The sequence below is a fragment of the Arthrobacter sp. efr-133-TYG-118 genome (genome assembly GCF_030209755.1).
Taxonomy (GTDB): Bacteria; Actinomycetota; Actinomycetes; order Actinomycetales; family Micrococcaceae; genus Arthrobacter.
Window position 1 is genome coordinate 54,265 of sequence record NZ_JARVRH010000001.1, and the last position, 56,133, is coordinate 110,397.

53 protein-coding genes (2 of these 53 cut by a window edge) are annotated in these 56,133 nt (G+C 64.4%); 16 read left to right on the top strand and 37 right to left on the bottom strand.

Annotated elements, in window-relative coordinates:
- A protein-coding gene (locus QRN59_RS00310) for an MFS transporter (protein WP_284980540.1) crosses the window boundary here: on the top strand, positions 1–1,439 show its 3' portion. Its footprint begins 148 nt before the window's first position; only the last 1,439 of its 1,587 coding nucleotides appear in the window; its start codon lies off the left edge, out of view; it ends in the stop codon at positions 1,437–1,439.
- A gap of 96 nt (positions 1,440–1,535) precedes the next feature.
- Here QRN59_RS00310 and QRN59_RS00315 read toward each other — a convergent pair whose 3' ends face one another.
- A complete protein-coding gene (locus QRN59_RS00315; RefSeq protein ID WP_284980541.1) occupies positions 1,536–2,057 on the bottom strand; it encodes a hypothetical protein in 522 nt (173 codons plus the stop codon).
- 168 nt (positions 2,058–2,225) lie between these two features.
- On the opposite strand from QRN59_RS00315, the gene QRN59_RS00320 reads away from it, so the two are divergent.
- Genes QRN59_RS00320 through QRN59_RS00330 form a run of 3 tightly spaced genes read left to right on the top strand, consistent with a single transcriptional unit; the run spans position 2,226 to position 4,720 of the window.
- Complete coding sequence (locus QRN59_RS00320) at positions 2,226–2,945, top strand: response regulator transcription factor (protein ID WP_284980542.1); 720 nt, start codon at positions 2,226–2,228, stop codon at positions 2,943–2,945.
- A complete protein-coding gene (locus tag QRN59_RS00325; RefSeq protein WP_284980544.1) occupies positions 2,942–4,309 on the top strand; it encodes a sensor histidine kinase in 1,368 nt (455 codons plus the stop codon). The genes QRN59_RS00320 and QRN59_RS00325 overlap by 4 nt, the downstream gene beginning before the upstream one ends.
- A gap of 9 nt (positions 4,310–4,318) precedes the next feature.
- Complete coding sequence (locus tag QRN59_RS00330; protein WP_284980545.1) at positions 4,319–4,720, top strand: VOC family protein; 402 nt, start codon at positions 4,319–4,321, stop codon at positions 4,718–4,720.
- Positions 4,721–4,766: 46 nt separating this feature from the next.
- Here QRN59_RS00330 and QRN59_RS00335 read toward each other — a convergent pair whose 3' ends face one another.
- From QRN59_RS00335 to QRN59_RS00420, 18 genes are all read right to left on the bottom strand, one after another.
- On the bottom strand, positions 4,767–5,231 hold the full coding sequence (locus tag QRN59_RS00335) for a Clp protease N-terminal domain-containing protein (protein ID WP_284980546.1): 465 nt from the start codon (positions 5,229–5,231) through the stop codon (positions 4,767–4,769).
- A gap of 7 nt (positions 5,232–5,238) precedes the next feature.
- Positions 5,239–5,442, bottom strand: a complete 204-nt coding sequence (locus QRN59_RS00340) for a helix-turn-helix domain-containing protein (protein WP_284980547.1) — start codon at positions 5,440–5,442, stop codon at positions 5,239–5,241.
- 31 nt (positions 5,443–5,473) lie between these two features.
- The gene (locus QRN59_RS00345; RefSeq protein ID WP_284980548.1) at positions 5,474–6,016 is read right to left on the bottom strand and encodes a GNAT family N-acetyltransferase; all 543 of its coding nucleotides are present in this window, start codon (positions 6,014–6,016) and stop codon (positions 5,474–5,476) included.
- Positions 6,013–6,468 (bottom strand): SRPBCC family protein, encoded by a 456-nt coding sequence (locus QRN59_RS00350; RefSeq protein WP_284980549.1) that lies wholly within the window; start codon positions 6,466–6,468, stop codon positions 6,013–6,015. The genes QRN59_RS00345 and QRN59_RS00350 overlap by 4 nt, the downstream gene beginning before the upstream one ends.
- A gap of 130 nt (positions 6,469–6,598) precedes the next feature.
- Complete coding sequence (locus tag QRN59_RS00355; RefSeq protein ID WP_284980550.1) at positions 6,599–8,092, bottom strand: CoA-acylating methylmalonate-semialdehyde dehydrogenase; 1,494 nt, start codon at positions 8,090–8,092, stop codon at positions 6,599–6,601.
- Entirely contained in the window at positions 8,092–9,117 is a 1,026-nt protein-coding gene (locus QRN59_RS00360) for a Gfo/Idh/MocA family protein (RefSeq protein WP_284980551.1), read from the bottom strand. Before QRN59_RS00360 ends, QRN59_RS00355 begins: the two co-directional genes overlap by 1 nt.
- The gene (locus QRN59_RS00365; protein WP_284980552.1) at positions 9,114–10,001 is read right to left on the bottom strand and encodes a sugar phosphate isomerase/epimerase family protein; all 888 of its coding nucleotides are present in this window, start codon (positions 9,999–10,001) and stop codon (positions 9,114–9,116) included. Before QRN59_RS00365 ends, QRN59_RS00360 begins: the two co-directional genes overlap by 4 nt.
- Positions 9,998–10,777 carry an SDR family oxidoreductase gene (locus QRN59_RS00370; RefSeq protein WP_284980553.1) on the bottom strand — a complete coding sequence of 260 codons (780 nt, stop codon included), beginning with the start codon at positions 10,775–10,777 and terminating at the stop codon, positions 9,998–10,000. Before QRN59_RS00370 ends, QRN59_RS00365 begins: the two co-directional genes overlap by 4 nt.
- 2 nt (positions 10,778–10,779) lie before the next feature.
- Positions 10,780–11,811 carry an inositol 2-dehydrogenase gene (gene iolG / locus QRN59_RS00375; protein WP_284980554.1) on the bottom strand — a complete coding sequence of 344 codons (1,032 nt, stop codon included), beginning with the start codon at positions 11,809–11,811 and terminating at the stop codon, positions 10,780–10,782.
- Between the two features lie 92 nt (positions 11,812–11,903).
- Positions 11,904–12,836 (bottom strand): hydroxyacid dehydrogenase, encoded by a 933-nt coding sequence (locus QRN59_RS00380; RefSeq protein ID WP_284980556.1) that lies wholly within the window; start codon positions 12,834–12,836, stop codon positions 11,904–11,906.
- Positions 12,837–12,925: 89 nt separating this feature from the next.
- Positions 12,926–13,942, bottom strand: coding sequence for a LacI family DNA-binding transcriptional regulator (locus QRN59_RS00385; RefSeq protein ID WP_284980557.1), 1,017 nt, complete (start codon positions 13,940–13,942; stop codon positions 12,926–12,928).
- Between the two features lie 2 nt (positions 13,943–13,944).
- Entirely contained in the window at positions 13,945–15,156 is a 1,212-nt protein-coding gene (locus QRN59_RS00390; protein ID WP_284980558.1) for a Gfo/Idh/MocA family protein, read from the bottom strand.
- 29 nt (positions 15,157–15,185) lie between these two features.
- Positions 15,186–15,989: an HpcH/HpaI aldolase family protein gene (locus QRN59_RS00395; protein ID WP_284980559.1), complete on the bottom strand. Its 804-nt coding sequence runs from the start codon at positions 15,987–15,989 to the stop codon at positions 15,186–15,188.
- A complete protein-coding gene (gene iolD, locus QRN59_RS00400) occupies positions 15,986–17,935 on the bottom strand; it encodes a 3D-(3,5/4)-trihydroxycyclohexane-1,2-dione acylhydrolase (decyclizing) (RefSeq protein ID WP_284980560.1) in 1,950 nt (649 codons plus the stop codon). Before iolD ends, QRN59_RS00395 begins: the two co-directional genes overlap by 4 nt.
- Positions 17,936–17,957: 22 nt before the next feature.
- Positions 17,958–19,388, bottom strand: a complete 1,431-nt coding sequence (locus tag QRN59_RS00405) for an aldehyde dehydrogenase family protein (protein WP_284980561.1) — start codon at positions 19,386–19,388, stop codon at positions 17,958–17,960.
- Between the two features lie 31 nt (positions 19,389–19,419).
- Entirely contained in the window at positions 19,420–20,346 is a 927-nt protein-coding gene (locus tag QRN59_RS00410) for an ATP-binding cassette domain-containing protein (protein ID WP_284980562.1), read from the bottom strand.
- A gap of 16 nt (positions 20,347–20,362) precedes the next feature.
- Complete coding sequence (locus QRN59_RS00415) at positions 20,363–21,412, bottom strand: ABC transporter permease (protein WP_284980563.1); 1,050 nt, start codon at positions 21,410–21,412, stop codon at positions 20,363–20,365.
- A gap of 71 nt (positions 21,413–21,483) precedes the next feature.
- Positions 21,484–22,479 carry a substrate-binding domain-containing protein gene (locus QRN59_RS00420; protein ID WP_284980564.1) on the bottom strand — a complete coding sequence of 332 codons (996 nt, stop codon included), beginning with the start codon at positions 22,477–22,479 and terminating at the stop codon, positions 21,484–21,486.
- A gap of 238 nt (positions 22,480–22,717) precedes the next feature.
- On the opposite strand from QRN59_RS00420, the gene QRN59_RS00425 reads away from it, so the two are divergent.
- The 3 genes from QRN59_RS00425 (at position 22,718) to QRN59_RS00435 (ending at position 25,027) form a co-directional block, all read left to right on the top strand.
- On the top strand, positions 22,718–23,587 hold the full coding sequence (locus tag QRN59_RS00425) for a sugar phosphate isomerase/epimerase family protein (protein WP_284980565.1): 870 nt from the start codon (positions 22,718–22,720) through the stop codon (positions 23,585–23,587).
- Positions 23,584–23,814, top strand: coding sequence for a hypothetical protein (locus tag QRN59_RS00430; RefSeq protein WP_284980566.1), 231 nt, complete (start codon positions 23,584–23,586; stop codon positions 23,812–23,814). The genes QRN59_RS00425 and QRN59_RS00430 overlap by 4 nt, the downstream gene beginning before the upstream one ends.
- 130 nt (positions 23,815–23,944) lie before the next feature.
- Positions 23,945–25,027 (top strand): FUSC family protein, encoded by a 1,083-nt coding sequence (locus tag QRN59_RS00435; protein WP_284980567.1) that lies wholly within the window; start codon positions 23,945–23,947, stop codon positions 25,025–25,027.
- On the opposite strand, the gene QRN59_RS00440 is transcribed toward QRN59_RS00435, so the two are convergent.
- The 6 genes from QRN59_RS00440 to QRN59_RS00465 all read right to left on the bottom strand — a co-directional run bounded on the left by QRN59_RS00440 (position 24,993) and on the right by QRN59_RS00465 (position 35,172).
- Positions 24,993–25,769 carry an SDR family NAD(P)-dependent oxidoreductase gene (locus QRN59_RS00440; protein WP_284980568.1) on the bottom strand — a complete coding sequence of 259 codons (777 nt, stop codon included), beginning with the start codon at positions 25,767–25,769 and terminating at the stop codon, positions 24,993–24,995. The genes QRN59_RS00435 and QRN59_RS00440 overlap by 35 nt on opposite strands.
- Before the next feature lie 335 nt (positions 25,770–26,104).
- On the bottom strand, positions 26,105–26,314 hold the full coding sequence (locus tag QRN59_RS00445) for a YegP family protein (RefSeq protein ID WP_284980570.1): 210 nt from the start codon (positions 26,312–26,314) through the stop codon (positions 26,105–26,107).
- Between the two features lie 63 nt (positions 26,315–26,377).
- A complete protein-coding gene (locus tag QRN59_RS00450; RefSeq protein WP_284980572.1) occupies positions 26,378–27,199 on the bottom strand; it encodes a class C sortase in 822 nt (273 codons plus the stop codon).
- Between the two features lie 239 nt (positions 27,200–27,438).
- Positions 27,439–28,932, bottom strand: coding sequence for a SpaH/EbpB family LPXTG-anchored major pilin (locus tag QRN59_RS00455; protein ID WP_350225205.1), 1,494 nt, complete (start codon positions 28,930–28,932; stop codon positions 27,439–27,441).
- Positions 28,933–28,951: 19 nt separating this feature from the next.
- Positions 28,952–32,335 (bottom strand): DUF7927 domain-containing protein, encoded by a 3,384-nt coding sequence (locus QRN59_RS00460; protein ID WP_284980574.1) that lies wholly within the window; start codon positions 32,333–32,335, stop codon positions 28,952–28,954.
- Between the two features lie 233 nt (positions 32,336–32,568).
- Positions 32,569–35,172, bottom strand: coding sequence for a SpaH/EbpB family LPXTG-anchored major pilin (locus QRN59_RS00465; RefSeq protein WP_284980576.1), 2,604 nt, complete (start codon positions 35,170–35,172; stop codon positions 32,569–32,571).
- A gap of 121 nt (positions 35,173–35,293) precedes the next feature.
- Between QRN59_RS00465 and QRN59_RS00470 the strand changes: the two genes are divergently transcribed.
- On the top strand, positions 35,294–35,758 hold the full coding sequence (locus tag QRN59_RS00470) for a hypothetical protein (RefSeq protein ID WP_284980577.1): 465 nt from the start codon (positions 35,294–35,296) through the stop codon (positions 35,756–35,758).
- A gap of 251 nt (positions 35,759–36,009) precedes the next feature.
- Here QRN59_RS00470 and QRN59_RS00475 read toward each other — a convergent pair whose 3' ends face one another.
- The 4 genes from QRN59_RS00475 to QRN59_RS00490 form a co-directional block, all read right to left on the bottom strand.
- Entirely contained in the window at positions 36,010–36,366 is a 357-nt protein-coding gene (locus QRN59_RS00475) for a GNAT family N-acetyltransferase (RefSeq protein ID WP_284980578.1), read from the bottom strand.
- Positions 36,363–37,709 carry an acyltransferase family protein gene (locus QRN59_RS00480; protein WP_284980579.1) on the bottom strand — a complete coding sequence of 449 codons (1,347 nt, stop codon included), beginning with the start codon at positions 37,707–37,709 and terminating at the stop codon, positions 36,363–36,365. The genes QRN59_RS00475 and QRN59_RS00480 overlap by 4 nt, the downstream gene beginning before the upstream one ends.
- 143 nt (positions 37,710–37,852) lie before the next feature.
- Positions 37,853–39,064 carry an amidohydrolase gene (locus QRN59_RS00485; protein ID WP_284980580.1) on the bottom strand — a complete coding sequence of 404 codons (1,212 nt, stop codon included), beginning with the start codon at positions 39,062–39,064 and terminating at the stop codon, positions 37,853–37,855.
- Positions 39,061–40,479, bottom strand: coding sequence for an MFS transporter (locus QRN59_RS00490; protein WP_284980581.1), 1,419 nt, complete (start codon positions 40,477–40,479; stop codon positions 39,061–39,063). The genes QRN59_RS00485 and QRN59_RS00490 overlap by 4 nt, the downstream gene beginning before the upstream one ends.
- A gap of 146 nt (positions 40,480–40,625) precedes the next feature.
- Here QRN59_RS00490 and QRN59_RS00495 point away from each other — a divergent pair, with 146 nt between their 5' ends.
- Positions 40,626–41,627, top strand: coding sequence for an Lrp/AsnC family transcriptional regulator (locus tag QRN59_RS00495; protein ID WP_284980582.1), 1,002 nt, complete (start codon positions 40,626–40,628; stop codon positions 41,625–41,627).
- 274 nt (positions 41,628–41,901) lie between these two features.
- Positions 41,902–44,628: an aminotransferase class I/II-fold pyridoxal phosphate-dependent enzyme gene (locus tag QRN59_RS00500; RefSeq protein ID WP_284980646.1), complete on the top strand. Its 2,727-nt coding sequence runs from the start codon at positions 41,902–41,904 to the stop codon at positions 44,626–44,628.
- Positions 44,629–44,705: 77 nt separating this feature from the next.
- Here QRN59_RS00500 and QRN59_RS00505 read toward each other — a convergent pair whose 3' ends face one another.
- The 5 genes from QRN59_RS00505 to QRN59_RS00525 all read right to left on the bottom strand — a co-directional run bounded on the left by QRN59_RS00505 (position 44,706) and on the right by QRN59_RS00525 (position 50,052).
- Positions 44,706–45,098 carry a DUF1304 domain-containing protein gene (locus QRN59_RS00505; RefSeq protein ID WP_078106921.1) on the bottom strand — a complete coding sequence of 131 codons (393 nt, stop codon included), beginning with the start codon at positions 45,096–45,098 and terminating at the stop codon, positions 44,706–44,708.
- 46 nt (positions 45,099–45,144) lie between these two features.
- The gene (locus QRN59_RS00510) at positions 45,145–46,005 is read right to left on the bottom strand and encodes a class II fructose-bisphosphate aldolase (protein ID WP_284980583.1); all 861 of its coding nucleotides are present in this window, start codon (positions 46,003–46,005) and stop codon (positions 45,145–45,147) included.
- A complete protein-coding gene (locus QRN59_RS00515) occupies positions 46,005–47,471 on the bottom strand; it encodes a GntP family transporter (RefSeq protein ID WP_284980584.1) in 1,467 nt (488 codons plus the stop codon). The genes QRN59_RS00510 and QRN59_RS00515 overlap by 1 nt, the downstream gene beginning before the upstream one ends.
- Positions 47,472–47,571: 100 nt before the next feature.
- A complete protein-coding gene (locus tag QRN59_RS00520) occupies positions 47,572–48,471 on the bottom strand; it encodes an NAD(P)-dependent oxidoreductase (protein ID WP_284980585.1) in 900 nt (299 codons plus the stop codon).
- A 78-nt stretch (positions 48,472–48,549) separates the two neighbouring features.
- Positions 48,550–50,052, bottom strand: coding sequence for a four-carbon acid sugar kinase family protein (locus tag QRN59_RS00525; protein WP_284980586.1), 1,503 nt, complete (start codon positions 50,050–50,052; stop codon positions 48,550–48,552).
- A 119-nt stretch (positions 50,053–50,171) separates the two neighbouring features.
- Between QRN59_RS00525 and QRN59_RS00530 the strand changes: the two genes are divergently transcribed.
- From QRN59_RS00530 to QRN59_RS00540, 3 genes are all read left to right on the top strand, one after another.
- Positions 50,172–50,996, top strand: coding sequence for an alpha/beta fold hydrolase (locus QRN59_RS00530; RefSeq protein ID WP_284980587.1), 825 nt, complete (start codon positions 50,172–50,174; stop codon positions 50,994–50,996).
- A gap of 28 nt (positions 50,997–51,024) precedes the next feature.
- Entirely contained in the window at positions 51,025–51,726 is a 702-nt protein-coding gene (locus tag QRN59_RS00535; RefSeq protein ID WP_284980588.1) for a FadR/GntR family transcriptional regulator, read from the top strand.
- A gap of 316 nt (positions 51,727–52,042) precedes the next feature.
- Positions 52,043–52,252 (top strand): dodecin, encoded by a 210-nt coding sequence (locus tag QRN59_RS00540; protein WP_059388369.1) that lies wholly within the window; start codon positions 52,043–52,045, stop codon positions 52,250–52,252.
- A gap of 82 nt (positions 52,253–52,334) precedes the next feature.
- On the opposite strand, the gene QRN59_RS00545 is transcribed toward QRN59_RS00540, so the two are convergent.
- The 3 genes from QRN59_RS00545 to QRN59_RS00555 all read right to left on the bottom strand — a co-directional run bounded on the left by QRN59_RS00545 (position 52,335) and on the right by QRN59_RS00555 (position 53,861).
- Positions 52,335–52,607, bottom strand: coding sequence for a hypothetical protein (locus QRN59_RS00545; RefSeq protein WP_284980589.1), 273 nt, complete (start codon positions 52,605–52,607; stop codon positions 52,335–52,337).
- Complete coding sequence (locus QRN59_RS00550) at positions 52,604–52,810, bottom strand: hypothetical protein (protein WP_284980590.1); 207 nt, start codon at positions 52,808–52,810, stop codon at positions 52,604–52,606. The genes QRN59_RS00545 and QRN59_RS00550 overlap by 4 nt, the downstream gene beginning before the upstream one ends.
- Positions 52,811–52,955: 145 nt before the next feature.
- On the bottom strand, positions 52,956–53,861 hold the full coding sequence (locus QRN59_RS00555; protein ID WP_284980591.1) for a helix-turn-helix transcriptional regulator: 906 nt from the start codon (positions 53,859–53,861) through the stop codon (positions 52,956–52,958).
- 164 nt (positions 53,862–54,025) lie between these two features.
- On the opposite strand from QRN59_RS00555, the gene QRN59_RS00560 reads away from it, so the two are divergent.
- The 3 genes in view from QRN59_RS00560 to QRN59_RS00570 are tightly spaced (at most 29 nt apart) and all read left to right on the top strand, a layout consistent with a single transcriptional unit that may run on beyond the window.
- Positions 54,026–54,871 (top strand): aldo/keto reductase, encoded by an 846-nt coding sequence (locus QRN59_RS00560; RefSeq protein WP_284980592.1) that lies wholly within the window; start codon positions 54,026–54,028, stop codon positions 54,869–54,871.
- A gap of 29 nt (positions 54,872–54,900) precedes the next feature.
- A complete protein-coding gene (locus tag QRN59_RS00565) occupies positions 54,901–55,872 on the top strand; it encodes an aldo/keto reductase (RefSeq protein WP_284980593.1) in 972 nt (323 codons plus the stop codon).
- Positions 55,866–56,133: the start of an SDR family oxidoreductase gene (locus tag QRN59_RS00570; RefSeq protein ID WP_284980594.1), read on the top strand. It continues 740 nt past the right edge of the window; the window shows 268 of its 1,008 coding nt (coding positions 1–268); it begins with the start codon at positions 55,866–55,868; its stop codon lies beyond the right edge, outside the window. Before QRN59_RS00565 ends, QRN59_RS00570 begins: the two co-directional genes overlap by 7 nt.

Sequence of the window (56,133 nt, forward strand, 5' to 3'; positions counted from 1 at the left end):
CCATGCTGAAAAAAGCACTCGGCGGCACGATCGTCGGCAACACCATGGAATGGTACGACGTCGGCGTGTTCGGCTACCTCATCACCACGATGGGACCCGTCTTCCTGCCCGAGGCGGACAAATCCGTGCAGACCCTGTTCCTTCTGGGAACCTTCGCCGCAACCTTCGTGGCACGGCCGCTCGGTGGCGTCGTCTTCGGCTGGCTGGGTGACAAGGTGGGCCGTCAAAAGGTGCTCGCCACAACACTGTTGCTGATGGCGGCGAGCACCTTCGCCGTCGGACTCCTGCCTGGATACGCCCAGATCGGCATCTGGGCAGCCGCACTGCTCGTCATCCTGAAACTCGTCCAGGGTTTCTCGACGGGCGGCGAATATGCCGGCGCGACCACGTTCGTGAGCGAATACGCTCCGGACAAGCGCCGCGGTTTCTTTGCGAGCTTCCTGGATATGGGCTCCTACATCGGCTTCGCCCTCGGCGCGGCCCTCGTGTCCATCCTGCAACTCACCATCGGCCAATCGGCCATGGAGGACTGGGGCTGGCGGCTGCCGTTCCTCATCGCGGGTCCGCTCGGCGTCATCGCCGTGTACTTCCGTAGCAAGATCGAGGAATCACCCCAGTTCCAAGCGACCTTGGATGCCCAGGAGGCCATCGCGGCGGACGCCGCAGCGGGCGACGCCGCGGTAGCCAAGGGCCCCATCGGCATCGTCAAGGCTTACTGGCGCCAGATTATCCTCGCCATGATCCTTGCCGCGGCCGCTAACACGGTGGGCTATATGCTGACTTCCTACATGCCCACGTACCTGACCGAGTCCAAGGGCTATGACCCCGTTCACGGCACCCTGCTGACCATCCCCGTGTTGGTCATCATGGCAGTCTGCATCCCGCTGACGGGCAAGCTCTCCGACCGGATCGGCCGCCGGCCCGTCCTATGGATCGGCGCCATCAGCACCGTCGTGTTCGCCATTCCGGCCTTCCTGCTGATCGGCATCGGCGATATTTGGTCCACGCTTGCCGGTTTGGCCCTGATCGCCTTCCCGGTCACGTTCTACGTAGCCAACCTCGCCTCTGCGCTGCCGGCACTCTTCCCGACGTCGAGCCGTTACGGGGGAATGGGCATCGCCTACAACTTCTCCGTAGCGATCTTCGGCGGCACCACGCCGTTCATTGTCGCTGCCTTGATCCAGGGCACCGGCAACGACATGATGCCCGCGTATTACCTCATGGGCACGTCCGTGGTTGGCGCAATCGCCATCTATTTCCTGCGCGAATCCGCGCAGCGTCCGCTCCCCGGCTCCATGCCGAGCGTTGACACCCAGGCCGAGGCCCGCGAGCTGGTGGCAACCCAGGACACCAACCCGTTGATCGACCTGGACGAAATGCCGTTCGACGACGGCACCCTCGTAGCAGCGGAGCCGGACCGGGAGCACGTCCCGGCCTAAGCACAGGCGGGCGCGGACTGCGGGCGGCCCGCGTCGGCAGAACAAGGCTGGTTATTTGTAGCGGGATCGCCACAAATAACCAGCCTTGCTTATCGTTCAGGCCTTACGGTCGGCTTTCTGCTCCTGCAGCCTCTTTGCCTGTGCCTGGATCTTCGGGCCGTAGCCGCCGTTCAGGGCGGTGTCCCTGATGTGGGTGGCCTTCGCGAGCCGATCACCGTCCGCCGCATCCTTCAGCGCTTTCAGGTCCGCCTGCAGCGCGGCTGGAAGCTTTGCGGCCAGCTTCGGGCGCTTGTCCAGGATGAAGGTGGCGATCTTCGCGGCGCGCTGGCCGTAGTTCGGCTTGCTGCTGTCACCGTTCACGAAGAACCGCAGGCCAACCGCCAGCGGGTGCCGCGCCAGCGCCGTTTTCGCTGCGACGGCAGCTGTCGCGGCCGTCGCCTCGGGCTGGGAGGTGGCTGCCGCCGTCGCGCTTGTGTTGCTCGAGGTAGCTGCGTTGGCGGCGATCACGCCGCCGCCCAGCAGGAGGCCTGCTGCCAGGACGCCGACGACGGCGGTGCGTGCTTTGGTGCGCTTGGAGCCCTGAGCGGGGGTACTGGAGGTCGGGGTGCTGTTGTTCATGGTCCGTGTCCTTTGTTCCGGCCGGTGGTCTATCCGCCGGCGCTCTGCACCTCACTCTGCTCCGGCCGCATGAACTGACTGTTCGGCCAATGTTCGAGGAATGTAAAACCGTCCCCGCCGGCTGACAAGGACTCTCCCGGGGCTCCGTCATTGCTGTTGAATGGACGCATGGAGGACAGCCGAGGATTGGTGCTGATTGCCGAGGACGAACAGGCAATTGCCGATATCCAGCGCCTATATCTGGGGCGCGCAGGTTTCGGCGTACATGTTGAGCGGGACGGGATTTCCGCGCTGGCACAGATCAAGCGGCTCAAACCGGTCGCGGTGATCCTGGACGTCGGGTTGCCCGGCATGGACGGGATCGAGCTCTGCAGGCAACTGCGGCAGGCGGAGGACTGGACTCCGGTGCTGTTCGTCACGGCCCGCGATGAGGAAGTTGACCGCGTCCTTGGCCTGGAACTGGGCGCCGACGACTATCTGACCAAGCCGTTTTCGCCCTCCGAACTGGTCGCCCGGGTCAAGGCGGTCCTGCGCCGGACCGAAGGAACCCCACGGTCCAAACCGCTTGTGCTGGGCAGCGTCGAACTGGATCCGCTGAACCGGACCGCACGCGCCGGCGCCGAGGAACTCACGCTGACCGCCACCGAATTCGACCTCCTCGCATACCTCATGGCCCAGCCTGGCCGTGTCTTTTCCCGCGAGCAGCTCCTGTCCGCCGTGTGGGGGCAGGCCAGTTATGCGGCCGGGCGGACAGTGGATGTGCACATCGCGCAGCTCCGCGCCAAGCTCGGCGGGCACTCCCCCATCACGACGAGCCGCGGCGTCGGCTATTCGGCCGCGGCTCCCCAAGCGTCCGGGCCCCGCCCCGGCGCCGGGGGAGCCACGTGAGGCGCTGGTTCGGCACACTGGCCGGGCGCACGACGGCGGTGATCGCCGCCGTCGCGACTGTCGCCGTCGTGCTTGCGGGCCTTCTGGCGGCGCAACTGGTCAACGCCACGGCGGTGGACGAAGCCAAGAAGTATCTCGCGGTTGAGGCCGATTCCCTGAGCAAGCAGTCAAGCCTTGGAAGCCTGCAGGACCTGCGCGCAGATCTGCTCACGCACGGGGCGAGGCTCGCGCAAATCGGCACCGACGGCCGCGTTACAGGCGGCGGAGCAAGGCTGGTGGATGCGAAGACCGTGGCGGATGTACTGGCCGGAAAGTCGGTCTCGACGTCGGTGAACGGTCCGCAGAACACGGTGGTCCTCGAAGCCCGGCCCTTGGCGGCCGGCGGCGGCGTGGTACTGGCGCAGCCCGTGTCCGAAATCAGGGCGGCCGCCGCTCCCCTGCTGAGCCGCATGCTGATCGCCCTCGCGGTCTGCCTCGTGTTCGCCATCGTGGCCGGCGGCCTGTTGGCCCAGTGGTTGAGCCGGCCGTTGGTGCGCACAGCACATTCGGCCCATCGGCTCGCCGCAGGAGAACGATCCGTGGCTGTGGCGCCGGGCGGGCCGGCCGAAGTGGTGGAAGTTTCGCAGGCGCTGGCGGCCCTCGACGCCGCACTCCGGACCAGCGAGGGGCGCCAACGAGAGTTCCTGCTCTCCATTTCGCATGAAATCCGGACACCCCTGACCGCTCTGCGGGGCTACGCCGAGGCCCTTGCCGATGGCGTGGTCAGCGGAGACGACGTGAGCGGGGTCGGGCAGACCCTCGTGGCCGAAACCAACCGCCTGGACCGTTTTGTCCGCGATCTCCTGGAATTGGCACGGCTTGAGTCCGATGATTTCCGGGTGGAGCTGCAGCCAGTGGACGCATCCTTGATCCTGCATGAGAGTTGGCAGGCCTGGCAAGCGGTCTGCGTCCAGAACGGGATCGCAGGACGGCTCGAACTGCCCTCGGGGCCTTTGCCGGTCCGCAGCGATGGCCAGCGGTTGCGCCAAGTGGTGGACGGCTTGCTGGAGAACGCCCTGCGTGTGACCACTGAAGGCTCTCCCGTTGTCCTCGCCGCTTACCCTTCCGGCAGCGGGCTCACCGTGGAAGTGCGCGACGGCGGGCCTGGCCTCACGGAGGCGGATGCCGCCGTCGCGTTTGAACGCGGTGCGCTCTTTGCCAGATACAGCGGACAACGGCCGGTTGGTAGCGGGCTGGGTTTGTCCATCGCCGCAAGGATCGTGCAGCGGATGGGTGGCCGCATCAGTGTGCGCGCTGCGCCTGAGGGCGGCGCGGCATTCGTGGTGGAGTTGCCGGGCATTCCCGCGGGCTCCCGGCAAACGTAGACTCTGCGCATGGCTGATGTTCCAGTGGGTTCGCTGCACCACGTAGAGATTTGGGTGCCTCACATCGGCCGTGCCCAGGAGGAGTGGGGCTGGCTACTAGCTGAGATGGGCTACGAACAATTCCAGGAGTGGACCGATGGCTGCAGTTGGAAACTCGGAGGCACGTACATCGTGATCGAACAGTCCACGGCTCTCACCGGAAGCACGCACCGCAGGACGGAGCCCGGGCTCAACCACCTCGCCTTCCATGCTGGCACCAGGGAGAACGTGGACCGGCTCCGGGAGCTCGGCGCGGACTCGGGCTGGTACGAGATGTTCGAGAGCAAATATCCCCACGCCGGCGGGGCCGCGCACTACGCCGCCTATCTTGTGAATACTGACGGCTACGAGGTTGAGCTGGTGGCGGGGTAGGGGACCGGGGAGGGCGACGCTGCGGGCTTTCCGAAGTCATCCATCCCTAGGACTCCGGGCTCCGCAGCCGGACCTTCAGGGCCGCCGTATCCACGCCCAGCTTATTGAGCAGGACGGCGGCCGGATCGGGTTGGTGCCGCTCCAGCAGTGCGAGCAAGAGGTGCCGCGTGGTGATCCGGCGGGCCTTCTCCCTGGTGGTCAGTATCAGCGAGTCCTGAATAACCGAGCGGGCGGCCGAGGTGAAGGTGGTCCGGCTGCTTCCCTTGGGCGCACTCAGGGGGCCGAAGTCCCCCAGCGTGATGCCAACCGATTCAAGCGCCTGCTGGTCGAGGGCATCGAGCTGGGCGCGGGCGGATTCGAGGTCCGTCTCCAAAGTCCGGCAGCTCTCCGGATCGTGGAGCAATCCCAGCAGCAAATGGTCCGTGCCGATTCTCCGGTCCCCACGGCGTTTGGCTTCCTCGGCGCCGGCATGGACAGCGGTTCTGGCTTCGCCGGCAAATCGTTCAAACATGGCAGGCTCACTTTCCGTATTTGGCGTGGACCGACTGCTTGGAGACACCCAAGGCATCACCGATTTGCTCCCAGGACCAACCCTGCTCCCGCGCGAGGGCCACGTTGGTGGCCTCGACTTTTTCGGCGAGGCGATGCAGGGCACCGACGGCGCGGAGGCCGGTTGCCGGGTCCGTCGCCGGGATGTGGGAAGTCAGCTCATCACCATTCATGCTGTCAGTTTGAACTGACAACGCGAGCCTGTCAATACAGACTGACGGAATCTACTTGGGCGGCGATTGACCTGACGCGCCGCCGCATGCCGATCCTCGGCCAACGGCTCAGGCCGAGCAACGCCTCGCACTCCAGGATGCCCCGGAGTCCGTCGTCCAACATCTCCGGGTCCAGCTCCTCGAAACCCAGCCTGCGATAGTAGGGCGCATTCCACGGAACATCGCGGAAAGTGGTCAGGGTCAGCCATTCCAAACCCTCGGCCAGTGCCCACTTTTCAGCAACATCGAGCAGCTCTCTTCCGAGGCCTTGCCGCGCATGCGACGGGTGGACACTCAACTGCTCCACGTGCGCATTTCCGTCGAGGTGCTCAATCAGGAGATAAGCCACGGGAACATCAAACGCGTCGGCAAAGACCAAAGCACCGCCGCGCGCCTGGTAGAGAGCCAGCTCCGTGACGGTCAACGGCTCGTCGTCTGCGATGGCGTCCATTCCGCAAGAGCGGAAGATCTCCCCCGCGGCGAATTCGATCCCGCGAAGCCGTTCCAGTTCGTCTGCGCGGGCCACCCTGATCATGCGGCGGCACCGTTGCGGGCGAGGTATTCGTTGCGCTGCTCGATGAGGTTCCGCAGGTATCGCCCCAGGAAGGCTTTCTCCGCAAACCGGCCCACGACGCCGAAGGGCGCCGCGAACTCGACGCGATCGATCATGAGCGTGCCGCCGTCGTCGGGAAGGAACTCGTGCACGTGCCGGAAGAACCGGAAGGGACCCCGCACCTGCTCGTCCGTAAAGGAATCGGGGAGGCGAAACTGGGTGATGCGGCTGCTCATTCGCAGGGGTACAGCGAAATGCCAGGCCTGCCAGGTGACCTCGTCGCCTTCAGAGAGCAGGCCGGACACGACGCCCGCAACCGCACGTTCCCGGGACTTGGCCATGGAGCCGACGTGCGCGTCGACGTTGCGGGCGAGATCGAAGAGTTCCTCCGGTTCCATTCCGATATGCGTATGGCATGTGAACGACACAGTCATGGTTCGATACTGCCACCGTTTCGAAACCCCCGTCGACCCAACTAGCTCGCAGTTGTTGTCGTTATGAGGCTCCAAAACGACACTAACTGCGAGCCAGTTGGGTGGGTGGCTGGGCCCACGCCGGTGGGGACTAGTTGGACGGGAAGTTATACGACGCTCCCGAAGCGTGTGTCGACTCAGGCCAGCGGGAGGTGACGACCTTGCCTCGGGTGTAGAAGGAGACGCCCTCCGGACCGTAGATGTGCTTGTCCCCGAACAGGGACGCTTTCCATCCCCCGAAGGAGTAGTAAGCCACTGGAACCGGCAAGGGCACGTTGATGCCAATCATGCCGACGTCCACGGAGCGCTGGAACTTCCGGGCGTTCGCGCCGGAGGAGGTGAAAATCGCGGTGCCGTTGCCGTAGGGATTGGCGTTGATCAGCCTGATGCCTTCATCCAGGTCTTCGACGCGGACGACGACGAGGACGGGTCCGAAGATTTCCTCGGTGTAGGCGCTCATTCCGGTCCTGACGTGGTCGATCACGGTGGGGCCGACCCAGAAGCCCTCTTCGTGGCCGGGGACCACGAGGTCACGGCCGTCCACGACCATCGCGGCGCCGGCCTGCTCCGCCTCAGTCACCGTCTTGACGATGAACTCCCGGGACTCGGGGCTGATCACAGGACCCATGTCGGCGTCGGCCTCGGTGCCGTTCTTGACCTTGACGTCGAGGGCACGCTCTTCGACCTTCTTCACCAGCAGATCGGCGGCATCGCCGACGGCGACCGCAACCGAGATTGCCATGCAACGCTGCCCGGCGGAACCGAAGGCCGCTGCGGCCAGGTGGTCGGCAGCGTTGTCCAGGTCGGCGTCGGGCATGATGATCGCGTGGTTCTTCGCCCCGCCCAAGGCCTGGACCCGCTTGCCGTGGGCCGTTGCCACTTCAAGGATGTGCTTCGCAACAGGGGTGGAGCCCACGAAGGAAATGGCGTCCACGTCCGGGTGCGTCAGGAGTCCGGAGATGACATCGCGGTCACCGTGCAGGACCTGGAACACCCCGTCGGGCAGGCCGGCGTCCTTCCACAGCTTTGCAAGCAGCATCGCGGCCGAGGGCACGCGGTGGGAAGGCTTGAGGATGAACGCGTTGCCGGTAGCGATCGCCATCGGAGCCATCCACAGCGGCACCATCACCGGGAAATTGAACGGGGTAATGCCCGCCACCACGCCGACGGGCTCCCGGAACGAGAACACATCGATGCCGGTGGAGACCTGGTCCGAGTACTCGCCCTTGAGCAACTGCGGGATGCCGCAGGCGAACTCGATGACCTCCAGGCCGCGGCCGATCTCGCCCTTGGCGTCGTTGAGGACCTTGCCGTGTTCGGCGGTGATCAGGGCCGCGAGTTCGTCCACGTGCGAGGCGACGAGCTCGCGGAACTTGAACAGCACGGAAGTGCGCTTGGCCAGGGAAATGTCGCCCCAGGACGCCGCGGCCTCCTTGGCGATGGCAACCGTCGCGTCCAAATCCGAGCGGTTGGCCAGGCGAAGCTGGGCCGTCACGGCACCCGTGGCCGGGTTGTAGACGGGCTTGGTGCCCGTTCCGCTACCGGCAGCCTCGGCTCCGCTGATGAAGTGGTTGATGATGGTCATTACTGCTCCTGTAGTAGGTGGTGCTCCACGGCATGTACGTCGTTGACATCCCGTGGCAAGCCGGTGGCTAGTGATTCCTGGAGCGCCAGGCGCACAGCCAGGTTCTGTTCGGTCAATTCCCTCTGGACGAGCTCGGGTCCAGAGTTGCGCACCCACGCGCTGAACCGTTCGATTTCAGTCTTGAACGGGTCTTCCCCGATGTCGACGGACTCAGTCCGGCCGTCGCGGAAGGACACCGTAACGCGGGCAATTTCGCCCGGATCCGGGTCGAAGGCCTTGTCCAGGGTGATCTGGCCTTTCGTGCCGATGATCTGGAACGTGTTGGTGCGCGGGCCCTCGAAACCGCAGTCCAGCGTTCCCAGGACGTCCCCGTAGTCCAGGATCGCGGCCATAGTGGTTTCCACCGCGTCCGTGCGGCTTGTGCCTTTGCCGAAGACGGTTTGCGGCGCGCGGCCCATGACCATGTTCATGATGTCGACGGCGTAGCATCCGACGTCGTTGAGCGCACCTCCGTCCATTCCCTGCTGGAGGCGGACCTCGCCTTCGCTTCGGTCCATGACGAAGTGGAAGCGGGCGTGCATGGACACCAACTCGCCGATCTTGCCCGAGTCGATGAACTCACGGACCTTCTGGTGCTGGGGATGGAAGCGGTACATGAACGCTTCCATAAGGTTCACCCCGTTGCGTTCGCAGGCTTCCAGCACCCGGCGATAATCGTGGGTGTTGGCGACGAGCGGCTTTTCGCAGAGGATGTCCTTTCCAGCCTCTGCGGCCGCAACAATCCAGTCGGCGTGCAACGAGTTGGGGAAAGGAAGGTAGACGGCTTCGATGCTTGGATCGGCCAGCAATTCCTCGTGTGAAGAATAGGCGACCGGGATGCCGAAGCGCTCGGCAACTTCGGCTGCCCTTCCGTTCGGGCTGCTGACGGCCGACGCAACCGCGTTCCGGGCCCGGCTCATGGCTGGCAGGAACCGACCTTGGGCGATCCGTGCCGTGGTCAGCACTCCCCAGCGGACCGCGCTCATCGGTTGATTTCCGTTTCGAGTTGACGCAGGAAGGCCACGGACTGACGGACATCCCGGACCGGGCCGTCGTCGGTAGGTTCGGCTTCGAGGATGGTGTCCTGCTCCATAGTGAACCAGCCCTCGTACCCGGCGCCCAGCAGGTCGCGGACGATTCCGGCGATGCCGACGTCGCCTTGTCCCAACGGCACGTACATGCCTGATTTGACGCCGTCCGTGTAGGAAATTTCGCCGGCCTGGACACGCTGCGCGACGGCCTTGCGCACGTCCTTCAGGTGGGTGTGGCCGATTCGTGAGGCGTAGTCGCGAACCAGAAGGGCCGGGTCGGTTCCGCCGATCAGCAGGTGGCCCGTGTCCAGGCACAGGTTTGCGGCGGTGTCGTTCAGGACCCGGTTCACGTCCGAGGTGCTTTCGATCATGGTTCCGACGTGCGGATGGACCACTGCCTGGATGCCCTTGTCCGCGGCTGCCTTGACCACTGCGTCAAGGTTCCTGCCGAACAATTCCCAGCCTTCGGCGTCGAGCTCGTGGCGCTGATCGTAACCTGCAACGCCGGTCTCCGCCGCGAGGACCATGACGCTGGCCCCGGCAGCTTCGTACGCATCCAGCTCAGCCGCTACGACGTCCAAGGGGTTCTTGGACGAATCGTGCAGGATGACGGGGAAGAATCCGCCGATCGCCCGGAGGTTGTGGCGCTTCAGCACTTCCGCGCGCTGGGCAGCCTCTTCAGGGAGGAACCCCGCGGGGCCGAACTCGGTGGCGCTGATGCCCAGCGCCGTCATTTCCGACAGGACCCGGTCCGCCTCGAGCTGATGGCCCCATCCGGGGACTTCACAGACGCCCCAGGAAATGGGTGCTGCGGCAAGGCGCTTGGTGATGGTGCTCAATCTGATCCTCCGTATACGTTCTGGTCCCAGTCGATGACCGAACCTGTGACAACACCGCTCCGGTCGGAGAGGAGAAAGACAATGAATTCGGCGATCTCGTCCACTTGTCCGAGCTTTCCCATGGGGACGGACGCGTTGGCTTTCTCCAGCCAGTCGTCCCCTGCGCCGTGGAATTTCTTCTGGGTCTCGGCTTCGCCGTCCGTGGCGGTCCAGCCGATGTCGAGCCCGTTGATGCGGATCTTGTCCCAACGGTGCGCATGTGCGGCGTTGCGGGTTGCCCCGGCCAGGCCGGCCTTGGCTGCCACATACGGCGCCAAGTACGGCTGCCCGCCGAGTTCGGCGATGGAGATGACGTTCACAATGCTTCCTGGCACACCCCTGCTACAAAGATGCTTGATCGTTTCGGCCATGATGAAGAACGGCGATTTCAGGTTCACCGCGATGTGCGCGTCGAAGAGCTCGGGCGTGGTGTCCAGCATGGTGCCGCGGGTGGTCAGGCCGGCCGCATTGACCGCGCAGTCGAGTTGTCCGAAGACGTTGATCGTCTCGAGCACCGAGTTACGGGCCTGTTCGACGTCGGCAAGATCGGTCTTGATGAACCGGGTCTCGACGCCCGATGCCGTGATCTCCGCAGCGAGTCGTTCACCCGAGTCCGCGTTCCGGCCTGTGACGGCGATGCCGGCCGCACCTTCGGCCGCCGCACGTTTCGCGACTCCGGCGCCCAACCCCTGGGTGCCTCCGCTGATCAGGATGACTTTGTCCTGGAGAAGTGGCATGGTTACATCTGCCCGATCTTGACCGAATTTTCGACCCTGACGGCGCGGCCGGAGCGGGCGGACTCCTCGGCGGCGTTGGCCAGGGCGAGTGCCTGCAGGCCGTCGTCGAATCCCGGACTGCAAGCAGAGCCTGAGCGGATGGCCTTGGCGAAGCTGTCCAATTCGTTCCGGTAGGCCGCGGCGTAACGCTCCAGGAAGAACGGCAGGTAGGCATCGGACTCTTCGGTGCCCGCGGCGCCGTACTTGCGCACCGTCGTCGGGGTGACGTTGCCTGCGCTGAGCATCCCGTCGCTGCCGAAGGCTTCCAGGCGCTGGTCGTGGCCGAAGGCGCTGTGGCGGGAGTTGGTGATGGTGACGAGTTCGCCGTCACGGCCCTTGAGGGTGATGACCACCGAGTCGAAGTCCCCGGCTTCCTCAATGTAGTCGCAGAACAGGTTGGCGCCGGTGGCCGAAACTTCGATGATGTCAGGGACGAAGAACCTGGCCATGTCGAGGTCGTGGATGCTCTGGTCCCGGAAGATCCCGCCGGAGGTGGCGATGTAGGCGGCGGGCGCGGGTGCGGGATCGCGGCTGATGATGGTCAGCTGTTCGAGGCGGCCGATTTCTCCCGCTGCGACGCGCGACTGGATGGCCGCGAAGTGTGGATCGAAGCGCCGGTTGAACCCGAGCATGAGGGGTGTGTTGTTGCCCTTGATCGAGTCGCGGCAAGCGAGCGCGCGTTCGATGTCGAGGTCGATCGGCTTTTCGCAGAGGGCCGCCACGCCTTGCGCCATGGCGCGCGAGATCAGGTCCACGTGCGTGCTGGTCGGCGAGCCGATCACGACGGCGTCAAGGTCACCGTTCGCGAAAACCTCGTCGGCTGACTCGACGGCGACAGCGCCGGTCCCGGCCGCCAACGTGCGGGCTCCTTCAATGAAGGGGTCGGCGATCCAAGCCAATTCCAGGTCCGGGTGGTCGGCGATGTTCCGGGCGTGGACTTGCCCGATACGGCCGGATCCGAACAACGCAACTTTGAGGGGTCGATCAGTGGACATGTGGAGGGGTCCTTTCTAAGGGGCTGCCCGGAGAAGGCTGGGCTTGGGTTGGTTTTGGCGGTTTGACGGGGACCTGCCCAACTTTGGACGGGTCATGGTGCTGCCACCGCGGCGGGGGTGCGGCCAGCGAGGACGTCAACCGCGCCTTGGGCGGCATCCCTGACCGTGTGGGCCATGCCTTGACGGGTGAATCCCATCAGGTGCGGAGTCAGCACGACGTTTTCCTGATCGAACAATGGGTGGTGGGCGGGTGGCTCGGGATCGTACACATCCAGCCCGAGCCCGGAAAGATGGCCGGACTGCAGTGCCTCGTGGACGGCGTCGAGCTCGACGAGGCCTCCGCGGCTGCAGTTGACGAGGATCGCTCCGGGCTTCATGGCCTTGAGCCGGTCCGCGTTGATGAGGTTGTGGTTTTCCGGTGTCAGGGGCGCGTGGAGGGTGACGAAGTCGCTGCCTGCAAGGAGCTCCTCCACGGTGTCACAGCGGATCTCGGCGGGGATTTCGGCGAAAGGATCGTAGGCCAGGACCTTCAGCTCGAAGGCCTCGGCGATACGCGCGACCCGGCGGCCGATGCGGCCGTAGCCGATGATGCCGAGCGTGAATCCCTCGAGGTCTCCGACGCCGACGGCGGCACGCTGCTCCCAGCGTCCCTCGCGGACCAGCGCGGTCAGTGGAGAGAGCTTCTTGACGAGCGCAAGCAGGTGGGCGAACACGCCTTCGGCCACCGAGGCGGTGTTGCTTCCGGGCGTGATGACCACCGGGATTCCGCGTCGGCTGGCTTCGGCGACGTCCACAAGGTCGGTTCCGACGCCGGTCCTGGCGATGACTTTGAGGGCGGGCATGCGGTCCAACAGTTCCCGGTCCACGCGGTAGGCAGCCCTGACGATCGCGGCATCGGCGTTGGCAAGGTCCTCGTCGGTGGGGTCCTGGATGAGCCTCTGGTGTTCGGAGAGAAGCGGTTCCACGAGGTCTGGCTCGACACTGCCGAGAGCGACAAAGATTTGGGGTGTGGTTATGGAAGCCATCGTCATCCTTGAAGATGTGGGTATGGGATTGCGCCGAAAATTGCGCTGTTATCGGTGTTGCTGGAGGCGTTTCTAGAGGCCTGTGTGTTCTAAAGGCCCAGGAGGCTGGATTTCCGCACGACCAAATGGGGCATGACGGAATGGTGGACGAACCCGCTGCCTTCACCATGGATGCGTTCCAGGAGGGTTTTGGCCCCCGTGACGCCAATGGTGGAGCTGTCCGGATCGACAGTGGTCAGTCCCAGGCGCGGCATGGCGCCCAGCGCGATGTTGTCATAACCGGTGACGGCTATTTCGACGCCGCGTTCGTCGGCGGCTGTCATGGCACCAAAAGCGGCGAGGTCGTTGATGCAGGCCAGCGCGGTGGGGCGCTGATGCTCGGAGCGGGAGCCCATGGCCCTTTGGGCGGCCACATAGCCGGACTCCTGGAAGAAGTCGGCATCGACCACGCGGATATAGCGGGCCAACCCGTGCTCTTCCATTGCTGCCGAATACCCGTCCACGCGTTCCCGGCCAACCGAGCCACCAAGGCCGCCGAGGTGCACGATGTTTTCGTGTCCCTGGGCGATCAAGTGCTCAACAACCATGGACATGCCAAGGGCATCGTCGCTTCGGACGATATCGGCCGTGTCGATGTAGTCCGGTCCCCCGCCGGCAAAGACCACAGCCCCGCCGGAAACGGCACGGTTGAACGGTGCCTTGTCAGGCACCGTTCCGACGACGAGCAGACCCGCGACCCGCAAGTCCCGGAAGGCCTGGAGGATGGACTGGTCCACTCCCCTGCCCGCCGCCGTGACCGCACTGAAGAGGACGGTGTGCCCGGCCTCTTCAAGTACGGTCCGTGCGGCGTCGGCGACGTCAAAGGCCCACGGGTTATGCATATCGCTGACCAGCACACCGATGGTTCCGCTGTCCCGTGTTGCCAGGGACCGGGCTGCGAGGTTCAACTCGAAGCCCATCTCTTCGACAGCCTTGAGCACCCGCTGGCGGCGTTCGTCACTGACGCGCGGTGAGTCGCGCAGCACGAGTGAGACCAACGACTTGGAAACGCCGGCGCGTTCGGCCACGTCCATGATCGTTGGCCGCCGGGCGGATGGAGGTGCCATGGTTACGCCCGCGCTGCCGTGGTGCCGTGGATTTCCTCGATCTTCTGCCATTGACCGGACAGCGACGACGCTTCAGCAGCGCTGACAATTGCGGCAGCGGAGGCAGCATCGTGGATGTTGGAGTTTTCCTGTACTCCTCCAGTGACGGCGACGAGGAACTTCTTGGCTTCGATGACCTTAAGGTCGTCAAAGCCCATGCTGTTGCCGGGACCCGGCTGGAAGTGTGCGTAGTCGCCGTGGCGGGGGCTGGCGTTGACCGTGGTGTAGCCCTGCTCGTCGTTGTTGCGGCCCAGGCAGACCTTGAGTTCGTTCATGCGCTCGAAGTCCCATTTGAGCGAGCCTTCGGTCCCGTACACCTCAATCTGGTAACCGCATTCGGGTCCAACGGCAACGCGCGAGGATTCGATGGTGCCGACGGCGCCTGCCCCGCGGGCGGACGGGCCGAAGCGGACCAGCGCTGCAGCGTAGTCCTCATTCTCGACCTCTCCCATTTCACCGTTTTCGATCACCGCGAAGTGCGTCCCCGACCCCATCGCCAGCTTGGGTCGCTGCGTGTAGACCGTGCTTGTGAGCGCGGTTACCTCGGCGATGGGCCCAACTACATATTGGCACAGGTCCGTTGCATGGCTGAACAGGTCCGCCAGCACGCCGGTGCCGGCTAGTTTCCGGTCGAAGCGCCAGGACAGGGCGCCATTGGGCTCCGACGCGTACCCGGAGAAAAACACCGCACGGACGTTGGTGATACGGCCGAGGCGCCCGTCCGCAATGAGCTTCCTGGCGTGCTCTACCGCGGGGGCATGCCGGTAGTTGTAGCCGATGGAGGTCACGACGCCGGCCTCCACAGCGGCTTCCTGCACGGCTGTGGTTTCTTCGTAGCCACGCCCAACAGGCTTTTCGATCCAGAAGTGCTTGCCGGCTTTGGCCGCTGCGATGCCGATTTCGGCATGCAGGAAGTTGGGGGCGCAGATCGAAACGACGTCCACGTCCGGGTGGTTCAGGACATCGTGGTAGTCCGTGGTTCCTTCCGCGAAGCCGAGGACATCGCGGGCGTAGTCCACCCGGTCTGGTGCCGTGTCCGCCGCGATGACCAGCTTGGTGGTCAAGCCAAGCTCCGGGTAGGCGTATGGGACCGTCTGATAGGCGCGCGAGTGGAGCTTGCCCATCCATCCGACGCTGATAAGGCCTACACCGACTGTGCGGGATTCTTGGCTCACGTTATTGCCTTTCTCGTTGAAAATTCTTGTCAGTTGCGGGCGGTGTCAAAAGCGTCGCGGAACGCCGCCGCCATGATGGTGGAGTCCGAACCGATGGCCACAAACCGGAAGCCTTGGCGGACGTACTTGGCCGCCGCCATGCCGTCCACCGCGAGGATCCCGGCCGCTTTGTTATGCAGTTGCGCGGCAGCGACCACCCGTTGCAATGCGTCCTGGAAGGCACTGCTATCCAGTTGCATCGGCACACCCAGGGCGAAGGACATGTCCATCGGTCCGACGAAGAGGACATCCACGCCGTCCTGCGCCGCGATCTCCTCCACGTGCTCCAGTGCGTCGAGGGTTTCGATCTGGATGATTCCCACGGTTAACTGCTGGTCCGCGCTCAACGGAGCCTTGTCCATGCCCCAGCGGCAGGAGCGGTTGTACGTTGCCACTCCGCGGTCGCCGTAGGGCGGATAAAGCATGTGCTTCACGGTTTGACTGGCTTCTTCAACGGAGTTCAGTCGGGGCACCATGATGCCTGCCGCGCCTTGATCCAGCACGCGACCGATGCGGATGCGCTCGGCGCTTTCCACGCGAACAAGGGTGGGGACACCGTAGCTTCCGGCCGCAAGGACACCATCGCGCACGGCATCTTCACCGCCGGAGCCGTGCTCAAGATCGATCAGCACCCAGTCCGCGCCGGCAGCGGCGCACACTTCCACCGCGGTTGCCGAAGCCATTCCGACGAAGGTTCCCACTGTGACTTCTCCGGCGGCCAAGCGGCGCCGCAGCTCACCGCCGTCGAGCGGTCCGCCGTCGTGGTTTCCACTGCTCACTGATGAGGTGCTCATCCGAACCACCGCTGGCGGCTCTTTGCCTGGTTGTAATCGGTGCGGAGGGTGCGGACCCATTCCTGTCCGGAGACTTCTGCGGGAGCCACGTCCCACCAGACGTCTCCACCGGGCAAGTCAACGTGGGGAACGGTTGGCACCACGATCACCACGGGTCCTTGGGTGTCGCGAGTGGAAGCCAGCGCTTCCCGGACCTCTGCCGCAGTGCTTGCCCGGATGGCCAGGGCGCCCAGGCCTTCGGCGATCTGCCGCAGGTCCACCTTGAGGTAATCGCCATCCAGCCGCGCTTTGGGGGCGTCTTCGACGGCGACGCTGCCCCCGGTGGTGCGGTAGCGGAACTCGTTGCCGAATTCCTTGCCGCTGCGGTTCATCTGGAGGCGGTGGATGACCTGGTAGCCGTGGTTTTCGGAGACGACAACCGTGACGTTGAGGCCTTCCTGCGCGGCGGTGAGGATTTCGGTGGGTGCCATGAGGAAGGTACCGTCGCCGATGAAGGTAACCACGCGATTGTCGTTGTTGCCCTCGGCCAGCCGGACGCCCATGCCGGCCGCGATTTCGTAGCCCATGCAGGAGAAGCCGAATTCCAGGTGGCAGTTGCGGTTGCCCGTGGCGTCCCAGACTTTTTGCAGGTCGCCGGGAGGTCCTCCGGCCGCGGCGATGATGGTGTCGCCGGAGCGGGCGTGCTCCTGCATCAGGCCGATCAGCTGCGGCTGGGTCAGGACAGCACCGGTGACCGGCGCGTCGGGGTGGTCTTCCGGGCGGTAGGGAGTGTCGGCGTCGAGCCACTGTGACCGGATGGGGGCCCACTTTGCCTTCTCGGAATGGACCGTCTCTTGCCACTTTTCGCTGGTGCTGTGGCCCTCCAGGGAGCGGACAAGTGCTTCCAGTCCGAGGCGTGCGTCCGCCAGGATGCCGGTGGCACCTTGCTTGCGGGTATCAGCGTCCACGATGTTCAAGGACGCGAATCGGACGTCCGGGTTTTCGAAGATCGACTGGGAGCCGGTGGCGAAGTCGGTGAGGCGCGTGCCGATGCTCAGGACCAGGTCGGCTTGCTTGACCAGGGTATTGGAGGCGAAGTTGCCCTCCAACCCGACGCCACCCACTTGCCACCATTCGTCCTTGGTCACGGCGCCCTTGCCGCCGAAGGTCTCCACCACGGGAATTCCCGTCTGTCCCGCCAGCGCCTCGAGGGCGGCGTGGGCGTCGGAGTAGTGGATACCGCCGCCGGCGATGATCACCGGACGCTCGGCTGAGCGGATGAGCCGGGCGACGTCGTCGATCTCTTCCAGGTCCGGCAGCGGCCGACGGATCTTCCAGTCGCGCGGCTCGAAGAATTCGGCCGGGAAGTCGTAGGCGTGGGACTGTACGTCCTGGGGCAGCGAAAGGACCACGGCGCCGGTATCAGTGGGGCTCGTGAGCACGCGCATTGCCTGCGGAAGCGCGGTCAGGAGCTGCTCCGGCCGGTTGATCCTGTCGAAGAAGCGCGATACCGGGCGGAACGCGTCGTTGACCGTGGCATCAGCCTCGGTGGGGTGTTCGAGCTGCTGCAGCACCGGGCCTTGGTGCCGGGTGGCGTAGGTGTCACCCGGCAGGAGCAGGAGCGGAATCCTGTTCACTGTTGCCAAGCCGGCGGCAGTGACGAGGTTGAGCGCGCCCGGGCCGATGGAGGCTGTGACCGCGAGGACTGCCTGGCGACGGCTCGCCTTGGCATAGGCGGTGGAGATATGGGCCAGGTACTGTTCGTGCCGGCCTTGGATGAACGGCATGTCGTCGGCCAGTTCGTCCAATGCCTGTCCCAGGCCAGCGACGTTGCCGTGGCCGAAGATGCCGAGGGCTGCGGGGACCAGGCGGCGGCGGACGCCGTCGGCCAGCGAATATTGTGCGGACAGGTACTTGATGACCGCTTGGGCCGTGGTGAGCCTGATGGTCTGCGATGGTGTGGTCATTGCCTTATTCCCGTTGTCGTGGTTACCAGGGGCGCCCGTGCAGGACGACCGTCTTCTCTTCGGTCATTTCCTGGACGGCGGAGCGGACGCCTTCCTTGCCGATCCCGCTGCCTTTCAAGCCGCCGTAGGGCATGAGGTCGGCCCGCCACAGCGGCGACCAGTTGATGTGGATGTTGCCGGCGTCGATCTGCCGCATGGCCTGGACCGCTCCGGCGACGTCGTTCGTGAAAATGCCGGCGCCCAGGCCGTATTCGTTGTCGTTCGCCATCGCGATGGCGCTTTCCATGTCCTGCGCGGACGAGACGGCGACGGCGGGCCCGAACAGTTCGTTCCGGCTCAGCGGCGACCGGGGGTCGACCCCGGCGACGACGGCGGGAGTCACCACGGCGCCGTCGCGCTCACCGCCGGTGAGTACCCGGGCGCCCGAATGGCGGGCCTCAAGGATGGACGTGTGGACGCGTGAGGCTTCCTCTTCGGAGATCAGCGAGCCGAGCCGGGTGTCCTCTTCCTTGGGGTTTCCGATGGCGATGGCTTCGACCTTCGGGACCAGCGCATCCAGGAAGTCCTTTTCAACCCGACGGTCAACGATGACCCGCTGGACGGAAATGCATACCTGCCCGGCGTTGACGTAGCCGCCGGCAGCCACTGCGGTCGCGGCGAGTTCGAGGTCCGCGTCCGGCAGGATGATCACCGGGCATGAGGCCCCCAACTCGAGGGACAGTTTCTTCACTCCCGCGATCGAACTGATGTGCGTCCCGGTGCTGGTGGAGCCGGTGAAGGACACCTTGCGGACCCGCGGGTCCGTCACCAGGACGTCGCCCAGGGAGCTGCCGGGTCCGGTGATCACGGACAGGGCTTCAGGCGGCAGGCCGGCGTCGACGAAGCACTGTGCCAGCTTCAGCGCCGTCAGCGGCGTTGCTCGGGCGGGCTTGAGTACGACGGCGTTACCGGCTGCCAGCGCGGGTGCAATTTTGTGCAACACCAGCAGGGCGGGGTAGTTGAACGGGGTGATGGCGACGACGATGCCCACCGGCTGACGCAAGGTGAAGCCGATCTTGTCCAAGCCTGTCCCGGCGTTTGCGTCCAAGGGAAGCGTGGAACCGTACAGCTGGCTTCCCTCATAGGCAGCGAGGCGGATGATGTTGCCGGAGCGGCTGGCCTCGCCCCGCGCCTCCGTGATGGGCTTCCCGGTTTCGGCGCTAATGGTCTGGGCGATGTCCTCGGCGCGTTCATCCGCCAGGGCGGCTGCCCGCAGGAGGATGTCGACGCGGACATGGGCCGGCGTGGTCCTTTGCAGGTGGGCACCGATCTCGGCCCGGTCAAGGGCGGCCTGGGCGTCCTGGACTGTCGCCACGGGGACCGTGTCGATGGTCCGGCCGTCGAAGGGCGAGCGGACTTCCTCGGTCCTGCCGTCGGCGGCACCGCGCCATTTTCCAGCTATTAGCATTTCCATGGTTGCTCCATCAGGTTGTGAACTTTTGCGCTCAGTGGCGCTTGGCGTTGCTTTCGTATGCCGCCTCAGCGACTTCGGCGACTTCGGCTTGGACTTCCCTGAGGGCTTGGGTGTGTCCGCCGAGTTGTTCGAGTTCGTGGGCGAGTTCGGCCAGTTCCGCGCCGCCGGCCATCTGGGCGGTGAGTTCGTCCAGGGTGATGTCCTTCTTGTCGTAGTAGCCGATCGACTTGCCGCGCTTGAGCAGCAGGAACCGGTCCCCGACGGGGAAGGCGTGGTGCGGGTTGTGCGTGATGAAAATGACGCCCAGCCCGCGGTCGCGGGCCTGCAGGATGTAGCGGAGCACGACGCCGGACTGCTTCACGCCCAGCGCGGCGGTCGGTTCGTCCAGGATCAGCACCTTCGCCCCGAAATACACGGCCCTCGCGATCGCGACGCATTGGCGTTCACCGCCGGAGAGCTGGCCGATGGGCTGTTCCACATCGCGCAGGTCGATGCCCATCGCGGCCAGTTCCTTCAGCGTGATGTCCTTCATTTTCTGGACATCCATGGACTTGAACGGGCCGAACCCGGTGGTCAGTTCCGAGCCGAGGAAGAAGTTGCGCCAGATCGGCATCAACGGCACCACCGCCAGGTCCTGGTAGACGGTGGCGATGCCGGCGTCCAGGGCGTCGCGGGGCGAGTTGAACTTCCGCTCATCGCCCATGACGTGCAGCACGCCTTCGTCGTGCTGGTGCAGGCCGGCGATGATCTTGATCAGCGTGGACTTGCCCGCGCCGTTGTCGCCCAGCACGCAGGTGACGCGGCCGTTGTCCACGGCCATGGTCACATCGCGCAGGGCGATGATGTTCCCGTAGTGCTTGCCCACCCCGTCCAAGGAGAGCAGGTGCACGGGGGTGTGGGTCAGCGGGTCCTTCTCATCCTTGAGCAGGGTCTGCTGGTCGATCTGTTTGGCATTCATTGTTTGTCCGCCCCTTCTACTTGAGCTCTGCGCGGCGTTTGACGATGAGGTTCACGATGGTGGCCAGCAGCAGCATCAGGCCCAGGAAGAACTTGAACCAGTCCGGGTTCCACTGCGCGTACACGATGCCCTTGTTCGCCATGCCGAAGATGAACGCGCCGATCGCCCCGCCCACCGCCGAGCCGTAGCCGCCCGTGAGCAGGCAGCCGCCGATCACCGCGGCGATGATGTACAGGAACTCGTTGCCCACGCCCTCGCCGGACTGCACCGCGTCGAACGCGAAGAGGTTGTGCATACCCAGGACCCAGCCGCAGAAACCGACCGCCATGAACAAACCGATCTTCGTCTTGGTCACCGGCACCCCCACGGCGCGGGCCGCGTTCGCGTCCCCGCCCACGGCGAAGATCCAGTTGCCCACCTTCGTGCGCAACAGCACCCAGGAGGCGATCGCGACCAGGATGATCCAGAAGAACACCGTGATCTTCACCTCGACCCCGCCGATGCTGATCGAGGAAGCGAACACCGCATGCGCCGAGTCGAACCCGTCCAGCTTCGAAATGGACGGGGACGACACGGACCCCCCGATCAGGCGGGTCAGGGCCAGGTTCAGGCCCGTGAGCATCAGGAACGTCGCCAGGGTCACGATGAAGGACGGCAGTTTCGTCTTGACCAGGATCCAACCGTTGATGAAACCGATCGACAGGGAAACCAGCAGGGCGATGACCACCCCCACCCACGCATTCATCGAGAAATACCAGCTGAACAACGACGCGGTCAGGGCCGAGGAAATCACGGCCACACCGGTGGAGAGGTCGAACTCGCCCCCGATCATCAACAACGACACCCCCACCGCCATGATCCCGATCGTCGAGGAACCATAAAGGATCGTCGCCAAAGCATTCGGCTGGGTGAACGTCCCGGACACCGAAGCAAAGAAAATGAAGAGGACAACGGCCCCCACCAGGGCACCGACCTCAGGACGGGCCATCAACGTGCTCAACGGGCTCCGCTTCGCGACCCGCTCATCCGCGGCAGTTTTGGGTGCCGGGGCAGTAACTAAAGCCATGGAACACACTTCCTTCTCTGTCAGCTCGCGCGGCAAGGAAGTCATGCCGCGCGAGCTGAACCATCATCGGATTAGCGGATGCCCTGCTGAACGAACTTCAGCACATCGGAAATATTGGACTTGTCGACGATCGTCGGGCCCGTCAGGACAGGCTGCCCGCCACCGATCTTGAAACCACCAAGCTTGTTCTGCCAGATTGCGTCGATGGACATGTAGCCCTGGAGCCACGGCTGCTGGTCCACAGTGAACAGGACCTTGCCATCGTTGATCGCCTGCGCCAGCGCAGGGTTCAGGTCGAAGCTGGCCACCTTGATCGGGCTGTTGGCATCTGCCACGGCTTTGATAACGGTCAAGGTGATAGGGGCGCCGAGCCCGATGATCACGTCAGCATCCTTGCTGGCCTGGAGCTTCGCCGTCGCAGTGGACTGAACCGCCGTCATATCGGCCCCGTTGACATAAAGGATCTCAGTGCCGGGCACCTTCGTCTTCACACCCGCGCACCGCTGCTCGAGTTGCACCTGTCCCTGTGACTGGATCACGCAGATCGGGTGCTTGTACCCGTCCCCCGCCAGCTTGGCGCCGACCGCTTCGCCGGCCAGGGTCTCGTTGGAGCCGAAGTGGGTGAACGCCCCCATCTTCGCCGAGACGTCCCCACCAGCGTTGAAGCTCACCACCGGGATGCCCGCGTCGGTGGCCTTCTTCAGCACATCCTTCATGGCGCCCGGGTTGGCGATCGTGACCGCGATGCCATCGACCTTCTGGTCGATAGCCTGCTGCACCAGCTGGGACTGGCGCCCCGCATCGGCATCACTCGTGTAAAGAACCTCGACATTGTCTTTCGCTGCCGCGGCCTCCGCACCCTTGCGCACGATGTCCCAGAACGTATCGCCAGCCTCGGCGTGGGTGATGAGCGCAACCTTGATCCGCGGAGTGCTTGCCACTTGCCCACCACCCGCGGCGTTGGCGGTGTCGGCCGGCTTTCCGCCCCCGCTTGAGCATGCTGCCAGGGCCAGAAGCGGTACTACGGCAAGGGCTACTGCGCCCCGCCGCCAATTGAACTTTGCCACGTGAGATCTCCTTTGATGTCGCGTACTTCGACCGTCGACCCCGTTGCTGTGCCTTCAAAGACATGGTGGGAGGACGGAACCATCTAGCTGTGAACGGATGTGATCCACATCGCTTTGTGGAACGCTCCAACGCTAAATCAAGGCTTGACCAATTGTCAATGGAGCGTTCCAATTGAATAGTCGACGGGTGTTCCCACCCACCTGCCTTAACTAGCCGCGCACCGTCGCGAGGAGAACGATGACGTACCCAAGCACCCCCGAACTAATCGCGACCTGCTGGACGAGCGCAGGAAATATCGCGCCGTTGAATACCCCCGAGATCAGTCCTGTCCCTATCGGCGAGCGTTTGGAAGCCATCGCCTCAACCGGATGGGCCGGGTTCGGATTGGCGTACGACGATCTTGTCGCTGCAAGGGACGCCATCGGTTTCTCAGGGCTCAAGAATCTCATTGACCAAGCCGGCTTCCGCTACGTCGAAGTCGAGTTACTCACGAACTGGTGGGACGATTCCCTGTCCCATGAATGGAGGCCGCAGTTCGAGCTGCTCCTTGACGCAGCCGAAATACTGGGGGCGCGTTTCATCAAGATTGGAACGGCGTTCAGCGAGCCCTTGGATGACCTTGATTTCCTCGTGGAGCCACTGCGACGACTGGCAACCGAGGCCTCCAAAAGAGGGACGCGCATCGCCCTCGAGCCCATGCCGTTCTCGATGGTCGGTTCGATGCCGGCTGCCGCCGAGCTGACGCGATCGGTCGACATGCCCGAATGTGGACTGGTGGTTGACTACTGGCATGTCTTCCGGGCCGGAACGAGCCTGGAGGAGCTGTCCCGCAGCGTGACCGCCGACCAGATTTTCGGGGTGGAACTCAATGACGCGGACGCGGAAATCAAGGGGACGCTCTTCGAGGACACCCGGGACAATCGCCGTCTTTGTGGAGAAGGAGACCAAGACGTCACCGGGTTTATCAAAACGCTCCAGGCCATCGGTTTCAAAGGGCCGTGGGGTGTGGAAATCCTCTCCGAACAACACCGCACACGTCCTATTCGCGAAGCGCTGGAATCCGCCCGTTCGACGGCGCTTGCCTGCTTTCCGCCCTCAGTTCCATGACAAAGCAACGGCATCTCGAGCATGACTGGCGTGCCGTAGCGGGTGAAATCGTCGAAGTCCGGCACGGCGAAAAGACGGTACGCATAGGCTTTGTGGACGCGGTCACCCCCGACGGTGGAATCCTATGGATGACTGCTGACGGCGCAGAACCCCGGACAATGTTCGAACGCGCCGAGGGATTTCACGTGTGGATTGAGTACAAATGGGAAGCCGGGGTATGCCGCTAGCCGGGTTTCGCCCGCCATTGCGCGAAACAGAAGGAAACGTTGTGACCCAGCTAATGGCGCGGATCTTGGGGTGCTGATAACTTCCCAATGATCGGCTGAAATGATTGGTGGTGTCCCGTTGCGATCAATCATGGCCCATTTCCGTGCGCTTAATACCGTTCCACCGGCAAGCAACGATCACCTGGCTGCCGTCCGCGTCGCACTGAGCGTCGCCGTGCCGGCGTTTGTGCTTCTCGCGGTTGGCCGGGCGGACCTCATCATCTACGCCGTGTTCGGCGCCCTGACCGGCATGTACGGCCGTGCCGAGTCGCACCAACTGCGGCTCAAACACCAGGCGCAAGCCGCTGCGGTGCTCTTGGCCGGAGTCTCGGTGGGCACGTTCTTGTCCGTCTCGCACATCCATTCATGGGGATTGGTAGTAGTCGAGGCGCTCTTGGCGGGCGTGGGCTCGCTGTTCTCGGACAAGGTACGGCTCAAGCCCAACGGCCCGTTCTTCGGAATCCTGGCCCTGGGGGCATGCGCTTCCGTTCCCGCGACCATCCCGTTCCTTGCTGCGGTCCTGATCTGCGCGGCATCGGCAGCGTTCTCGATGGTGGTGGGTTTTGCCGGGTGGCTTCGGTACCGGGTGTGGAAACGTGGCGCCATCCGGGACATTCCGGCGTCCTCGGCGCGGTTGCGCCAAGCAGCCGGCCTTCACGCGGCCCGGTATGTGCTCGCCGTCGGCGCGGCAGGTGCTTGCGGGGTACTCACGGGCAGCGGACACCCACACTGGGCCATGGCCGCCGCCGCCGTTCCGCTGGCCGGTGCCGATATGCCCAGCCGCCTGCACCGTGGCATCCACCGCATCGTGGGGACGTTCCTCGGATTGGGGATTGTCGCCGTCGTACTTTTTCCAGGACCGCTGTCCCCACTGCACTACTTCCCCGGGCAAACCACCATCATCCTTGCCCTCCTGGTGATCGGTTTCCAGTTCCCTACTGAGCTGTTCATGAGCAGGCACTACGGCTGGGCAATGGTGTTCTTCACCCCGGTCATCCTGCTGATGACCCAACTGGCCGTGCCCTCGGATCCTGGCGTGCTGGTCCTGGAACGCGGAGTGGAGACGTTCGTAGGAGCCGTGATCGGGATTGCGGTGGCGGTGCTGCTCCAGGCGCCCCGGCTTACTTCATGGGGCCGTCTTACTTCGCGGCGAGGCGGGGCGGACCTGACGTAAGCTTCGCCGGCAGAAAACGCATGACGGCGGTGATCGCTTTGTAGCGCTTCGTCGGGATGGATACCCCTTTACCCTTGGCGTTGTCTTCCAACCCTTCCCGGACAACGCGTTCGGCCTTCAGCCACAAAAAGCGCGGAACCACCGACTTGTCCATGCCCATGCGATCGTGGAATTCCGTGTGGGTGAACCCCGGGCAGACCGCAGTGACCTTCACGCCGCTACCCGCATACGCAGTGTTCGCCCAACGGCTGAAGCTGACTTGCCAAGCTTTGGCTGCCGAATAGCTGCCCCGGTTCGCGAAGGCCGCAACGCTGGCGACGTTGATGATCCGGCCCGACTTGCGTGCCAACATGACCTCCAACACCGCGTGGCACAGCTCCATCGGCGTCTGGACATGCAGCCGCAAATGCCGCTTTTCGTCTTCCAAATCGTTCTTCTCGAAAGAATTCAGCAAACCGATTCCGGCATTGTTGACCAGCACGTCCACCGGCCGCGAAGCGTCCCGCAGCCTGGCCGCAACAGCCGCAACCCCGACGTCGGAGGTCAAGTCTGCGGGCAGGACCTCCACCGAGATACTGAAGTCCCGCTCAAGCACCTCAGCGCTTGCCCGCAGCCGACTTTCGTCGCGGGCCACGAGGACGAGGTGGTGGCCGGATTCGGCCAGCTGGCGGGCGAATTGGGCACCGAGCCCGGCAGTAGCGCCGGTGACCAAGGCGGTGAGTTCGTTGGCACGAGTTGTCATGCGCCCAGACTAGCCCGTTGACCCTCCGCGTGGTCCGCAGTGGCGGAAGTGGCGTGCGGCTGGGGGTCTCAGATCCAGCCGCACGCCGTGCAGGGATCCTTCGATCCCTGCACGTGCCCCGGGGCCGCGGGTCGCATGGGGGCGCGCGACCGCATGGGGCACGGCCTGACATGCGGTCCATCGAGAAGGATCGACTCCGTAGCGGCCCCAACAGGTCCGCGAGGAGTCTCACTCCCTCGTATGCCAGGCACTAACTATGTGTCGCTGGGGTGTGAGTCGTGTCGCGAACTTCGCAAGTTATCTCCGGAAGTCCGTCGAAATGCCGGGGCCATGACTCAGTCGGCGGGGTGGTCGTCCGGCATCGAACCGGTGAGATCAACGATGCGCCCCTTGGCCGCGGCCTCGCGCACTGACCAGATCGCTGCGATTGCCGCATCCTGGTCCTCAAAAGCCTTGGAGGTGAGCAGCACATCTCCGTTTCCGGTGACAAGTTGGAACCGCAGACAGGCGTCCGCGTCAACGTAGAGATTGAATTGTGAGGCCATTGTGGCGCTTCCTTGTCTAGAGTGAGGCGCGCTTCGGGCCCTTGCGTGCCCAAAGCGTTTGGATCATCGGCTTCGTCGACGGTTCCGGGCAAGGGAAGCCAGGTAGAAGGCCAGCAGGCCTCCGATGAAGTAGACGATCCAGAACGGGAATCCGATGTTGGTTTGGCGCCCTGCCAGGGTTTTCTGTTCCGGGGCGTCCTTGGGGATGTCTGCGATCCGGGAGGCGTGGACAAGGAGCCGGTGTGAGTTCACTCCGATGGGGGTACACGTTACCAAGGTGATGGAGTCCTCTCCCGCGGCGATTTTCAGTGAGGAAATGTCATCCGGTTTGACCACCTCGATCCGGTTGACCTTGTAGAGGAACGTGTGGTCCATGACTACGGTGAAAAAGATGTCACCCGTTTTCGCGCTGTGGAGGGGATTGAAGAGTTCCGCATTCGGGATCCCCGAGTGCGATGTCAGGACGCTGTGCGTGCCGGGGCCGCCAATGGGAAGGGACGAGCCGTAGAGGTGGCCCACGCCTTTGCCTAGGACATCGTCGCTGGTTCCATGGAAGATCGGCAGATCAATGTTCAGGGACGGGTAGCGGAATCTTCCGATCACCTCGTCGTCGGCCACGTTCAACTGGTTCTGATAATCCCGCAGCTGCCCTTCCAATGCCGGGGCGGGGGCTCGGGCGGAGTACGGGTCCCGCAGTTGTCCGGCGGGGATCCGGGAGTTGTATCCGCGTGCCCGGTCCAACACTTTAGTCCGGTCCGAAGGTTCAAGCTGTTCGACGTCCTGCGCGTAGCCGGAAAGTTGGCTGTTGTGGGATATCGAGCTGAACCAGTCAGCTGCCTGGGGGTAAAGGACCAGGCCCAGCCCGATCGCGGCGATGACCATCATGGTGACAAATCTCCGGTCAGCAAGACCTGGTCGGGTGCCCTTGCGACCAGGTACCGCGCTGCGGGCTCTACGTCGCCGAGGCGGGTCTTCCGGGCCAGGTTCGGAACCCTCCATGAATTCTCTGAGGGTTTGAGTCATTGGAGCCTCTTGCTTTGATGGACGGGAGCGGTTTGGGGCATCCACCAGTTGGCGGATGCCCCAAACCCTGCATCAACGGGTGCAGGTCACCGAGGGGATGGTTACTTTGCCTCGTTGCGCTTCCGACGGCCGGTGACCGTGAAGAGACCGGCACCTGCCAGCACGAGGATCCCGCCGGCAGTCAGGGCCCAGGTTCCCACGCCACCGGTGAGGGGCAACTGGAATCCGGCGTTGTGCGGGACGTTGTTGATCGTCACTGTGACCACTGACGGGTCAGCGCTGGTGACCGTGGTTTGAACCGGCTGGGCGAGCAGCTCGTAGCCGGCCGGGGCCTTGGTCTCCACGAGCCAGTAGCTCTGGTAACCGGGCTGGCCCGGGCTCACTGTTGTCCCGTTGGCCCAGTCGGAATAGCGCAGTCCGGAGATCACCAGGTTGCCGCTGGCATCGGTGGTCCAGGAGCTGGTACCTCCGACGCTGATCGCGTTGGTGCCGGCCAGCGCATCGGCCTGGGTCGGGTAAACCGAGAACACGGCACCGGCCAGGGCAGCCGAGCTCTGGGAATCCTTCTTGTGCAGCACGATGTCGCCCCACTTCGTCATCACCGGAGGAGTGACGACCGGGCCGTTGGGCTGGCCCGGGGTGATGGCGAAGCTGGCCGCGTTCGGGTAGACAAGAGCGGTGTTCGCGATCTCACCCACCGTGTTCACGGTGGTGTTCACCGTGACCACGACCTTCGCCGTGGGGTTCGCGGCCAGGATGGCCCGGCCGCTCGCGGTGAAGTCGACCGTGACGGTGTTCGTGGCCGAGTCGAACGCGACGGTGTAGTCCGTGTTCAATGTGAGCGTGGCGCCGTTGGAGAGCGCTGCGGTCGAGTTTGTGTACGTCAGTTTAGGATCGAGCTTGTCGACGATCCGGTACCCATCGATCGGGTTGACGTTGGGGATGTCGGACGTGATGGTCCACTGCACGTTATCGCCGAGCTTGAGGACCGAGGCATCGTTCACGGTCTTCGTGGCTGTAGTCACGGCGTTCTTGGGGTAGACGTTCACGTCGTACATCCAGTTGTTTTCATTGCTGGGGTCCGTCATGGGAAGGGTCACCAGGAACGGGGCCGAGGGAGTCACACCGGCGGGATAGCCCGTCTCTGTCACCAGATACAGACCCAGGGGAAGGTTCCCCAGGGTCGCCGTTCCGCTCGCATCCGTCGTGGCCGCCGAGCCCGGGGTCGCCGCCTGCGCCGCCGCCTGCGACGGGGTCAGGGCTGCCGCGGCAGCCCACCCGGCATTCGTCGTCAGGTCAATGTTGTTGACCTTCTGGACCGTGAACGTCACCCCCGCCATCGGGGTCAGTGCCGCAGTCTGGGCCGGGGTCAGTGCCGTTCCGTCGTTGGGCAGGTTGGTCGGCGTGGCCGGCTTCTCGTACTTGTGGATGGTCAACGAACCCGTCTTGGACGGATCGATGTTCGCGGTGTTCGCCGCGTGTGCACCCCCGGCCCCGAGGGCAAGCATCCCGGCTGAGGCTATTGCGGCCAAAGAGGCTATTATGCCGCGCCTCAACTTCGATGATTTCATCGTGTTCCTTTCTTGTTCCCCCATTGATTTGCGCGAAGCTGCGCTAAGGAGTTTGGGTTTGTGGGGTCTTGTTCGCTCGCCTGAAGATGATGAGGGCAAGGGAAATCATGAGGGCGAGGATCCCGAGAACGGTTCCACCGAAGAGGCCGGCACTTCCTGGGCCGCCGGCGGATGGAAGCTTGACGGCCGCCGTATCCAGAACGGTGATGGTCGAGCCGTTTACTGTTGCTGACGTTCCTGCGGTGGCCGAGTCCAAGGCGATGCTACCGTCCGACGCAACGGTGAACTTCACGGGGGTGGCCAGGAGCGAGTAGCCGTCCGGGGCTTTGGTTTCGAGCAGCCAGTAGGTTCCAGGAAGCAGATTCCTTACCTCGACCAGTCCGGGTGACCCGGATACTGTGCTGTTCACTCCGACCACGGTGGGGCCCATTTGCCCGGCAGCATCGTTGTGGATTTCGAAGGTCGATCCGGGCAGCGGGACAGTGGAACCCTGGACTGTCCCGGGTCCTGCTTTTTGCACGAACAGGTGGCCGGTAGTGGTATTCGAGGTGAAACATGCAGGGTCAAGCGGTGCTGTACTTCCCGTGACGCAACGGGCCGGTGGGATGACCCCGTTGCCGGTTGCCCCGTTCTTCAGGGTCACAAGCCACGCATTCGAATTGACCGTCACCGAGTACGTCAACACCGCCGTGCCGTTGCCGGGCAGAGTGAATGAGGGCGTGACCAACTTGCTGCCGGCACCCGGATCCGGGACTGCGAGGGGCGTACCGCCATTGATTGTCAGATTCGCCGACCCGGCCGTGAACATGGCGTTGTTCAGTACCTGGCTCAGGTCATCGGTGAGGATGACACCGGTGATGGGGTTGACGGTGGAGTTGGTGGCGGTCACCGTATACGTGATCACCCTGTTTGCGCTTGGATCGCCCGGGTTGATGGAAGTTCCGGAAGCAGGGGACGCGGTCTTGTCCAGCGTCCATGAGCCCACGGGGTTGACGGTGCATGTGGTGCTTCCGGCCGGGCAGCTCGGTGGCGGAGCGACGGTGGTCGAGGGTGTCAGGTAGTTCTCGAGCGAAGCATCACCCAGATTGCCGGCGCTATTGACCTTCACTTGATACGTGACGACGCTTTTCGCGCCGGCAGCCACGGTGCCCGTGATGGCCAGGGTTTTCGGCGCTGCCCCCGAGTTGTTCGTGACAACCAAGGGAGTCCCGCCGGTGGTGGTCGTGGTGATGGAGTTGGCCACGAAGCTCGAGGCATCCAGAACGTCCGCGAGCCAGTCGGTGTAGCTGACGGCGGCCGGGGCGGTGCCGGCGGTGTTGTCGAAGGAAAGCGAGTAAGTCAGAACCTGCCCGGCCTGGACCATGGTCCCGGCCGCCGGATCCACCGTTTTGGAAGCCAATAGCTTGGGCAGGAGAGTGTCGCAGGCGGAGTTGTCCGTCGTCGGGCCCTGCTCCTGGCCGGCCGGCAAAGCAACCGAGTTGAACAGAGCCGTCCCCGGGCCGGCGCACGCCGGCAATGGAGTGGTGTCCGTGTAGTGGAACGTCACCGCGAGGTTGAAGGTCTGCGTGGCCCCTGGACCGATGGCCGAACCCGCCGGAGCCAGGGTGTAAGGACCGGCGGTCGACGACGAGCCACCAGCAGGAGCACCGGTCCCGGTAGTCGTCCAAGCAGCACTCGTTGCAGCCAGGTTCGGGGCGAACGCCGGAGTGTCGGCCAGGGTGCCGTAGGTCCCGGCAACCGAGCCGGTGTTGGCGACGGTGACGGTGTAGTTGGCGACAAAGTTGCCGTTCGCATCCGGACCGGTGACCGTGCCGGCCTGCTTGGCTACGTTGATGATCGGCTGGGCGGTGTTTGACAAGGTACAGGTAATGTTCGCCCCGGCCACCGGCGTGATGGCCAGCGAACCGCTGAACGCAGCTCCGACGGGCAAACCGGCCTGCAGGCCGAACGAGTCCGTACAGGTGATGGTGCCGGCATAGTTCGCAAGGTTGGCTGTACCGGCGGCCGCTTCGGTCAGGGTATACACGGTTCCAGCCGTGGCCACGTAGGCGCCGGTGGTGCCGGTTCCCGCAGTTACTGACGATCCCGTACCTGTCGTGGTCGAGTTGGTGGTGTTGTTAACCACCGTGCCTGTCGCCCCGCCGGTGCGGATCTGCACAGTGAACTGGTCCGTTGCCGCCTGACGCGGTGCTCCGAGGGCCTTGGTCAGGGTGATCCGCGGAGCTCGGACAACAAGTGAGGCGTCCGCTGGAGGGTTGAGGTTGGTCACGATGTTCGCGGGGCCGTTGACATACGTCCCCTCTCCCGCTGCCGTCACATTGAACGTGATGGTGCAGGACGCCTGGCCTACGGCAAGATCACCGCCCGTGGCCGTGAAGGTGTTCGATCCTGCCGATCCCGTTTTGACGAATGCGGCACCGGTCACCTGGGCACACGTTCCACCGATCGCGGGGTTAGGGGCGATCACGACGCCGGCGGGCAGCGTATCAGTGATGCTCCAATCGCTCTTCGCCTTCAGGTCGCTGGTATTGGTCACGGTGAGCGTCACGGTGGAGGCCTGGCCGGGGGCAATGAGCACCGGACTGAACGACTTGTCCAACTGCGGGGTGACGTCGACGATCTGGGGCAGGTCGAACGCCACGTCGTTACCCGAGCCACTGGTCTGGGCGTTATACAGAGACAGCCCGAGGTTCGCGGTCGTTCCTGTCGGAACCATGTACGCCGCTGACTGCAATTTGGTCACCTGAGTCGACCAGTCAGTGGAACTGGTGCATGGGTTCAGCCCGGTGCTCAGCACAGTCGGAGTGCCGTTCACGAGAAGACTGAACGTCTCCTGCGGTTGACTGGCGCCACCCTGGGCAGGACAGTTCACAGCGGCGAAATAGGCCGACACCGCGTAGTAGTGCCCGGCGATCGCGGGAATGGTCTTCACTGTGCGGAATTCCGTGCCGGCTGTGATGGAACCGCTCGAGGCATTCGTGTACTCCGTCAGAGCCTGGTTCGTCTGTGCTTGCGCCGGGCTCTGCCCCTGCGCCATGCCGAGTGCTTGGGCCATGCTCCGTAGCGAGGGCCACGTGGTGCCGAGGTTGCGCTGGCAGCCAGCGTCTGAGGCCGGAGGGTTGGGTGTGCTCCAACTCATGATCCAGCCGTTGCACTGATTCCCAGCCGGCGTCCATTGCGGGTCCGCCGTGTACGTGGAGAACGCGGCTGCCGCACCGCCGGTGTAGTTCAGGATGTTGATGGCAGCCGCCGAAGCATCCTGATTGCTGAAGTCCTCGGTGTAAACCGGCGTACCCGCCTGGGGCACTCCCGGGGTTCCCGGCGTCGTCGCATATGCGGGTGAAGGCAGGGTGCCGCCCAAGCCAAGGCCGACAATCGTTGCGGTGAGGAGAATTGCCAGTAGCTTGGCTGGAAGGGACTGCTTCATAGGCTTTCTTGCTTCACTTTCGGGAGCGGGCACGCAGGTGGTCTCTAGCCTTCAAGTGCGCGCTTCCGGCGGTTCGTGTCGCAGAAAACAGATTCAATCTTTTGAATGAAGTCGGGGAGAAACGGCCACCCACTGAAACAGTGGGTGCAATTCGCGGATCGTGACGCGAAAATGTGAATGTATTTTCGGAGCGTGACATCGCTTGGGTCACGTCCCGGGTGGCCCCCAGCCGCCTATTTTGCTTCGATCGGCTTCCGGCGGCCGGTGGCCATGAACAGGCCTGCGCCTGCAAGCACGAGGATCCCGCCGGCGGTCAGGGCCCAGGTTCCCGCACCTGTGAGCGGCAGCTGGAATCCGGCGTTCTGCTTGATGTTCCCGATCGTCACCGTCACGGCGGAGGGATCGTTGCTGGTGACCGCTGTCTCGACCGGCTGGGCGAGCAGCTCGTAGCCGGCCGGGGCCTTGGTCTCCACGAGCCAGTAGCTCTGGTAACCGGGCTGGCCCGGGCTCACTGTTGTCCCGTTGGCCCAGTCGGAATAGCGCAGTCCGGAGATCACCAGGTTGCCGCTGGCATCGGTGGTCCAGGAGCTGGTACCTCCGACGCTGATCGCGTTGGTACCGGCCAGCGCATCGGCCCGGGTCGGGTAAACCGAGAACACGGCACCGGCCAGGGCAGCCGAACTCTGGGAATCCTTCTTGTGGAGCACGATGTCGCCCCACTTGGTGATGCTTACCGGAGGAGTGACGACGGGACCGCCGGGCTGGCCCGGGGTGATGGCGAAGCTGGCCGCGTTCGGGTAGACAAGAGCGGTGTTCGCGATCTCACCCACCGTGTTCACGGTGGTGTTCACCGTGACCACGACCTTCGCCGTGGGGTTCGCGGCCAGGATGGCCCGGCCGCTCGCGGTGAAGTCGACCGTGACGGTGTTCGTGGCCGAGTCGAACGCGACGGTGTAATCGGTGTTCAACACCAACGCCGCGTTGTTCGAAAGCGCCACCGCCGAGTTGCTGTAGCTCAGCTTCGGATCGAGCTTGTCGACGATCCGGTACCCATCGATCGGGTTGACGTTGGGGATGTCGGACGTGATGGTCCACTGCACGTTGTCACCGAGCTTGACCGCGGACGCGTCGTTCGCGGTCTTCGTGGCTGTAGTCACGGCGTTCTTGGGATAGACGTTCACGTCGTACATCCAGTTGTTTTCATTGCTGGGGTCCGTCATGGGAAGGGTCACAAGGAACGGGGCCGAAGGAGTCACACCGGCGGGATAGCCCGTCTCTGTCACCACATACAGACCCAGGGGAAGGTTCCCCAGGGTCGCCGTTCCGCTCGCATCGGTGGTGGCCGCCGAGCCCGGGGCCGCCGCCTGTGCCGCCGCCTGCGACGGGGTCAGGGCTGCCGAGGCAGCCCACCCGGCGTTCGTCGTCAGGTCAATATTGTTGACCTTCTGGACCGTGAACGTCACCCCCGCCATCGGGGTCAGCCCCTGCAACTGTGCCGCGGTCAGAGCCGTTCCGTCGTTGGGCAGCTTGGTCGGCGAGACCGGCTTCTCATACTTATGAATAGTCAAGGAACCCGTCCGCGGAATGGGTGTCGTGATGCCGGTACCGGAATCAGCCACCCTGGCCGTCTCCTGCGGCATAGGAACCGCTTCGGGAGCGATGGGCACGGGCGCAAGGGGTCGCGGCACCGCTGTGGCGGGCGGGTCCGGCGTCGGCACCGGGCTTGGCGGGGGTGCCGACGGGGCACGTTCCGGCGTGGACTGCGGGGCTGACGGCGCGATGCTCGGAACATCGGGCTCCGCGATGGGCGTCGGGCTAGTCTGTCCAAGCCACATGAGGATGCCGGCAATCACGAGGCCTCCAAGGACCAACGCGGCGACTGCCATCTTCCAAAATCCCCCCACCGACCGCAGTCCAGCGGCGGCCGGTTCGGCCCCTCCCGCAACGAACTGCTCGGGAAGGAACGGCTCCGGGAGAACCCCTCCGGAAAGAAGGGTCTCCAGCATTGCGGTTCCGGGGAGGAATCCGGCGGTCACTGCCGGGGTGAAGACCACCCCAACAACCAGGGGGAAAACAAGCGCCCTCATGCCTGCCTGGACATCGTTGAGTTCCACCAGCACAGCCGTGCACTTCGGACACTCTTCCAGGTGGGCCCTGACCTTTTCCCGCGACGCGCGCTTCAGGCCGTCGCGGGCGTACTTTCCGAGCTGGCTCGAAAATTCAGCGCATGAGTCGTCGCTCACCACTGTCACGTGGTTTTGCAAGTAGGCCTGCCGGAGCCCCTCACGCGCCCGGATCACGAGCGACGAGACGCCGTTTGGGCTCAATCCGATGAACGGCGCGGCTGCGGCAGGTTTCAGGCCTTCGATGTCCACGTGCCAGAGGGCCGCCTGCCAGCGTTCCGGAAGCGACTTGAACGCCTTCGCCATCGTGCTGGACTCAAAAGCGTCTAGAACGGTGTCCGCGTCGATGGCAACGGTATCCAAGACGTCGACGTCGCCGACGACCTGAGTACGCCTGGCCTTCCGGTTCCGGTCGTAGGCAATTCGCCGCACTGCGGTCAAAAGATAGGAGCGAAAGAACTGGTCCGGTCCCTTGCCCTCGGTGAGGGCTTGGAAAATCGAAGCAAATGCCTCGGACACGACATCGTCGGCGTCGCTGACATTGTCCGTCTGGGCGCGGGCAACAAACGTGGCCGCTGCCACATGTCTCCGGAACAGCACATCGAAGGCGGAAGCATCGCCGTCACGCACCATGGCCATGATTTGAGGGTCGCTGCGCCCGACGGCAAACGACGCTTCCCCGCCAATCGAACCGTCCTCTGAAACCTGCCCCATAGCAATCCAGTGTGACAGCCGAAATTGCATGTGACTTGAATCTTACGTCGGCCGGGTTATTCAACCGCAGGGGGTTTTACCCACGGCAACACGATTCCGCGCCGAACCACACTCAACTGACATGAACCGACTCCGCCGTCCACGCCTCCGGCCACAAGCAGCCGCAGTCCTGCATGGAGTTGCGGCAGTCCGATCAGGACCGCTTGCCCGAAAGAGGCATGCCGGGCAAGTTGTGCTCGTTTACGGGGCAGACAAGTCGGTGGCAGCCCCGGGGGAGACCATTATTTTCACCGCATGGATCATCAATGATTCCAAGGTCCTACTCCGCAACGTGTGCCTCATTCCTCGCTCTTTCACCAATGAAGGAATGGAGAGCCTTGATTACACGTCCAAGCCCCACGACGGGGACTTGGATATCGGGATGTTGTCCTCCGGAGAATCAGCGATGTTGAGCTTTTCGTACGTGGTCAGTGCCTCCGATCACCGGCACGGCGGCGAGCTTGTCAGCGCCATGGGGGTCGCCGGAATGTCCCGAGGCCGGGTAGTCCGCGACGAACACGACGCCATTGTGGCCCTCAAACAATAGATCTTAAGCAAAACTGCGTCACGATCCCGCGTCCGCCCCCACTCATTAGTGACACGACCACTCATTGCAGTCGACGGGAAGTTCAGATGATTCAACGCACTCCGCGAGCCCGGGACGGAAAGTCCAAGGTGTTCTACCTGACCCTAGATTGCAGGGACGGGGTTCACGCGGGGTGCGCAGTATGTCATTGCCTTTGCCATGCACACAGGCCCGCGCCCTGTGTGCTGGAGCAGCACAGCCCGGCCAAATAACTAGTCGTTGTCGGGTTCCCCCACGGGCGGTTCCGGCGGCCAATCGACGTCGAGATCGTAGCCCTCATGCTTGCGCAGATAGGCCGCGATGAACGGGCAATGCGGAATAATCCGCTTGCCCGAGGCCAGCACGTCATCCAAGGCAAAGTGCGCCAGGACCTTGGCCAGGCCGCGGCCTTTGAACTGCGGGCGGGTCTCCGTGTGCAGGAAGTCTATGTGGCCGGGTTTGTCCATAAACTGCGAGATCACGGCTACTTCACCGTCAACCAGAAGCTCGTATCGGTGGAATTTGTCGTTCCTGACCGTTGTCACGTCCGGGCTGAACGACTCTGCGGTTGAATCCGTGAACTCAGTCATGAGTCGAGATTGGCACGTAAACCGGGCTCTGGCAATGGCCCCACAGGGGGATCGGGAACGGCGGCGGAAAGGACTCCGGCCGGCACCCGTCCCAGCAGTAACACTCCCAGCGCGAAGCACGCCGCTCCCCCACCGAGAAGGGTCAGCGTGAGTCCGTTGAAGGCGGCGTCCACCACCGGAATGAAGACCACGACGCCGGCAGTCACCACCGCGACGTGCGTCCTGCAGCGCGCGTGGCTGGCCGCCGTCGGGCGCTCCTCAAGCCTGCCGCACAGGAGCAGGACCGGGAGTAGAAGCACGAGGACGCCGAGGAGCACCAGCGGGCGGGCCCACCACCATTCGGCCGTACCGGCCGCCGGCTTGGGGAAGTCAGTGAGCAGAAGCAGGCCCGACATGGCTGCTAACAGGGGCAAATGCCACAGATACACCGTCATCGACCGCCGGCCGGCCACGGCCACCACCCAACGGATCCAGCGCACGCCAGCCGCCCAAGCAAGGCCGGGGCGCAGCAATTGGAGCGTTGCCGCCTGGGACAGCCCCAGCAGCAGCATGCAGAAGTTGGGCGGATTCAGGTCCACGATCATGTTTCCGGAGTAGACACCAATACCGGTCACGAAACCCAGCAGCAGGTTGCTGCCGACGATCAATCCCGCGAACCAGCCCCGGCTTCGTCCGGCGAAGATGCCGTCCGCAATGAAGAAACCGAATTGCTGGACCGCGCACCACACAAAGAGCATGTTGACGAAGGCGAGCATCGGAAACGCCCCGCGCAGGGAGTCCAGGGTGATCACGGCGGCCACGAGCCCGCCGAGGGTCAACCACGGGGAATGTCCATGCAGCCGGGCCAGCAGGGGAACGCTCAATTGAGAAGCGAGGTAGGCGGCCAGGAACCACAAGGGCATGCCCGCCCCGGTCGCGATGAGCTGGACCACTTCCGGATCGACGCCAAGTAGAGTTGCGGCCCAGAGCCCCACGAACATCGAGGCCAGCAATGCAGTTGCCGGACGGATGAGGCGCAAGAGCCGCAGTTGCGCGTAGTCGACGCCGGTGCCGCCGCGCGCACGCAAGCGACGCCACGATTCCAGGCCCGTGATGCCGCCAAGGACGAAGAACAGCGGCATCACTTGGAATACCCACAAGACGGGTTCGAACCAGTGCTGCTCCATGAGCGTGTTTTCGGTGGTGACGGTGCCGTCCGGGTGCAGGACCGGGCTGACCATCATGCAGTGCGAGAGCACCACCAGGATGAGGCAGAAGAACCGGGCGAGATCGATCACGGGATCACGGGAGCGGCCAAACGCGGCCATGGCCACCGACGTCTTTTGTTGCCTCGAGAATCCCATTACGCTCCCTCGCGAACTGCTGAGACCATTGTCCGCCCGCTCGACGGCGGGAACCATAGCGGGCGACGGCGTGAATTCGTGGGTGCGGCCCGCGAGCTGCGTTCCGGAACGCAGCTGTGGAACCGCACCCACGGTCACGGCGTTTAGCGACGGACGTTCAGCAGCCGTTCCCGTTGCCGCGGATCGTTGGCCGCCGCGCACGCCGCAAGGGCCAGGCCGAAGGCGCCGTCCAAGACCGCCCGGTCCGCGGAAGCGGAGGAGCCGTGGGCAGCAAACTCGGCGGTGTGGTGGGCGGCCCCGCCCACGTCGTAGCCGAGCAGCGGATGGATGCTTGGGACCAGTTGCGAGACGTTGCCCATATCCGTGGAAGCTACTGGATCTTCGTTGAACGCAACAGCCCTCCCTCGGGCGGACATCGCTTCCCGGTAGGCCTCGGAAAGGTACCGGTCCTGCCTGAGTTCGGCGTAGGCATTGCCCGTGGGCGTGACCTTGAGGGCGCTCCCGCTGGCAAGTGCGCCCGCCTCCAGGCATCGCCGCACGCGTTCCTCGATGGTTCGCAGGTTCTTGAGGCTCGGTGAACGCATTTCCACGCTCGCCCGGGCCCGCTCCGGTATGACGTTGACGGCGCTCCCGCCTTCCGTCACGATCAACGAAACAACCGAACCGGGCGGAAGTTGCTGCCGCCCCAAGGCAATGGCCGTCTGTGCAAGCACGAGCGCATCGAGGGCATTGACCCCCTCGGACGGAGCGGCCGCGGCATGCGCGGGGCGCCCTTCATAGAGCACGTCCCACATACCCATGGCCAGGGACGAGCCGCCGATGACGTCCTCTGCGCCGGCATGGGCCATCATCGCCAGGGATACGTCTTCGAAGAAGCCCTCGCCGATGAGATCGACCTTGCCGCCGCTTGTCTCTTCCGCCGGAGTGCCGAGGACCTTGACAGTGATCCCGAGCTCGTCGGCGACGGAGGCGAGCGCGAGTGCCGCGCCCACAGCACAGGCAGCGTTCACGTTGTGTCCGCAGGCGTGGCCAATGGTCGGCAAAGCGTCGTATTCAACGCACAGAGCGACCACCAGCTCACCGGTCCCGAACCGCGCGCTGAAGGAGGCAGGGAGTAGCGGCTGCGGACCGTGAAAGCTGAAGCCCGCGCCCCGGAGCAGCCCGCTAACCCGCTTGACGGCCCGGAATTCCTGCCCGCTGAGCTCCGGATCGGCGTGGATCGCGTGGCTCAGGCCAAGGACTTCCGGCTCCCACCTTTCCAGCGCGGCGGAGACGGAGCGCTCGACGGCGGCCAAAGAGCTCGTGGCGGGCGTTGCGGTTTCCAAGGAGGCGGCTTTCAAGGGAGCAGCTTTCATGCGCCCACCACCGCGGATTGGCGCTTCGGGTAGCGGGCGGCTGCTGCCGCGGCGATCAGGGCCGCGATGGCCAGGGCAATCCAGATCGACAGGAGGCCCCCCTCGCTGATGTGCCCGGACTGGACTGAAGACGAGGAGATGAGCTTCACGACGGCGGCACCAACCGCAATGCCCACGGAAAGTCCCAGTTCGTTGAGGCCGGCCGCCGTCGAGGTTTCCTCGAGCGGAACGCCCTCGACCGACAGTGCCCGGGTTCCTGCCTGGTACATGCCAAGGCTCAGGTTGAACATGGCGAAGCCCGCGCAGTAGCCGGCCAGGGATCCGTGCGCAGCTGCCATGACCAGGAAGCCGCCCGCCAGCAGGAGACCGGCGAATACCAGGGTGGCACGCTCGCCGAACAGGCTAAGAGCCCTCGAGGTCAGGAGCGAGGAAAGCAGCGAGAGCACCGATGCGGCAGCCAGGACGATGGCGATCATGAGGGGGCTCAGCGCGAATCCGTAGCCGGTCTTGTCAGGGTTTGAATACAGGAAGATCCCGTTGGTGCCGAAGTAGCTGATGGAGGCGAAACCGAAGAAGAAGGTGGCCAGCGAGACCGTCCGGATGCGCGGGATGGCGAGCATCCGCAGGTCCATGAAGCGCTTGCCGTTCACGCCTCGAGCGTCCAGGACCACCCAGTAGGCCAACAGCGCGAGGCCGATGATTCCGGATCCCAGGGTCTTGGCATCCAGCCAACCCCAGTCCGGGCCCATCGAAAGGGCCACCACGAAGCCGATCAGACCGAGGGAACATGCCAGGAGCGGCACCAAGGCGAGTCCTTCGCGGGTGGGGGTCCCGGCGTCGGGCAGGACGAAGGAACAAAGTAGCCCCACCACCGCGAACGGCACGGCTACCCAGAAACCGAGGGTGGGATCGTCGACGCCGATGATCCCGGCAAGCAGGCCGCCTGCGCCAACCATGATCATGAGCATGCCGATCATCACGCTCACGCCGGTGCGGGTCTGCCCGGGGTTGCTCACCCGTAGGATGCCCATCATCAGCGGGATGAAGCCGACCACGCACGTGAGCATGACGACGCCGATTGTCACCGTCCAGAGCGACGGCCACAACGCCATCATGAGGACGCCGGCCGCGACTACCGCCGTCGACCATCGGAGCACGAGCCTGTAGCCATAGCTGTCGCCGAGCCGCGAGATGATCGGCGTGAGCACGGCAAAGCTCACGTTTGAGATCAGGAAAATGCCGTTGATGGTGGGGTCATCGATCGAAAAGCTCGGCCCGAGGGCGGGGAGGATCGGGTTCAGGTAACCCTGGGTGACTCCACTGAGTGATTCGATCAGGGCCATCGCCACGATCATTCCAGTGATGGTCCGGCGAGCGATGGCCGCCGTCGCTGGAGGTGCTGTCTTGCTTGCCATGTGCTTCCTTGAGAGTTGGGGGCGTCGTTGCCTGGGTGTTGGGATGCGAGCGGGTGATGCGAGTCACAACGTTAGTTTTGCCGTCTACACTGGCTAGGAATTTGTTTGAAATCATCCGAGAATCGTGAATTTTGAAGGAATCAGCCATGATCTCCGAAATTGATCTTGAAATCGTCAATGCGCTACAGATCAATCCCCGTGCCGACTGGAGCCGTGTGGGGGATGTCCTGGGCTTGTCCGGGCCTACCGTCGCGCGCCGCTGGAACGCCCTTGCTGAGCAGGGGCTGGCCTGGATCACCCCGGCCCCGGGTCCGCGCTACCTGAGTGCTGGCTGGTCGGCGTTCATCAGCCTTTCTTCACTTCCAAGCGAGAACGAAGCCCTGGTTCAAAAGCTGTGCGCCGAGCCGGCCTTCGGCACCGTTTCGCTCGTGTCCGGCTCCCACGACCTCTTCGTGGACTGCTTCGCCTCAAGCCACGAAGAGCTCATGGACATCGTCACCGGCTCCTTCGCAGGCCTCCCCGGAGTGACCCACCGGGAAGTCGTTTTCGTCACCAAGCTGTACCGGCAGGCTTCCGACTGGCGCAGCGGCACCCTTGAACCGGCGAGGGCCCGGCTCATGTCGGCGGATCCCCTGCCCGCCCCGGCCGCCTACGCTCCCGACCGGCTGGATGCGTCCCTCTTGGAGGAACTGGCCAAGGACGGGCGGGCCAGTTGGGCGGAACTGGGAGCCGCCTGCGGCGTCTCTCCCCAAACGGCACGACGGCGGGTGGAGCGGTTCCTCGCGTCCGGCTACATGACGCTGAGGTGCGATACGTCCGTTTCCGCCCAACAAGGACTAAGGGAAGTGAGCCTGATCCTCAACGTGCCCGCCCACCATGTTGACGCCGTCGGGCGCTATTTCGCTGCCCTGCCGAACTGCCGGCTCAGCGCCCAGGTTCTGGGCGCCCAGAATCTGCTCGTAACACTTTGGGTCCGCGACTACTTGGAGGTCCAGGGCCACGAGCGCGAACTGGCGGAGCGCGCGCCAGGGAGCGCCGTGATCTCCCGGCAAGCCGTGGTGCGAAACTACAAACGCCTCGGGCACGTGTTGGACGAGTCCGGAAGCAGCCGCAGCGTGGTCCCGTTGCCGCTGTGGCGTGAAGGGTAGCTGCCCTACCCGTCCCCGACGCTCGCTCAGCTATGACGCCAAATCCCCCAACGCTCACTCACCTATGACCGGAAGTGCCGCTCCCATCTGGAAACCCAGACGGCAACCCGAACATTTGCCGTGCGCCGCGACGGCTTGCGGCGTTTAGTAGAGAGTGCTATCAATCCATGACAAAGGAGTCATCGTGGCACGCGCCGATTTCGCGACAGTGCAGTCAGCCCCATTTCCTCTCGCTCCAGCCGCCCTTGCCAGCGGTGCAGCTCTTAGCCTCGGCTTGGCGGCCAGGCCAAGCGCCGACGACGATTCCGGGTCCGGCGGCGAGGTCCCCAGCAGCGCCTGGCGTGTCCGCGCCGATGCCTGGGAGTTCCTTGGCTACGCCGTCAAACAGCTGGCCGCCGCTACATCGCCTTCCGGGGGCGCCCGCCAGCCGCGGGATCTGCCGCGGGAGGTTCGAAGGTTGTTGCCACTGTTGGAATCCCTCGAAATGTATTGGGCGTCGCCGGGGCAGCAATATGTCATGGAATTGCGGCGAATCCTTGAGGCTGGAGAATACCCTGAGGCGCTGAGCCTCATCGAACCGGTCGCGCGACGCGTTGCCGGCCACAACCAACACGCCCAGGAACCCTCACCGGACCCCGAACGCGAAGCGGACCGTGTTGAAGAACCCGCCGAATCGCGCAAGCGGTTCGAGGTCCTCGTGATCGATGACGTGTCCAGCGCCGACCGTGAGGCCCTTCAAACAGAATTGCTCAACCAGCGCCGCCCCGCCGACGCCTTCAATTACGAGCCCGTGTTCGTGCCGAGCTTCGAGGACGCCATCGTTGCTGTCCTGCTCAACCCCGACATCCAGGCGTGTGTGTTGCGGCCAGGATTCGTCCCCAAGAGCAGGCAGCGCCTGAGCCGGGACGTGCGCAGCTTCCTGGACCGGTTCATAGGGAAGTCGCTCCCCGAGCGCCCCTTGGACCGCATCCTGAGCTTGGCCGAGAAGCTGGGGGAACTCCGCCCCGAACTTGATCTCTACCTGGTGGCGGGCGTGGGAATCGAAGAACTCGCAGGTTCCTTGACCCGCCAATTCCGCCGGATATTCCGCCGCCAGGACGGGCTGGAACTCCACTTGTCCTTGCTGGCCGGCATCGCGGAACGATACGAAGCGCCGTTCTTCCACGCGGTCCAGCAATACAGCCGCAAACCCGCCGGGGTTTTCCATGCCTTGCCGGTATCCAGGGGCGGATCGGTCATCCATTCCAAGTGGATCAACGATCTTGGCGAGTTCTATGGCCTCAACCTGCTCCTTGCCGAAACCTCCGCCACGTCCGGCGGGCTCGATTCGCTGTTGGATCCGCATGGCTCCCTCAAACAGGCCCAGAAGCTGGCGGCCCGGGCATTTGGTGCCCAAAAATCGCTCTTTGTCACCAACGGAACGTCAACGGCCAACAAGATCGTGCACCAATCGATCCTGGCTCCCGGCGATGTGGTCCTGGTGGACCGGAACTGCCACAAATCGCACCACTATGCCCTCATGCTGGCAGGCGCGCAGGTCTCGTACTTGGACGCCTATCCCTTGAACGACTTCTCCTTCTATGGGGCAGTTCCCTTGGAAAGCATCAAGCGGATGCTCCTGGATTACCGCCGGGCGGGCAGGCTCCACGAGGTCAAGATGCTTGCCCTCACCAACTGCACATTCGACGGCATCGTGTACGACGTCGAACGAGTGATGGAGGAGTGCCTCGCCATCAAACCGGACCTGGTTTTCCTGTGGGACGAGGCATGGTTCGCGTTCGCGGGCTTTCACCACATCTACCGCCGTCGTACGGCCATGGCTTCGGCCCGGTCGCTTGAAAAATCGTTCGCGGATCCGGCCTACGCCCGGCGCCACGCCCAGCAATTGCGCGAGCTTGGGGCGGCAGGCGGCCCGGATTCGGGCTTGGATTCAGTCAGCGATGAGCTGCTCCTGAAGACGCGCCTGCTTCCCGATCCGGCGAAAGCTCGCGTGCGGGTCTACTCCACCCAGTCGACCCACAAGACCCTGACGTCGCTCCGGCAGGGGTCCATGATCCACATCCATGACCAGGACTTCGGTCAGTTGAACGAGGAGAGCTTCCGGGAGGCGTACATGACCTACACCTCCACCTCGCCCAACTACCAGATCCTGGCTTCCTTGGACATGGGACGGCGGCAGGTCGAGTTCGAAGGCTACGAGCTCGTGCAACGGCAGGCAGATCTCGCTGTCAGCATCGCCCACGCCGTGGCGAGGCATCCCTTGCTGAGGAAGTACTTCCGCGTCCTCGGAACCAAGGACCTCATACCTGAGCAGTACCGCGAAACGAGCCGGCAAATGCCGCTCCGCGACGGGCTGGCAGCGATGTCGGAAGCTTGGGAGCGTGACGAATTCGTTGTTGATCCGAGCCGTTTGACCCTGCATATCGGCCTCACCGGCGTGGACGGGGACACTTTCAAGCATGACTACTTGATGGACAAGTACGGGATCCAGGTCAACAAGACGTCACGGAACAGCGTGCTTTTCATGACCAACATTGGTACCTCCCGGAGTGCCGTCGCCTACCTCGTCGAGGTCCTGGTCAAGCTGGCCGAGACCTTCGAAGACGAGCAGTCCAGCTTGAGCGGCTTGGGGCAGCGGGCCCGCAATGCCCGAGTCGCCGCGCTGACCAGCACACCGCCGCCTCTGCCGGACTTCAGCCGCTTCGCCGAGCGATTCCGGAAAGACGCAGAAACGCCCGACGGGAACATGCGGGCAGCCTACTTCGAGAGCTACAAAGCCGGTTCCTGCGAATACTTCAGTGCGGCCGAACTCGCACGAAGGGTCGCCGCGGGCGAGGAAATGGTGTCTGCCTCCTTCGTAACCCCGTACCCGCCCGGATTCCCTGTCCTGGTTCCCGGGCAAGTGATCACAGAGGAGATACTGGCCTTCATGTCGGCACTGGACACACGGGAAATCCACGGCTTCAATGCGGAACTGGGGTTCAGGGTTTTGACGGGGTGAGCGAGGATCACCCCAAAAGACCACATAGGTGAGCGAGCGTCGTCTGGAAAGCCCGCCTACGTGAGCGAGGGTTGCGCCTAGCCGAGCGCCACGGCCAGGATGCCGAGCACGACGGCGAGTAGCGGCGTCGTGCCCTGAAGAACCGCGGGACGGAGGTACTTTTTCCCGCTCAAGGCAAGCACGATTGCCGCCAGCAGCATGGATCCGCACGAGCTGAAGACGAGGGTCCAGCCCACCTGCGGATGACCAAGCACGACAAAGACGATCCCGGCGAGCGCCCCGATGGCAAGGAAGAGGTTGTAGAAACCCTGGTTGTACGCGAGGGGCTTGGTGGTCTCGGCGTCGGACTGGGAAGCGACGCTGAAGCGCTTCCACGTGGCGGGGCGGGTCCACGTAATGGACTCCATGCTGAAGATGTAGACGTGCAACAAGCCGGCAATGAGGGCGAAAATCAGGGAGGCTACGATCATGTGCTGATCGTAGCCTCCCTGAGTTGCCCAGCCTCGCCTCCCGCGCCTAGCTGCTGAGCATGTCCAGCGTTGCTTCGGCGAACGTCGAGGCGGAGGAACTCCAGCGGCCGAGCAGGCCCTGGAGGTTCTCGCCGTCGGCCCGGTGCGCGGTGGTCTCGGCCTCGAGTGTGGCAAGAATGCCGGTGCGGAGCTCGGTGTTGAAGTTCACCTTGCCAACGCGCATGGATGTGGCCTTGACCAAGTCCGCTGCCGGGATGCCCGACGCGCCGTGGAGCACGAGCGGAAGCTCCGTGAGCGAGGCAATGTCCTCCAGCACCTTCCAGTGCAGCTTGGGCTCACCGGCGTAACGGCCATGCGCATTTCCCACGGCCACGGCCAAAAGATCGGCGCCGGTCCGGGAAAGGAAGTCCTGCACTTGGCCGGGATCCGTCAGGCCTGCCGGATGAGCGTGAATATCCACCCCGAAAGCCTTGTCCTCGTCGCCGGCCAGCCCGCCGAGTTCCGCTTCAATCACGACGTCGGAGGCACCGGCCGCGACCAAGACCTCACGTACCGAACGGACCAGGGCGATGTTCTCCTCAAAGGGAAGGGACGAACCGTCGGCGAGGACGGCGTCGGCACCGGCAGCCACTGAGTCACGGATGACTTCCAGGTCCGAGGCATGGTCCAGCTGCACTGAGACCGGCACGCTGGCGTCGTCGGCCAGGGCGCGCAGCGCCGTGATGAGCCGCAGTCCGCTACGAACGCCGGCCGTTTTCGGTGCCACCAGCAAGATGACCCCCTGTCCGGACTTCTCTGCAGCGGCCACCACGGCCAGGGCGGTGGTGAAGTCGTAGCAGGTGAAGGCCGGGACCGCTGCCCCTCGCTCCAGTGCGGAGCCTACAAGATCGTCAAGGCGTACACGCATCAGTGGGCCAAGCCTCCCACCAGGATCCAAGCGACATAACTGAGCAGGAAGCCGGCGACACCCAGGATGGTCGTAAGCACGGTCCAGGTCTTGAGCCCGTCGGACACCGTGAGGCCGTAGTAGCGCACCACCACCCAGAAGCCGGCGTCAGTCACGTGCGACAGGCCCAGTCCGCCGAAGCCGATCGCGATCACGATGACCGCAATCTGCGCCGGGGTGTAGCCGCCGTGCGCCACGGCTGCTGAGAGGAGTCCGGTGGTGGTGACGATGGCAACCGTGGCCGAACCCTGCGCGGCACGCAGTGCCAAGGAAATGATGAAGCCGAGCAGGATGATCGGCACGCCCAGGGAGTCCAGCGTCTGCGACAGGGCCGCGCCGATGCCCGAGACCTGAAGGACACCGCCGAACACTCCACCGGCGGCCACAACCATCAGGATGGAGGCGATGGGAGGCAGTGCGCCTTCGAAGATCTCGCCGGTTTCCTTGAGCGACCAGTGGCGGCGGACCGCCAGCAGGAAGAAAGCAAGCGCAACGGCCACCAGCAGGGCGAAGAACGGATTGCCCACGAAAGAGGCGACGCCGTACCAGTAGTCCTTCTTGTTGATCAGGAGGGTACCGGCCGTGCCAAGCAGGATCTGGACGATCGGAGCGGCGATGAGGAACATGATCAGGCCCGGACGCGGCGGGGCGACTGCACTGGCACCGGGACCGTCGTGGCCGACGCGCACCAGGGAATCGGAGCCGAATTCTTCAATCTGGTCACGGACGCCCGGAAGCAGTTCGTAGTCCTTGCGGTTCATGATGCTGGCGACCCAGTAGGACAGGAAGCCCAACGGCACGCAGATGATCAGCGAAATCATCGCGATGAGTCCGATGTCGGCACCCATGACGCCCGCCCCGGCAACGATGCCCGGGTGCGGGGGAACGGCGACGTGGATGGAGAGCATGATGCCCGCCATGGGAAGGCCGAACTTGATGGGGTGCAGCTTGGCGATCTTCGCGAAGGCGTAAACAATCGGCACCAGCACGATGATGCCTACTTCGAAGAACACCGGAATCGCAACGAGGAAGCCGACGGCGGTCAGTGCCACGGCGACCCGCTTGGCACCGAGCTTCGCGGTGAAGTGGTTGGCCAGCGATTGCACGCCACCGGACACCTCGATCATGCGGCCCAGCACGGCGCCGAGGGCAATCAACAGCGCAACCTTGCCCATGGTTCCGCCCACGCCGTTGGCCACAACGGTGAAGACGTCTGCCAAGGGGATTTGCGCGGCAACGGCCACCAGGATGCTCACGGCCAGCAATGCAACGAAGGCCTGGATCTTGAAGCGGATAATCATCAGCAGCAAGAGTGCGACGCCCGCGACGGCGATGGTCAACAGCAGCGGGGTCCCAAGATCCACTGCCGGCTTGATGGCAGGGGCATCAGCTGCCCGGACCGCCAAGGAATTGATGAGGGGATTCATCGGGGGTGTCTCCTTTGACATAGCCGGCCTGGACTCGAGGCCGGCAAGAGGGGCGACGACGGCGGAGGGGGACCGCCGTCGTCGCGGGTTGTGCGGGTGGTTAGTTTGTGCGCCTGACGGGCGCGACGACTTTGATGACGGCGGAGTCGTCGGCGGCGGCGAGGCCCTGCGCCTGCCCGAGGAGATAGAGCTGTTCGGCAGCGGCGGCGACGGGTGCAGCCAGGCCGGCGGCGCGCGTCGCCTTGCCGACGATGCCCATGTCCTTCACGAAGATATCCAAACGGCTGAGGACCTCGGCACCATCCGCGTCGTAAGCCTCGAGGATGCGGGGGCCGCGATTGGACAGCATGAACGAGCCGGCGGCACCTGCTTCCAGGGCCGCGAGGGTCTTGGCCTGGTCAAGGCCGAGGGCGTCAGCGAGCGCCATGGCCTCCGCGGCAGCGGCGATGTGCACGCCGCACAACAGCTGGTTGACCGTCTTGAGGGCTTGGCCGTCGCCGGGCTTGTCACCCACGATGCTCAGGGTGGAGGCCAGCAGTTCCAGCGCCGGCCGGGCCTTTTCCTGGGCGGCCGGCGTCGCGCCCACCACGATCAGGAGATCGCCTTCGCCGGCACGCTTGGGGCCGCCCGAGAGCGGCGCGTCCACGAGCTCGACTCCGTACTCGGCCAGGCGGGCCACGGTGGTTGGAATGGCTTCGGTACCGACCGTGCTGCCTAGGATCACGACGGCGCCCGGCTTGAGCACAGCGGCGACGCCGTTCTCGCCGAAGAGGACGTCATCGAGTTGTTCGCCGTTGCGCACAGCAAGGAGCAGGGCGTCGGCGCCTTCGGAGGCTTCACGCGCCGAAGCGAAGGTGCGGATTCCGGCGTCGGCCGCGAGCTTCAGCCGCGGTTCGGCGATGTCGAAGCCGTGGACGGTGAGCTGGGTTGCCAGGCGGGTGGCCATCGGCAGGCCCATGGCGCCGAGTCCCAGGACGGCGACGGTGTAATTGCTGGTCATGGTGTTCTCCATTGAGTGGGCCCACACTTGCCGGGTTCCCTGGCCGAGCTTGCGAGGTCAGGGGGCAAGTGGGGAGGGTCAGAAGGTGCTGCTGAGCTTGCGCGTGACTTGCGCCAGGGATTCGTCGTCGCCCACGTTGCCGGCGAAGACGATGTACGGGATGCCCTTCGCGGGTCCGTCCACCGGCTCCCACAGCGAGACGATGCCGGGCAGCATCGGACCGCGGACAATCGCGTGGCGGATTTCCAGGCCGTGCGCGGCCACGTCCGAGGACGTGATGCCGCCCTTCGCGATGACGAAGCGGGGCGGGAAGGTCTTGAGCGCCCGGTTTACGACGGCGACGACGGCGGCAGAGACGGTGCGGGCAATCTTCAGGCTCGCTGCGGCGTCGTCGGTCTTGATGAGCAGCCGGCTGGTGTGGACGATGACGTCGCCGTCGCGGAGGGCGTTGACAACGGCGGCGACCGTTTCGTCCAGGTAGGCTTCCCCGCCGCTGACGAGAAGTCTTTCGACGTCGATCTCAATGATCCGGGCCGAGCCGTGCTGGGCCGTCAGGGTGTTGAGCTGGCGCGTGGTGAGGCCGACATGCGAGCCGACAACGATCAAGCCGCCGGCAGTGGAGGGAGTGTTGCCTTCGTAGGCTTCCTCGCCGCTGAGCGCTTCGCGGATTTCCTGGCCGATCCGGCCTCGGACGAAGGGCGGGCCCACGCGGTAGAGCAGCTTCTTGCCGCGGCGTTCGGCCTCTTCCAGTCCAAGGGCCAGCGCGCGGAAATCGTTCTCGGTGACTATGTCCACGACGATGGGCGTGGAGTTCGTGGCGGGTTCGATCGCGTCGGCGATGGCCTTGGCCGAGAGTTCTGGATCTCCGGCGGATCCGTTCGCGGCAGCAGCGCCGGCGCGGATGATGTTCAGGTCGAGGACGATCACGGAATCCGCGGCGAAGCGGCCCCGGGACTTTTCCTCCACATATTTGGCCAACTCGGAATTGGCAAAGCCGAAGCTCGCATCCTTGGCGAACTCGGTCTCGGCAACCGGGGTGAGCTTGCCGGCATCGTCCCCGGTACCGCGCATGTAGTGCACGCCGCCAATGGTGACGCGCCCGGCGTCGGGAAACGCCGGCACCATCACGACGCCGTCGGTGGCCTCGCCGGTCACGTCAGCGATCGTGGCGGCAATGACGTCGGGTTCCAGCGGGTAGTGGCCGCGGAGGGTGGAGTCGGAGCGGCTGACGAACCCCAGGCGCACATCGTCGCCCGCTGCGGCAAGGGCGTTGCGCACGATTTCCTCGTTGCGGGCAGCGGCCTCAAGCGGGTCCAGGCTACGCGTGTTGGTCAGCACGTAGACCGCGGGCTGGGACCGGCTTTCCGCAATGTGGGCGAACGCCCATTCGAAATCGACAACCTCCCAGCGGGTGAGTACCGGCAGGTTCGCGACTGATTGGGTGCCCGTGGGGTCGTCGTCGAGGACTACCAGGACGCGGGGCGAGGCTGTCGAAGACGCTGCTACGGCGTCGGCAACCAGCTGAGCGGGGACCTGGACTTCCGCCGGGAAGGCGGCCAGAACATCGGCTTCAAGGGTCACTGTGCACTCCATCGTGGTTTTGAAGGTAAATGTAAGATGTCAGACATCTAATATTTGAATGCTAGTGTGACACACCCTCTTTCGGCTGTGCAAGTGTCAGCGGTCACTATGCTTGGCGCATGCTTCAAGAGCTTCCCACCGGCGCGGCACTGCACGTGGAAATGCGCCGTCCAGCGACTGCCGCCAGCCCGACGCCGGAACAACCGCCCCAGCCTCCCGTCCTGTTGCTGCACGGCTGGGCCTCGACATCCGACTATTGGGAGTCGCTAGCCACCGAATTGCTCGACGCCCGACAAACCGTCTGGATCGTCGATTTGCCCGGGTATCACCGCGGGGACGCATTGCCTCCGGGTTTCCGGTGGACCCTGGAATCAGCGGCCGATTCCGTCGCTGCCGTTGCTGTCCGGCACGCATCGCCGGTCCACATTGTGGGCCACTCAATGGGCGGCAGCGTGGCACTGACGTTAGCGGCCGCGCATCCGGAGCTGGTGGCGAGCGTGGCCCTGGTCGGCATGGTTCCGGCTCCCCCGAACGAAGGCTTCAAATCAATGCTCGAGTCCCAGTTACGGCAAGGCTTCATTGACGACGCGACGCGCGCGAAGTGCATGAACGCCTGGTTTGGGACACTGTCCCCCGAAGACCATCGCTTGCTGAGCCGCGGATTTGAGCTGCCTTTCGAGGTCCTCGGCCCCAGCGGCCTCGCGGCGATGGCTGGAGTGGCTGGGGATGTCCCCGAAAAGGTGACGGCGCCGACGCTGGTGATTGCCGGCGTCGGGGACCGCCTACGCTCACTGGACCAGGCGGAAGCCTTCGTGGCAGCCAGCCCGCTGCGGAGGCTTGTGGCAATCCGCGACTCCGGACATAGCGTGCATTGGGAGCAGCCGCATGCTTGCGCCCTCGCGCTCGGCGCGTTTTGGAACGAAAGCCGGCAACCGCCAGCGTAAGATGTCAGACATCTAGGAATGGAGCACCATGGCACGCAAGTCGCTGGTCGGCGTCGTCGCTGACGAGCTGCTGGACCGCATCGTCGCGGGCGAATTTCCGCCGGGAACAGTGGTTCCCGGCGAACTCGAGCTGAGCGCCAAGCACGAAGTCAGCCGCATGACCGTCCGCGAGGCCATGAAGACCCTCGAAGCCCAGCGAATCCTCAGCGTGGAACGCGGCCGGGGAACATTCGTCAACCCGCTGAACCGCTGGGCGTCCCTCGAAGCTGTATTGCGTGCGGCTTCGGAGGGAAAGAACGACGCAGCGGCGTCCGTCCAACTCATCGAGCTGCGCCGCATGCTCGAGACCGGCGCCTGCGAACTCGCCGCGTCACGGGTCTCCCCCGAGGAGATCGACCAACTGCAGGTTTACGTGTCCGCCATGCAGAAAGCCCACGATTCCAATGATGTGAGCGCGTTCGTCGAAGCGGATCTGGGCTTCCACGACGTCATCCTGCACGCCTCCGGCAACGTCTTTGTGGCTGTGCTCTTCGAACCGCTGCACCGCGTCCTGGAAACCCGGCGCACCCAGACCTCGCAAATCCCCGATATCCAGCGGCACGCGATCGGACATCACCGGGCCATCCTGAAAGCCCTCGAAGCCGGCGACGCCCCCCGTGCCCGCGAGGCCATGGACGCGCACATGCAGCAGACCCTCGACGATCTCAGGACGTACGTCCTCGAGGCCTAGCTCCCGGTCCCCGCTCCCCCGGACCCTCGCTCACCTATACGGGCCGGTCCAGGGACCCTCGCTCACCTATACGGGCCAATCCAGGGACCCTCGCTCACCTATTCGGGCAATTTCCCAAACGCCCGCTCAGATCATCTGCAGTAGGGTTCCGCCATTTGGCCTCATAGGTGAGCGGGCGATCGACCAAGAAGCACCATAGGTGAGCGGGCGTCGGCGGGGATCAGACCCTGTTCCCCAGGCCCTGCGTCGGCTAGTCTGCTTTCACGGCCTGCCAGGCCCGCAGTTCAGGCATCAAGGACGATCATGAGGAGCAAGAATGGCTGACCACACATATAGCGTTTCCGAAATTGTTGGAACTTCGTCCGAGGGCGTCGACGCCGCCATCAGGAACGGGATTGCGGCAGCTAGCCAGACCCTTCGGAACCTCGACTGGTTCGAGGTCAAGGAAATCCGCGGCCACCTCAGCGAGGGCGCCGTTGCCGACTGGCAGGTAACCATCAAGCTCGGATTCCGCCTGGAGCGTTAACAAGCCCTCAATACCCCGAAACCGACGATGGCCGTCAGCCTTTCTGTGGAAAGGCTGACGGCCATCAGTTGCGAGGCTGGACTCACCCGCGGGTCCAGACTTGGACGGGGTCACCGCCACAGAGGAGTCGCCGGCCACGGCCGGCAAATTCGATCCACAGGAATTCGTGGTCTGAGGAAACTTCGTCCACAAGGCCGGCGTCGAAGCCCCATTTGTCCTCGTGGATCCAGACAGTTTCGCCGCGGCTGAGTTCCGACCATTTCGACGGCGGCAGGCGAAGTGCCGCTCCAGCCGGCCGTTGGGCCGACGTCGTGAAGTGGCTTGGGCCCCACACGCCTAAGGTTTCAGGACTCATCGGGACTCAGCGAGCAGGTACTGGCGGCGCCAGACTGTTGCCGCGCCGTTGTGGGACGGGAAGACGTGGCCTTCGAAGAATGTGCGCACCACATCGGGTTCGCCTTCAGGGCTCCATTGACCAGACGCCGGGCAATGCGAACCCGTGGATCCCGCGGACCCCGCGGTGGTTGCCCGCTCCCTCAGCAGCGCGATGCGTTTCATCGTTGAATTCCATCCTTGATATGCGAAAAGGTCTGGATTCAGCGTAAACGCGATTCAAAAGCCGCCCAATGGGCACATAGACAAAATCACGCCGATTCACTATGCAGCAGCACAGTGACGTAGGGCACTTTTGGCTGAAACTCGTTCAGCTTTCGTCCATTGCATGACGCTCGGACAACTCCGGGCTCGTCGTCGTCGTTTCCGCGCCAAACGCCGTTCCCGCACCATAGCTGCCGAGCAACTTCAGGGCATCGTCCGACGGCGAACCCGCCTTCGCGGAGTAGACCCGCAAGACTTGGTCCGGGTCCTCCGGCAGGGCTAGATTCTCGAAGTTCAGTTCCACGTCCCCCACGGCGGGGTGGTGCAGGCGCACAGTTCCGGCTGAACGCGCGGCTACTCGATGCCCGGCCCACCATTGGCGGAAGTGTTCGCTGTTTACGGCGAGTTCGCCCACGAGCTGGTTGGCTTGGGGATCGTCGGGGTGCCGCCCGGTATCCGCACGCAGGGAGCCGGCGGCTTCTGCGGCTACCGTCTTCCAGTCCCGGAACAGTTCGCGTGCCTTAGGGTCCAGGATCAGCCAGCGCGTGAGGTTTCGCTCGGCGGGAGGCATGGACGGGAAGTCGGCAAACAGCAGGACCGCCATGCGGTTGGCTCCGAGCACGTCACTGCGCCGGCCAAGCAGGAGCGCCGGAACGTCGCCCACAGCGTCCAGAAGTTGGCGCAAGGCCGGCCGCACCCGCGGCGTGGGAGTCGGTGCTTTGGCGCTCGACGCGCAGTGCTCTAGGAGATCCATCATGTGGGTGTGCTCGCTTGAGTCCAGGCGAAGTGCCCGCGACACCGATTCAAGGACCGCCCGGGACGGATGGATATGGCGGCCCTGTTCGAGGCGTGTGTAGTAGTCGGTGCTGACATCGGCCAAACGGGCAATCTCTTCCCTGCGCAGCCCTGGAACGCGGCGCGCGCCGGACGCTTCCGGCAATCCTGCGTCCTCCGGCGACATCCGGGCACGCATGGCTTTGAGGAATTTTCCGAACTCGGCGCTTTGTCCCATGTCCCCATTCTTCCCTCCCTAGGAGCCTGTTTCTACGGCCAAGGTAGGACTGCGAGTCCTAGGAAAAACAGGGGGCGTCAAAACTGCTGATTGTTGTACCGAAAGTGCATAGGCTCGAAAAAGCCAGTCAGGCAATCCACCCACCAGCGACGAAAGGGCCGGACATGTCCAACGCTCAGAATTCAACCGTTCCCGGGCTCGTCCTGAACAACGCGGTCACCATCCCCCAGCTCGGCTTCGGCGTCTTCCAGGTCCCACCTGCCGAGACCCAGAAAGCCGTCGAGGACGCACTTGAAGCCGGGTACCGGCATATCGACACCGCCGCGGCGTACCGGAACGAATCCGGCGTCGGCGCAGCAATCAGGGCTTCCGGCATCACCCGGGAAGAACTCTTTATCACCACCAAACTCCGCAACGGCGAACAGGGCCGGGCAGCGTCAGCGTTCAACCAGAGCTGCCGCGAACTCGGCCTCGACGTCATCGACCTCTACCTGATCCACTGGCCCGTGCCGTCCCAGGGCCTGTTCGTCGACGCGTGGAAGGCCCTGGAAAACATCCATGCCGACGGCGGCGCCCGGGCAATCGGCGTCTCCAACTTCCTGCCGGCCCACCTCGATACGCTCCTCGCGTCGGCCGACGTCGTTCCCGCCGTCAACCAGATCGAACTGCATCCCACCTTCCAGCAGCGGGAGCTGGCGGCGAAGAGCCGCTCGCACGGGATCGCCGTCGAGGCCTACAGCCCGCTGGGCCAGGGAGCGGACCTGGGGTCGGCCACGGTCACCGAACTTGCCGAAAAGCACGATGCCACCCCGGCACAGATCGTCCTGGCCTGGCACCTGGGAATCGGCAACATCGTCATCCCCAAGTCCGTCCACCCGGAACGGATCCGCCAGAACCTCGCGGCGGCGTCGTTGCAGCTCACCCCGGACGAACTGGCAGCCATCAGCGCGCTCGACGCCGGTGCCCGCCTCGGCGCCGACCCCGCCGTCGCGTCCTTCAGCCAGATGTAGAAACCACCACAGCGTAAGGAACCCAAACCATGCAGTACACCCACTTGGGCCGCTCAGGCCTCAGCGTCTCCCGCTTGTGCCTCGGAACAATGAACTTCGGCCCGCAGACGGAGGAATCCGCAGCGCACTCCATCATGGATTCCGCACTGGATGCCGGCATCAACTTTTTCGATACCGCCAACGTCTACGGCGGCCACGACAACCGGGGCTGGACCGAGGAAATCCTGGGCCGCTGGTTCGCCAAGGGCGGCGAACGCCGGGAACGCGTCGTCCTGGCCACCAAGCTCTACGGAACCATGACGGAACGCCCCAACGAGTCCAAGCTCTCCGCCCTCAACATCAGGCGCGCCTTGGACGCCAGCCTCAAGCGCCTTCAGACCGACTACATCGACGTCTACCAGTTCCACCACGTGGACCGGAATACGCCGTGGGACGAGATCTGGCAGGCCATCGAGGTTGCCGTCCAGCAGGGCAAGATCCTGTATTCCGGAAGCAGTAACTTCGCTGGCTGGCACATCGCCCAGGCCCAGGAGGCCGCCGCGCGGCGCAACTACAACGGACTGGTGAGCGAGCAGTCCATCTACAACCTGCTCACCCGCAACGTCGAACTGGAGGTCATCCCGGCGGCCCGGCAGTACGGCCTCGGGCTGATCCCGTGGTCGCCGCTTCACGGCGGCCTTCTGGGCGGCGTCCTGAAGAAAGAGCGCGACGGCGTCCGTCGCGTTGAGGGCCGCGCGGCCGAGACCCTGAAGAACCACGAAGACCAGATCCGCCAGTACGAGGACCTCGCCGACGACCTTGGCCACGAGCCCGGTGATGTGGCCTTGGCCTGGTTGCTGCACCAGCCGGCAGTGACCGCACCGATCGTGGGTCCGCGCACGCAGGAGCAGTTGGACGCTGCCATCAGGGCATTGGATGTCACCCTTGACGCCGATGCCCTCAAGCGCCTCGACGACATCTTCCCGGGCCACCGGACCGCGCCGGAGGACTACGCGTGGTGACTTCGGCACCCTTGCGCCTGCTGTTCATTGGCGGGACCGGGACCATCAGCGCGGCGGCGGCGGAGCGCGCCGTCGCGCTGGGTCACCGGCTCACCGTGCTCAACCGCGGACTGAGCTCGGAAAGGCCGGCCCCTCCGGGCACGGAACTGCTCCAGGCAGATATCCGCAACGCCGCCGAGGTCGCGGAGGTGCTGAACGGTCGCGAGTTCGACGTCGTCGCGGACTTCATCTCTTTCACGCCGGAGCATGTGTCTGCCGCGG

Excerpts from the sequence above, each read along its gene's own strand:
- QRN59_RS00380 (WP_284980556.1), bottom strand. The coding sequence starts at position 12,836 with ATGGCTTCCATAACCACACCCCAAATCTTTGTCGCTCTCGGCAGTGTC.
- QRN59_RS00370 (WP_284980553.1), bottom strand. The coding sequence starts at position 10,777 with ATGCCACTTCTCCAGGACAAAGTCATCCTGATCAGCGGAGGCACCCAG.
- QRN59_RS00440 (WP_284980568.1), bottom strand. The coding sequence starts at position 25,769 with ATGACAACTCGTGCCAACGAACTCACCGCCTTGGTCACCGGCGCTACT.
- QRN59_RS00560 (WP_284980592.1), top strand. The coding sequence starts at position 54,026 with ATGTCCAACGCTCAGAATTCAACCGTTCCCGGGCTCGTCCTGAACAAC.
- QRN59_RS00475 (WP_284980578.1), bottom strand. The coding sequence starts at position 36,366 with ATGACTGAGTTCACGGATTCAACCGCAGAGTCGTTCAGCCCGGACGTG.
- QRN59_RS00450 (WP_284980572.1), bottom strand. The coding sequence starts at position 27,199 with ATGATGGTCATCGCCGCGATCGGGCTGGGCCTGGTCCTTTACCCCCAG.
- QRN59_RS00395 (WP_284980559.1), bottom strand. The coding sequence starts at position 15,989 with ATGAGCACCTCATCAGTGAGCAGTGGAAACCACGACGGCGGACCGCTC.
- QRN59_RS00345 (WP_284980548.1), bottom strand. The coding sequence starts at position 6,016 with ATGATCAGGGTGGCCCGCGCAGACGAACTGGAACGGCTTCGCGGGATC.
- QRN59_RS00555 (WP_284980591.1), bottom strand. The coding sequence starts at position 53,861 with ATGGGACAAAGCGCCGAGTTCGGAAAATTCCTCAAAGCCATGCGTGCC.
- QRN59_RS00485 (WP_284980580.1), bottom strand. The coding sequence starts at position 39,064 with ATGAAAGCTGCTCCCTTGAAAGCCGCCTCCTTGGAAACCGCAACGCCC.
- QRN59_RS00415 (WP_284980563.1), bottom strand. The coding sequence starts at position 21,412 with ATGGCTTTAGTTACTGCCCCGGCACCCAAAACTGCCGCGGATGAGCGG.
- QRN59_RS00335 (WP_284980546.1), bottom strand. The coding sequence starts at position 5,231 with ATGTTTGAACGATTTGCCGGCGAAGCCAGAACCGCTGTCCATGCCGGC.
- QRN59_RS00530 (WP_284980587.1), top strand. The coding sequence starts at position 50,172 with ATGCTTCAAGAGCTTCCCACCGGCGCGGCACTGCACGTGGAAATGCGC.
- QRN59_RS00425 (WP_284980565.1), top strand. The coding sequence starts at position 22,718 with ATGACGTACCCAAGCACCCCCGAACTAATCGCGACCTGCTGGACGAGC.
- QRN59_RS00315 (WP_284980541.1), bottom strand. The coding sequence starts at position 2,057 with ATGAACAACAGCACCCCGACCTCCAGTACCCCCGCTCAGGGCTCCAAG.
- QRN59_RS00505 (WP_078106921.1), bottom strand. The coding sequence starts at position 45,098 with ATGATCGTAGCCTCCCTGATTTTCGCCCTCATTGCCGGCTTGTTGCAC.
- QRN59_RS00465 (WP_284980576.1), bottom strand. The coding sequence starts at position 35,172 with ATGGGGCAGGTTTCAGAGGACGGTTCGATTGGCGGGGAAGCGTCGTTT.
- QRN59_RS00445 (WP_284980570.1), bottom strand. The coding sequence starts at position 26,314 with ATGGCCTCACAATTCAATCTCTACGTTGACGCGGACGCCTGTCTGCGG.
- QRN59_RS00490 (WP_284980581.1), bottom strand. The coding sequence starts at position 40,479 with ATGGCAAGCAAGACAGCACCTCCAGCGACGGCGGCCATCGCTCGCCGG.
- QRN59_RS00360 (WP_284980551.1), bottom strand. The coding sequence starts at position 9,117 with ATGAGCGCGGTCCGCTGGGGAGTGCTGACCACGGCACGGATCGCCCAA.
- QRN59_RS00480 (WP_284980579.1), bottom strand. The coding sequence starts at position 37,709 with ATGGGATTCTCGAGGCAACAAAAGACGTCGGTGGCCATGGCCGCGTTT.
- QRN59_RS00455 (WP_350225205.1), bottom strand. The coding sequence starts at position 28,932 with ATGGGGGAACAAGAAAGGAACACGATGAAATCATCGAAGTTGAGGCGC.
- QRN59_RS00540 (WP_059388369.1), top strand. The coding sequence starts at position 52,043 with ATGGCTGACCACACATATAGCGTTTCCGAAATTGTTGGAACTTCGTCC.
- QRN59_RS00515 (WP_284980584.1), bottom strand. The coding sequence starts at position 47,471 with ATGAATCCCCTCATCAATTCCTTGGCGGTCCGGGCAGCTGATGCCCCT.
- QRN59_RS00330 (WP_284980545.1), top strand. The coding sequence starts at position 4,319 with ATGGCTGATGTTCCAGTGGGTTCGCTGCACCACGTAGAGATTTGGGTG.
- QRN59_RS00385 (WP_284980557.1), bottom strand. The coding sequence starts at position 13,942 with ATGGCACCTCCATCCGCCCGGCGGCCAACGATCATGGACGTGGCCGAA.
- QRN59_RS00520 (WP_284980585.1), bottom strand. The coding sequence starts at position 48,471 with ATGACCAGCAATTACACCGTCGCCGTCCTGGGACTCGGCGCCATGGGC.
- QRN59_RS00340 (WP_284980547.1), bottom strand. The coding sequence starts at position 5,442 with ATGAATGGTGATGAGCTGACTTCCCACATCCCGGCGACGGACCCGGCA.
- QRN59_RS00355 (WP_284980550.1), bottom strand. The coding sequence starts at position 8,092 with ATGACCATCATCAACCACTTCATCAGCGGAGCCGAGGCTGCCGGTAGC.
- QRN59_RS00545 (WP_284980589.1), bottom strand. The coding sequence starts at position 52,607 with ATGAGTCCTGAAACCTTAGGCGTGTGGGGCCCAAGCCACTTCACGACG.
- QRN59_RS00470 (WP_284980577.1), top strand. The coding sequence starts at position 35,294 with ATGAACCGACTCCGCCGTCCACGCCTCCGGCCACAAGCAGCCGCAGTC.
- QRN59_RS00535 (WP_284980588.1), top strand. The coding sequence starts at position 51,025 with ATGGCACGCAAGTCGCTGGTCGGCGTCGTCGCTGACGAGCTGCTGGAC.
- QRN59_RS00430 (WP_284980566.1), top strand. The coding sequence starts at position 23,584 with ATGACAAAGCAACGGCATCTCGAGCATGACTGGCGTGCCGTAGCGGGT.
- iolG (WP_284980554.1), bottom strand. The coding sequence starts at position 11,811 with ATGTCCACTGATCGACCCCTCAAAGTTGCGTTGTTCGGATCCGGCCGT.
- QRN59_RS00435 (WP_284980567.1), top strand. The coding sequence starts at position 23,945 with ATGGCCCATTTCCGTGCGCTTAATACCGTTCCACCGGCAAGCAACGAT.
- QRN59_RS00320 (WP_284980542.1), top strand. The coding sequence starts at position 2,226 with ATGGAGGACAGCCGAGGATTGGTGCTGATTGCCGAGGACGAACAGGCA.
- QRN59_RS00460 (WP_284980574.1), bottom strand. The coding sequence starts at position 32,335 with ATGAAGCAGTCCCTTCCAGCCAAGCTACTGGCAATTCTCCTCACCGCA.
- QRN59_RS00550 (WP_284980590.1), bottom strand. The coding sequence starts at position 52,810 with ATGAAACGCATCGCGCTGCTGAGGGAGCGGGCAACCACCGCGGGGTCC.
- QRN59_RS00410 (WP_284980562.1), bottom strand. The coding sequence starts at position 20,346 with ATGAATGCCAAACAGATCGACCAGCAGACCCTGCTCAAGGATGAGAAG.
- QRN59_RS00510 (WP_284980583.1), bottom strand. The coding sequence starts at position 46,005 with ATGCGTGTACGCCTTGACGATCTTGTAGGCTCCGCACTGGAGCGAGGG.
- QRN59_RS00350 (WP_284980549.1), bottom strand. The coding sequence starts at position 6,468 with ATGACTGTGTCGTTCACATGCCATACGCATATCGGAATGGAACCGGAG.
- QRN59_RS00405 (WP_284980561.1), bottom strand. The coding sequence starts at position 19,388 with ATGGAAATGCTAATAGCTGGAAAATGGCGCGGTGCCGCCGACGGCAGG.
- QRN59_RS00565 (WP_284980593.1), top strand. The coding sequence starts at position 54,901 with ATGCAGTACACCCACTTGGGCCGCTCAGGCCTCAGCGTCTCCCGCTTG.
- QRN59_RS00495 (WP_284980582.1), top strand. The coding sequence starts at position 40,626 with ATGATCTCCGAAATTGATCTTGAAATCGTCAATGCGCTACAGATCAAT.
- iolD (WP_284980560.1), bottom strand. The coding sequence starts at position 17,935 with ATGACCACACCATCGCAGACCATCAGGCTCACCACGGCCCAAGCGGTC.